This window comes from Aromatoleum evansii (genome assembly GCF_012910805.1).
Classification (GTDB): domain Bacteria; phylum Pseudomonadota; class Gammaproteobacteria; order Burkholderiales; family Rhodocyclaceae; genus Aromatoleum; species Aromatoleum evansii.
Genome location: NZ_WTVK01000041.1, coordinates 1 through 48,804 on the forward strand (window position 1 = coordinate 1; position 48,804 = coordinate 48,804).

36 protein-coding genes are annotated in these 48,804 nt (G+C 64.5%); 17 read left to right on the plus strand and 19 right to left on the minus strand.

Translation table 11 applies throughout. The features are described 5' to 3' along the window. Nucleotides 1–312: 312 nt before the first annotated feature. A complete protein-coding gene (locus GO615_RS19220; RefSeq protein ID WP_169130993.1) occupies nucleotides 313–3,195 on the minus strand; it encodes a sigma-54-dependent transcriptional regulator in 2,883 nt (960 codons plus the stop codon). A gap of 841 nt (nucleotides 3,196–4,036) precedes the next feature. On the opposite strand from GO615_RS19220, the gene GO615_RS19230 reads away from it, so the two are divergent. From GO615_RS19230 to GO615_RS19255, 6 genes are read left to right on the plus strand one after another with little or no spacing between them, the layout of a single operon-like run. Further along, entirely contained in the window at nucleotides 4,037–4,915 is an 879-nt protein-coding gene (locus GO615_RS19230; protein WP_169130997.1) for a hypothetical protein, read from the plus strand. Between the two features lies 1 nt (nucleotide 4,916). Continuing rightward, nucleotides 4,917–5,528, plus strand: a complete 612-nt coding sequence (locus GO615_RS19235; protein ID WP_169130999.1) for a thymidylate synthase — start codon at nucleotides 4,917–4,919, stop codon at nucleotides 5,526–5,528. Next, nucleotides 5,525–6,898: a B12-binding domain-containing radical SAM protein gene (locus GO615_RS19240; protein WP_169131001.1), complete on the plus strand. Its 1,374-nt coding sequence runs from the start codon at nucleotides 5,525–5,527 to the stop codon at nucleotides 6,896–6,898. The genes GO615_RS19235 and GO615_RS19240 overlap by 4 nt, the downstream gene beginning before the upstream one ends. 14 nt (nucleotides 6,899–6,912) lie before the next feature. Further along, the gene (locus tag GO615_RS19245) at nucleotides 6,913–8,613 is read left to right on the plus strand and encodes a pyruvate kinase (protein WP_169131003.1); all 1,701 of its coding nucleotides are present in this window, start codon (nucleotides 6,913–6,915) and stop codon (nucleotides 8,611–8,613) included. After that, nucleotides 8,610–9,857 carry a non-canonical purine NTP pyrophosphatase gene (locus GO615_RS19250; RefSeq protein WP_169131005.1) on the plus strand — a complete coding sequence of 416 codons (1,248 nt, stop codon included), beginning with the start codon at nucleotides 8,610–8,612 and terminating at the stop codon, nucleotides 9,855–9,857. Before GO615_RS19245 ends, GO615_RS19250 begins: the two co-directional genes overlap by 4 nt. Beyond that, the gene (locus GO615_RS19255) at nucleotides 9,844–10,530 is read left to right on the plus strand and encodes a class I SAM-dependent DNA methyltransferase (RefSeq protein WP_169131006.1); all 687 of its coding nucleotides are present in this window, start codon (nucleotides 9,844–9,846) and stop codon (nucleotides 10,528–10,530) included. Before GO615_RS19250 ends, GO615_RS19255 begins: the two co-directional genes overlap by 14 nt. A 327-nt stretch (nucleotides 10,531–10,857) precedes the next feature. On the opposite strand, the gene GO615_RS19260 is transcribed toward GO615_RS19255, so the two are convergent. From GO615_RS19260 to GO615_RS19280, 5 genes are all read right to left on the minus strand, one after another. Next, on the minus strand, nucleotides 10,858–12,021 hold the full coding sequence (locus tag GO615_RS19260; protein WP_339380086.1) for an NnrS family protein: 1,164 nt from the start codon (nucleotides 12,019–12,021) through the stop codon (nucleotides 10,858–10,860). Between the two features lie 343 nt (nucleotides 12,022–12,364). Beyond that, a complete protein-coding gene (gene eutC / locus GO615_RS19265) occupies nucleotides 12,365–13,180 on the minus strand; it encodes an ethanolamine ammonia-lyase subunit EutC (RefSeq protein ID WP_169131010.1) in 816 nt (271 codons plus the stop codon). Between the two features lie 10 nt (nucleotides 13,181–13,190). Further along, nucleotides 13,191–14,582, minus strand: coding sequence for an ethanolamine ammonia-lyase subunit EutB (locus tag GO615_RS19270; RefSeq protein WP_169131012.1), 1,392 nt, complete (start codon nucleotides 14,580–14,582; stop codon nucleotides 13,191–13,193). Nucleotides 14,583–14,658: 76 nt separating this feature from the next. After that, entirely contained in the window at nucleotides 14,659–16,113 is a 1,455-nt protein-coding gene (eat, locus tag GO615_RS19275; protein ID WP_169131014.1) for an ethanolamine permease, read from the minus strand. A 27-nt stretch (nucleotides 16,114–16,140) separates the two neighbouring features. Beyond that, nucleotides 16,141–17,016, minus strand: coding sequence for a TorF family putative porin (locus tag GO615_RS19280; protein ID WP_169131016.1), 876 nt, complete (start codon nucleotides 17,014–17,016; stop codon nucleotides 16,141–16,143). A 368-nt stretch (nucleotides 17,017–17,384) separates the two neighbouring features. Here GO615_RS19280 and GO615_RS19285 point away from each other — a divergent pair, with 368 nt between their 5' ends. The 9 genes from GO615_RS19285 to GO615_RS19325 all read left to right on the plus strand — a co-directional run bounded on the left by GO615_RS19285 (nucleotide 17,385) and on the right by GO615_RS19325 (nucleotide 28,150). Continuing rightward, nucleotides 17,385–18,326 carry a helix-turn-helix domain-containing protein gene (locus tag GO615_RS19285; RefSeq protein WP_169131018.1) on the plus strand — a complete coding sequence of 314 codons (942 nt, stop codon included), beginning with the start codon at nucleotides 17,385–17,387 and terminating at the stop codon, nucleotides 18,324–18,326. Nucleotides 18,327–18,820: 494 nt separating this feature from the next. Beyond that, on the plus strand, nucleotides 18,821–21,142 hold the full coding sequence (locus GO615_RS19290) for a bifunctional salicylyl-CoA 5-hydroxylase/oxidoreductase (RefSeq protein WP_169131020.1): 2,322 nt from the start codon (nucleotides 18,821–18,823) through the stop codon (nucleotides 21,140–21,142). Between the two features lie 22 nt (nucleotides 21,143–21,164). Continuing rightward, on the plus strand, nucleotides 21,165–21,974 hold the full coding sequence (locus GO615_RS19295) for an SDR family NAD(P)-dependent oxidoreductase (protein WP_169131022.1): 810 nt from the start codon (nucleotides 21,165–21,167) through the stop codon (nucleotides 21,972–21,974). A 70-nt stretch (nucleotides 21,975–22,044) separates the two neighbouring features. After that, nucleotides 22,045–22,890: an enoyl-CoA hydratase family protein gene (locus GO615_RS19300; RefSeq protein ID WP_169131024.1), complete on the plus strand. Its 846-nt coding sequence runs from the start codon at nucleotides 22,045–22,047 to the stop codon at nucleotides 22,888–22,890. An 11-nt stretch (nucleotides 22,891–22,901) separates the two neighbouring features. Further along, nucleotides 22,902–24,116 carry an acyl-CoA dehydrogenase family protein gene (locus tag GO615_RS19305; RefSeq protein ID WP_169131026.1) on the plus strand — a complete coding sequence of 405 codons (1,215 nt, stop codon included), beginning with the start codon at nucleotides 22,902–22,904 and terminating at the stop codon, nucleotides 24,114–24,116. Continuing rightward, nucleotides 24,106–24,504, plus strand: coding sequence for a RidA family protein (locus GO615_RS19310; RefSeq protein ID WP_169131028.1), 399 nt, complete (start codon nucleotides 24,106–24,108; stop codon nucleotides 24,502–24,504). Before GO615_RS19305 ends, GO615_RS19310 begins: the two co-directional genes overlap by 11 nt. Nucleotides 24,505–24,618: 114 nt before the next feature. Then, on the plus strand, nucleotides 24,619–25,104 hold the full coding sequence (locus GO615_RS19315) for a MarR family winged helix-turn-helix transcriptional regulator (RefSeq protein ID WP_169131030.1): 486 nt from the start codon (nucleotides 24,619–24,621) through the stop codon (nucleotides 25,102–25,104). A 157-nt stretch (nucleotides 25,105–25,261) separates the two neighbouring features. Continuing rightward, nucleotides 25,262–26,890, plus strand: coding sequence for an AMP-binding protein (locus GO615_RS19320; RefSeq protein WP_339380087.1), 1,629 nt, complete (start codon nucleotides 25,262–25,264; stop codon nucleotides 26,888–26,890). 84 nt (nucleotides 26,891–26,974) lie between these two features. Then, nucleotides 26,975–28,150 carry an ABC transporter substrate-binding protein gene (locus GO615_RS19325; protein ID WP_169131032.1) on the plus strand — a complete coding sequence of 392 codons (1,176 nt, stop codon included), beginning with the start codon at nucleotides 26,975–26,977 and terminating at the stop codon, nucleotides 28,148–28,150. Nucleotides 28,151–28,337: 187 nt separating this feature from the next. Here GO615_RS19325 and GO615_RS19330 read toward each other — a convergent pair whose 3' ends face one another. The 13 genes from GO615_RS19330 to GO615_RS19390 form a co-directional block, all read right to left on the minus strand. Further along, nucleotides 28,338–29,486, minus strand: coding sequence for an ABC transporter substrate-binding protein (locus GO615_RS19330; RefSeq protein WP_211167234.1), 1,149 nt, complete (start codon nucleotides 29,484–29,486; stop codon nucleotides 28,338–28,340). Nucleotides 29,487–29,641: 155 nt separating this feature from the next. Beyond that, nucleotides 29,642–30,838, minus strand: a complete 1,197-nt coding sequence (locus GO615_RS19335; RefSeq protein WP_169131034.1) for a CaiB/BaiF CoA transferase family protein — start codon at nucleotides 30,836–30,838, stop codon at nucleotides 29,642–29,644. A 124-nt stretch (nucleotides 30,839–30,962) separates the two neighbouring features. Further along, on the minus strand, nucleotides 30,963–33,371 hold the full coding sequence (locus GO615_RS19340; protein WP_169131036.1) for a xanthine dehydrogenase family protein molybdopterin-binding subunit: 2,409 nt from the start codon (nucleotides 33,369–33,371) through the stop codon (nucleotides 30,963–30,965). Between the two features lie 13 nt (nucleotides 33,372–33,384). After that, nucleotides 33,385–33,858: a (2Fe-2S)-binding protein gene (locus tag GO615_RS19345; RefSeq protein WP_169131038.1), complete on the minus strand. Its 474-nt coding sequence runs from the start codon at nucleotides 33,856–33,858 to the stop codon at nucleotides 33,385–33,387. Then, the gene (locus GO615_RS19350) at nucleotides 33,842–34,708 is read right to left on the minus strand and encodes an FAD binding domain-containing protein (RefSeq protein WP_169131040.1); all 867 of its coding nucleotides are present in this window, start codon (nucleotides 34,706–34,708) and stop codon (nucleotides 33,842–33,844) included. The genes GO615_RS19345 and GO615_RS19350 overlap by 17 nt, the downstream gene beginning before the upstream one ends. A 13-nt stretch (nucleotides 34,709–34,721) precedes the next feature. Further along, nucleotides 34,722–36,335 (minus strand): acyl-CoA mutase large subunit family protein, encoded by a 1,614-nt coding sequence (locus GO615_RS19355; protein ID WP_169131042.1) that lies wholly within the window; start codon nucleotides 36,333–36,335, stop codon nucleotides 34,722–34,724. Next, a complete protein-coding gene (locus GO615_RS19360) occupies nucleotides 36,332–36,760 on the minus strand; it encodes a cobalamin B12-binding domain-containing protein (protein WP_169131044.1) in 429 nt (142 codons plus the stop codon). The genes GO615_RS19355 and GO615_RS19360 overlap by 4 nt, the downstream gene beginning before the upstream one ends. Further along, nucleotides 36,757–37,890, minus strand: coding sequence for a benzylmalonyl-CoA dehydrogenase (gene iaaF, locus GO615_RS19365; RefSeq protein ID WP_169131046.1), 1,134 nt, complete (start codon nucleotides 37,888–37,890; stop codon nucleotides 36,757–36,759). Before iaaF ends, GO615_RS19360 begins: the two co-directional genes overlap by 4 nt. Continuing rightward, a complete protein-coding gene (locus GO615_RS19370) occupies nucleotides 37,890–39,584 on the minus strand; it encodes a hydantoinase B/oxoprolinase family protein (RefSeq protein ID WP_169131048.1) in 1,695 nt (564 codons plus the stop codon). The genes iaaF and GO615_RS19370 overlap by 1 nt, the downstream gene beginning before the upstream one ends. Continuing rightward, nucleotides 39,581–41,707: a hydantoinase/oxoprolinase family protein gene (locus tag GO615_RS19375; RefSeq protein ID WP_169131050.1), complete on the minus strand. Its 2,127-nt coding sequence runs from the start codon at nucleotides 41,705–41,707 to the stop codon at nucleotides 39,581–39,583. Before GO615_RS19375 ends, GO615_RS19370 begins: the two co-directional genes overlap by 4 nt. Continuing rightward, nucleotides 41,707–43,239 carry an acyl-CoA synthetase gene (locus GO615_RS19380; protein WP_169131052.1) on the minus strand — a complete coding sequence of 511 codons (1,533 nt, stop codon included), beginning with the start codon at nucleotides 43,237–43,239 and terminating at the stop codon, nucleotides 41,707–41,709. The genes GO615_RS19375 and GO615_RS19380 overlap by 1 nt, the downstream gene beginning before the upstream one ends. Nucleotides 43,240–43,428: 189 nt before the next feature. Next, nucleotides 43,429–44,637: a thiolase family protein gene (locus GO615_RS19385; protein WP_169131054.1), complete on the minus strand. Its 1,209-nt coding sequence runs from the start codon at nucleotides 44,635–44,637 to the stop codon at nucleotides 43,429–43,431. Between the two features lie 58 nt (nucleotides 44,638–44,695). Then, complete coding sequence (locus GO615_RS19390; RefSeq protein WP_169131056.1) at nucleotides 44,696–45,379, minus strand: GntR family transcriptional regulator; 684 nt, start codon at nucleotides 45,377–45,379, stop codon at nucleotides 44,696–44,698. A gap of 234 nt (nucleotides 45,380–45,613) precedes the next feature. Here GO615_RS19390 and GO615_RS19395 point away from each other — a divergent pair, with 234 nt between their 5' ends. After that, complete coding sequence (locus GO615_RS19395) at nucleotides 45,614–46,528, plus strand: TetR/AcrR family transcriptional regulator (RefSeq protein ID WP_169131058.1); 915 nt, start codon at nucleotides 45,614–45,616, stop codon at nucleotides 46,526–46,528. Between the two features lie 234 nt (nucleotides 46,529–46,762). Then, nucleotides 46,763–48,778 (plus strand): 3-hydroxyacyl-CoA dehydrogenase/enoyl-CoA hydratase family protein, encoded by a 2,016-nt coding sequence (locus tag GO615_RS19400; RefSeq protein WP_169131060.1) that lies wholly within the window; start codon nucleotides 46,763–46,765, stop codon nucleotides 48,776–48,778. The last annotated feature ends 26 nt before the right edge of the window (nucleotides 48,779–48,804 follow it).

Consider the following 48,804-nt stretch of genomic DNA (forward strand, 5'->3'; position numbering starts at 1 on the left):
ACGTTGCTTGTTACAAACGTGCCACCACACGAGTTTTAGAAAAATCGGCCTGAAACCCGCATGAATACTGAGGCGACTTCGCCAAAATCGTCATTTTTCGGGCTGAACTGTCGAACTCCGGTGGCCAGCGGCTGAAGCGCCCGGGTTGATCCGGGAAGAGGTGACGCGGGACTCTTCGAGGGAGAGTCAGCTGGTCGGCCTGAGCGGAAGTTCAACTGGCTTGCGAAGTCGGTCAGCAATGCACCGAATAGCTGCCTGTGAGTACCGCTGAGCGATAAATCGTAACTGTAAGATCAGGTTTGTCCTTTAGAACTAATAGCGAGGTCGCCTAGCAGTAAGTGTTTCTAAGTACAGATTCACGCGAGGAAGTTCGGCTTTGAACTGTTCTATCTTATGCCGACGACTTCTCACCCAATCCGGCAACTCGTTAGTTTTAGTCTTTTTATCTTTCAAACGCTCCATAAGCATCGCGTATTGCCGTTGCCGGGTTATCCCCTGAATGCCAAGGATTTCCTCTAAGCACTTGAGCTCTTGGGGTAGAGGAAGAGCCCCTTGGGCAGCCGCGATGTTTTTGTCGGTAGCCTCTCCGAAGTAGATTTTCGGGAAATTCTCTTCAAGAAAACCATCATCGATAACGGACTGGCCCAAGAGAAACGCTCTCATGATCAGGCTTTGGAGCTCTCTCGCGTTCCCCGGCCATGAATATCGCAATAGTCGCTTGCGAGCGGAGAATTGTAGTCCGATCTGCATAGACCTTTTATTTTTCGCCAAATCCCTGTTAATCCGGTCGAAAATGCACTCTATGTCCTGTGGGCGCTCTCGGAGAGGTGGAATCAAAATGGGACTCCCCAGCCGCATCTGAAGGTCGAGCCGAAAGGAACCGTCCGCAACCAAATCCGATACCGGTTTATTGCTGGCTGCGAGAACTACGCCCGCGTACCCAACGGTTTCTTGCTCCTCCTCCCCCAAAGGGGAGAACTCGCCGTGCTCAATGACAGTTAGAAGCCGAAACTGCACCTCCAACGGATAAGAGTTGATCTCGTTGAGGAACACCGGGCGACTCTGCTTCTTCGCGATCCCGAAAATTCCGTCACGCCGGTTGGCTGCTCCGGTGAACGAGCCCTTTGCATGTCCGAAAAGTTGCGTCAGGATGAAACGGGTATCCGCCGTTACGCCGAAGCGAACGAAGGGCGATTGGACATGCCGGCTATCCAAGTAATCGATCAATTCATCTTTACCGGACCCCGTTTCCCCCTCTATGAGCAGGGCGATTACGCGGTACGATCCGTTCCGGGTCAGCTCCAGAGCCTTGCGATAAACGGACTCGAGCTCACCAACTCTTTTCGCAAGCGCCTCGTCATGGGTTACGAATTTGCCAAAGGTATGGAGCCGTCTGCTTTTCCTTTCCGAAATGACGTTAGCCGCGGTAGCTCCTTTCGTTACGCCGGAAGCTTTCAGGCGACCAGAGAGCTTTACCAGATCTGGTCGAACCCGGTCAAGAATGCTTGTTTTCACGGCAACGGGCGAAAAGCGTACAAATGGCTCCGATGGGGAGTCCAATTGCGCAAGACGGTCAATTACTTCGTCGCAAGTAATGATCGACTGGTTCTCCAACAACGACCGAACATGCTGGACAAGCGGAGTCATCACTTCATCGGTCAAGTCCACGCTTTCCGGCTCCCGCTCCGTCTCACTGAAAAGGTGCTCGAGAAATTGCCGTGCTGGAAAGTCTCGCGCTTTGCCTTTTTCGGCGTAAAGAGCAAAAACATGCGATTCGCTAACTATATCCAAAGCATGTGCCGCCCCAAGTTGTTCGGAAGCGAACTGCAGGGGCGTAACCGCCGAAGTAATCGAAATGACGGCAGGAGCCATCATAAGCTCCTTGGCTACCCCTGCCTCAAGTTCGTTACCGGATATTGAGAACGGACGCGGATCCGCAACCGGGACATCTTCCTTTCTCAAAGCGGATACGCATTCGCTTCCGATTGTCCGGTCATTGCTTAGTACGATGACGTTTCCGGGCTTGCCGCCGGATTTTCGATATCTCTCGATGCGCCTGAGGCACGACCATTTTCCCGGCCATGTCACATCGTCCGCCATGAGAGCTTCTTCGACCTTTTGGAGATTCGCGTCTACTTCGCCCCTGTCCTCCCCGCTCAGCGCCAAGCGGGTCATCGCGTCAAGCGTGAAGGCCATTCCGGCAGTAACTCCGCCGGGGAGTGGGGGTAGGCGAATGTCGCCCTGCAAAAAATGCTCAGTGAGCGGCTTCATTACCCGATCGCTCAACTCCATCCTCAACTGATCGGTAAAGTCATCACAGGTAAGGGTAAACCAAACGGCTGCTGAGTCGCGCTTCGATCGGTCACCCTTCTGGGAGAACCGGAGTAAGTATATGGACCTCGTCGCGTCGTTCGGTGGGCCGTCGAAACGTGCCAGTTTCACCTCGGTAAAGCCGAGCATCGAAACCAGGAAATCGCCTGGTTTAAGGGGAACGTCGCGACCTTCTTGTCCCCAGGCGCCACGAACGCGCGAATGCGCGATCGCGTGCAGGCGCTCGTTGATCTGCGCCGATGACAGCCATTTCAAAGCCCCTTTGTTCGGGCGTTCAAGAAGGGGATTCCTCTGCCCTCGCTCTTCGGCGACAACGAATAGTTCGTCGAAGGTGGGTGTCCCCCAATGTTTGCGGTCGCTTCGAAGTTTTCGGAAGCGGTCTTGGTAGTACCAGCAATCCAGGCGCCGTGCGGCATCGATTTCCAGGCTGCTGACCCTCCATCCATTTGGTGGTTCCCGGTTTATCTCGTCCAAAGGGGGATACATCCAAACGGATTCAACGGGCGTTACGCCGTAGGCAAAGACGCTGAAGGAATTGGGCTCGTCCATTGGTTTGTAGGAGCGCTCCTGGTTACCCAAGGGAATGATGCGGCTCAGCTCCGGCGTGAAGAGCGCCATTCGGTACGCCCTGTATTCCTCGACCAACTCTTTGCTGGACTTCTTGCGCGTGGCGTCGCACAGCACCCTATCCTGCACGAAGACCCGAATGGGTTGCGAACGTGGCCTGCCCAGAAAGGCCAGCAAGTCATCCGGGGCGCCAGGTAACGACGTGCCGGTCGGCCTGGCCTCTGGATTGCCCGTGGTTGCTTCGTCGATCCGCAGTTCCAGTAACTTCCGGTTCTTTTCATCAAGAAGGAAATCCATTGGAGCACCAATAGAACAAGGAAGTTCCTTAATATATCAGGAAAATCCTTACGATAGGAATCTTATATCAATGCCATGGTTGTTGATGGATACGCTTTACATTTCAATCGGTTATATGATCGTGCTGCACGGTGGCACGCTACATGCGTATAGAAAGGCGCTGCCTGTTTCCAGGCGGCAAGGGGACAGCAAATGCCCCCTGGCTACGACACGTTGGGCGGACTAAACCGGGATCTGCCCAAACTGTTCTCAATTTTCCGGTAAGGAGAAAATCATGGGATTGTTCAGCGCGATTGACGAATTCTTGTTTGGCCCTCCCGGCGAAGTCAGCGGGGTACTCGGATCGGTTGTTAATGCCGCACTCGAAAACCCAGGCAAAGCCGCACTCGTAGTTGGCGCGACGGTTGCAACTGGAGGCCTGGCTGCCGTAGCGGCCCCTACGCTTGCGGCCGTAGCCGGATCTGCCGGGTTGCTTGGCGCCGCGAGTACAGGAACGGCAATCAGCACCCTTTCTGGGGCAGCTCTAGCGAACGCTTCGCTAGCCGCCGTTGGAGGCGGGGCATTGGCGGCCGGTGGCGGAGGGATGGCGGCCGGTACGGCCGTTATTGCGGGAGCGGGAGCCGTGACGGGAGCAGGCGTTTCAACCGGCATGGCAGTTGCGAGCAATTAGGCACGAGTTATCAGTCCAGGGGGTCGTTCCGCCAGCGGCAGTGCGCCCCTCGTAGCCCCAGTTGCCACCGCGTTCGGAGCCGTGCGATTGGCTCTTCGTCTGAATATGAAATCCCGGATCTGACACCAAATGAATAGTTTCAGCCTTAGACGCCCTTGGCATGGAACGCTCGTGGATGCCCATCGCCACGGGCTTTACGACGTTTCCTCGGACTGGAGCCTTGCCGGGGTGCCTGTCGAGCAATGGTCGTACGATCCCCGGTTTCTCGCCCATGAGCGTCGGACGAAGTGGCTATTTGGAGACGAGCTTCGCGATGCCCTTCGGCCATGGATCGAATACTCGCGCGATGAGGGCGTGGGGACGGTGCTCGACTTTAGCGGCAAGCACGCAAGCGCGGATGTGGAATATGTCTACGGGACGTTCGGGGTGCGATCAAAAGTCACGGTGCTCTGGAACTCCTGGAGACCGGATATCCGGCCGAGTCCGGCGGTGATGATTCTTCCCGACGAGCGGGAGATCGGGCCCGAAGCGGCCGAAGCCGCGCGTGCTTTCCTCAAGTCGATGCCAGGAGGGCTGATAACGTTGCATGCAGGGGAGTCCGAGGCTCGCGCCAGAATCGGGAGATCCCGCCTGGGGCGATCAATCGTCGAATGGCTGGCCATGGAGTCCCTATTGGATTCGCGTACGCTGCTGGTACACGCGAATACGCTGAACTCGAACGATTTCGGTTTGATTGAGGATAGCGGAGCGGGTGTGGTCATGTGTCCTTTCACGAGGTCCGCGCTCTCCAATCCCGCTCCGACGGTACCTCAACGGGTGCGGGTTTTTTTCGGAACCGATGCTCCGTTGGTATCCGGAAACCGAAGCCTAATTGCCCAAGCCATAGCTGAGGCTGGGCGGTGGATAGCCTACGGATGTACCGAAATAGCTGCCGCGGAGAGCGCGGCGATTGCGCTGACGCGACCGCTAACGGGCGAACCGTGGGAAGTTTCCGGTACGGCGTCCGACTTGGCTGAATTTCTGTTTAACGACCTGATTAGGGAGAAATAAGTTGGGTGCAACCGGCCAATCAGCCAAACTGCTGGGCGAAACCTGGAAAAATCTGCTCCGGCTTGTTATGGAGCACGGCGATGACTCCGACCAGGAGATCAGGGAGGCCAGGGCGGTGACTGTGGATTTCACGGTCGAGACTTCGGACATTACCGAACTGGCGGAATACGGCCTCAAAGAAACCTTGTCCGAGATGCGCAAAGTTTTTTTCACGTCCGAACCAAACCGATTTGGGCATAGCTACAGATCCTGCTGGCGGGGGCCCTTCGGCAGAGAAGATCTTACCGACGTTATAGATCTGTTGAAGGATCAGCCGTCGACGAAGCGGGCGCTACTCGTATTCGTTGATCCGACGGGGAAGAAGGTTCCGTGCGTCAACGCGATACATTTCCTCATCCGCCATGGACGCCTGGATCTGAGTTATTTCGCGCGGGGACAAGACGTTTATCTAAAGTTCTGCGCGGACGCAATCTGCGTCCACGATTTCGGCGCGGTGGTTTCCGAGGCGCTCGGCATCAGAATCGGAACAATAACCGGCACCATAAGCTCAGCCCATATCTATCGGAAAGATTTTGAGCGAGTCGAATCCATACTCAATCCGGCACGAAAATGACGATAAGAAAAATTCTATTTGTAGTACCGCGCTCGCTGAATCCCAAGCAAATGTATAAGGAATACCCGCTCGGCGTTGGATTTATCGGTACGATACTGCAAGAGCGCGGCTACGAAGTGGCGGTTTTCGATCAAAACGCCGAGGGAGGGGACGAGAGTCTGCTGTGGGAGAGGGTTTCCTCATTTGAGCCGGACGTGGTCGGGTTTTCCATCATCACGCCGAATTATCCGGTGGCGCGCCTGCAAATTGCGGAAATGAAGCGTCGTCATCCCGAGACGGTCGTTATTGCCGGTGGCATCCACGTAAATCTGTTTCCCAACGATGTATTGTCGGACGGGGCGGACGTTGCGGTGCTCGGAGAGGGCGAGTACACCGTATACCGATTGTTGGAGGCGCTGGGCGCTGGGCGTCCGCTTGGGGACATTCAAGGGGTGGCGTTCGCGGAAAACGGTTCGGTTCGCATGAACCCCAAAGATCCGCGCCCTTTGAGTATCGACGAGTTGCCAATTATCGATCGCAACCTGTATCGGCTCGAGTTATACAACCATCATTCGATGGTGGCTTCGCGAGGCTGCCCCTACAACTGTACCTTTTGCTGCAACTATACGGGTACCGTCCTTGTAAAGGGCGTCGCTGTTTCAGGGCACGAGAGGGTTATCCGGGAAATGGCCCTTCTGGAGAGGGATTTCGGCGCCAAGGAGATTTTTTTTGCTGACGACATTTTCTTTCTGAAGAAGAAAAGCATCGTGACGTTCTGCGAGGAATATGCCGCGACAGGCCTCAGTGCATCGTGGATCGGCCAGTTGAGGGCGGACTCGATGGATTCGTCCGTGGCCGAAGCGATGGCGTCGGCTAATTGCCGACGGGTTTACTTCGGGATAGAGAGCGGTTCCGACGAAATATTGAATCGGGCTAGCAAACGAACGACAGTCGAAAAGATGCTTTCCGGGGTTCAATCCGCGTCCAATGCCGGTATCCGGGTCAAAACCGGATGGATTTACGGCCTTCCCGGTTCCCTGGCAGAACAGCGGAAATCCATCGATCTCATGCTACGCATGCGTCCCCATGAAATATCAATCCATCAGCTGATCCCATTTCCGGGAACTGCCTACTATTCCCGCCCACAGGATTTCGGTATCCGGATAAAAGACCCGAAGGATTTCGAGAGCTTTTGCTATGGCGGTATAGGCGACAATATTTCATTCGAATATATGTCGCCATCCGAAATGATCGCTCTGCTCGAGAAAACGGCAACCGCCTTGGAACGTGAAGGCTACGTGAGCAGCGACATCGCAACGCCGGAGGACGAGTTCATCTTCTCCTCCCCGTTACACCAAAAATCAATGAACGTATTCAGAAATAAGTCGTAACCAAGGGTTTGACGATGAAATATCGTGAATTAGGTTCCGTAGATGTAATGGCCACCATCGGGCCCACGCTGGAGACGGCGGAAAGCATTGCTTCGGCGATTGATGCCGGGGCGGGATGGTTCCGATTCCCGACGGGCTACCGTAACCGGGACCATGTCGCGCATGCCCTGCTCGTTCGGAAGGTGGCTGAAAGCAAGGGGGCTGACGTGAAAATCCTCTTCGATCTTCCGTCGGAGCGCTTGAGACTGGGAAGTATCTCCCCGCGGGAGGTTGCACCGGGGGTCGAACTTTCATTTTCCGACTCCGACGGAGAGTGTTCCGGCGATCATGTCGGAATTCCGGGGCTGGACAAACTCAGAGGGACTGTCACGCCCGGTCATCGCGTCTTGGCGCTTGACGGCCGGATTGTCCTGCGGGTCGTGGATTTCGGCTCCGGACTCATGCGTACCGTCGTTGAGCGTGGAAGCGGTCGGTTGCAAACCAGTAATTCGGTCGTCTTTCCAGATAGCAGTGCCGATTTTTCCTTGTTTGAACCAGCCGATGTCGAGCTATTGCGCAAAGCAGAGGCCGCTGGCCTCGTCCCGGACTGGATAGCGCTTTCCATGGTGACGTCGGTCGGGCAATTTAACTCGGCCGTAACGGCACTGCGGGATTTTTTGCCGAATTCGGTTCGATTCATGGCAAAGCTGGAAACGCGGGAAATCATCCTCGACTGCGAGGGAATTGTCCAGGCTTCCGACGGCATAATGGTCGCACGCGGCGATCTCGGCTTGGTGGTCAAGCCGGAGGATATGCCGCAAATCCAAGAGAGGCTTGTCGAAATTGCTAAAGCGAAAGGCAAGCCCGTCATCGTGGCTACCCAATTCCTCGAAAACTTCGCTTCAAGCGGCGTGCCGCAGCGTTGCGAGCTGACCGACCTTGCCACCGCGGCGTGGCAAGGGGCGTCGGGGATAATGCTCGGCAAAGAGACCGTGTTTAGCGACCATCCGATCGAGAGCATCGGGCTCGCGACCCGATGTCTGAAGGCAGCCTCCCGGATTCGACTGCCTATCGCCTTGTTCCTACGCGAACCACGGAATTTGTTTCCGGGAGGCTCGTCGCCGCTAATTGCCATCGAAGGGGGCAACGGGGTGGGGAAGACGACACTCATAGAGCGCCTCCGGGCAACGCACCCGGACTGGACGATTCGCCGGGGGGTTCCGGACGCATGGATGGAGCCGCAAATGAAAATGCGGATGATTCGAGACGCGGACTGGATGGCGTCCGCCTTTTACTTCTTTTCCGGTTCCATGGAGCTCAAGCGCGAGCTGGCAGAATTTATCCAACGGCAAGTTTCGTCACCCAAAATTTGCCTGGACCGTAGTCTTTGGTCGACCCTTGCGGTACACGTGGGCCACGATCCGAAACGTCTGGCTCAATTGATGCCGATGCTCGAATTGATGGGTGGCCACGTTTGCGTGCCGAACAAAACCGTTGTTCTGATGGCATCGCCAGAAACGTTGCGGCGACGGGTCTCGGAAAAGGAACCATCCGAGCGCGTATTCGACGAGCTAACCCAAAGCTATGATTATTGGGAACAGGAATCTGCCTTCTACCATTGGTTGCAGGAGGCTGTCGCCGAGGTTGGGTTACCTCAATTCCAGGTCGAAATCGTGAATACCGATGACCTGTCGTCCGATGAAGTCGTCGAATGTGTTGATAGGTTGATTTCATGATGCAAAAAAACATTCCCCTCGTAACCTCGAATGCCGCGAAGTACGCGCTTTTTCAGCCGATCCTGGAGATGCTTGGCGTTGAATTGGTCACGCCGCCCCAATCCTGTCATGAAATTCAATCCGACGACTGGGTCGAAATCATCAAGGAGAAGGCCCGCGCTGCGGCCCGATCCCTCGGTCGCCCCTGCATCGTGGACGATGCGGGACTCCTGCTCGATGCCTACCCCGGATTCCCCGGCGCCTATACGAAGTCGGTAATCCGATCGCTTGGAAGCGATGGGTTGGTCAGGCTTTTGAATAATCAAAGCCCGTCCGGGCGTCTCATCGCGAATCTTGCATGTTCAGACGGCGTCGAATGCCTTCACTGGATGGGGAGCGTTCAGGGCAGTCTCGTCCCGAGCGAAGTTCGCGGCGAAGGTCCGGGGCCGCTACATGAGTGGTTCCAACCGACAGTTAAAGGGCCGTTTGCCAAGTCACTTCATCGATTGAGGGCTTGGCAGGCGCTGGAGCGCGATTGGCACCTTTTGTGCGAGAAGGGATGGGCCTACCCGGCCGACGGCGATCCATTTTGCTACACGCGGGGGCCGACCTCGGGTTCGTGCGTGTTCTGTGTGGAACTCTCTGGCGACCCAGGCTCGGTTTTTGAGCAACTGTCGGGGGGGGTGCCGAGGGACAGGGTAGTTCACATCAGCACATCGTTTGTGCTCTTGCCACCGTTGGGCCAGTTCATGGAGGGCGGGTTGTTGCTTCTCACCCGTAAGCATGTGAAAAGTATGGCGCACCTTGAAGCTGGGCAGGTTTCAGAATTGGAGGATCTGATGTCGGAAGTGACGACGAAACTCTGTGGCGCGTATGGCTCGAATCCCGTTTTTTTCGAACATGGGCCTGGACGCGGACGGGGGAAATCTACGTGCTGCGTGGAGCACGCGCATCTGAATATTTTCCCGGCGGATGTGGATTTAATGCCACTCCTTGGACAATTTCCTGGTCATGAAATCGGTTCGCTCAATGAACTCGCCTCGCTGCGTGACAATGACGATGATTACATATTTGTGCAGCATAGAGACGGCACGCGCACAGTCCATTTCTCAGAGGACTTCCCGTCCCAATTCATTCGCCGGGAAATCACCAGGCAACTCGGATATCCGGAGCGATGGCATTGGCGGGACTATCCGGGGATAGCGGAACTGCGCGCCACATACGACGGGCTTCAGGGGGGATTCGCCGAACATGTCTCTTTCTGAGGATTTCTACGGCATTCCCGAGAGCGATCCCGGCTTGTATGCCTCACGCGACATTGACGCTATTGCCCGGCGCTGGGACTCTAAGGCCGCTCAATGGGACTCCGGATTGGAAAGCGAGTCCTGTCACCTTAATGACGGTGACGCTTACGGGCGTTTTGTCGAATTGGGTCGGCGCTTGGTGCTGGATCGGCAGGAATTGTGCTCGGCGGGCAGCCTCGTCGATCTGGGTTGCGGAACCGGTAGCGTACTTGCTGGACTTTCCATCCATTTCGGAAACGCCATCGGAATCGACATAAGCCGCGAGATGCTAAATGTCGCTGCTTCGAAAAATATTCGGAACGCGGAGTGGCGGTTGGAGGACGTTTTCGAGGGGACTTGGAGCGGGATGAGGCACGCCGCAGTGCTTTCCAGGGGGATACTCCTTTCTCACTACGGTAACGAATTGGCGTGCCTGCTCATCGCGCAGACCGTTAAGGCGCTTACGCCAGGTGGGTTCGCGTTGTTCGACTTCCTTTCCGTGGAGGCACCGGAGGCTACCAAGATACTCGCGCCCAATAAGACGTATTTCTGTCCCGATTGGCTCGTCGACCAAGCGAAGCGCTTGGGCTCAAGCGGTGCAGCAGTGGCAGGAGACTCCATTTCAAGGGTTCGTTATTTGATCCTGAAAGATTAGTTCTGGTTCACGAAGTGCAACTTGCCAATATGCGGATGCTTATTTATCGATTGAAGCTCTCACTGACTTGCTAATAGGTAGCTTTCTGCCGAACAGAATCGACAAAGCAGGTACCTGCAAATGATCACGAAGGGAAGGTGCCATCCTTCGCCACTGACGAAAGCGGCGGCTCAGGCTGGATAATTCATCAATGGCGGCAATTTGCTCGATACCCGCCATTCAACAGAGCTAGCGCCACCGTCAGCAAAGGCCGACGACCTGCCAGTCGCCCCCTGAAAGGCAAGGTTGCCCCTTCGCGCAACTGAATCCGAGCGCGAGTCGTCGACTCTAGTTGTTCGGAGTTCCGGTCGTGCGCGGGAGGCTGGGCCTCGCCAGCAGCGCGCCGAACCTGGACAGGTAGATCCCGAACGCCGCCGCCCACAGCAGCGCGGCCGCCGCGATCGCCAACGCGCGGATCTGGGGCATCGACAGCGCGAGCCGCGCGATCGCCGCGGTGAAGACGAGGGCGCAGGCGACGCGCATCGCCGTCGGCAGCTTGAGCGGGCGGCCGGTATGGCGAAGGCTCACGCGGGTCATCAGCCCGAGCATCATCATGCCGAGGCTCCCCACCGTGAAGGCGTGTAGCCACGCCGCGTCGGCAACCAGGCCGGTGAGCGCCGCGAGCGCCTTGAGCGCGAAGGCGAGGATCAGCCATGCAAAGCCGAGATGCATGACGAGGAGAAGAGGCACGTCGGCCACGCGCCAGCCCTGCCAGCGCGCGACGCGCCAGGCGTGCACGAGGGTGCAGCCGAGGGCGGCGAGGCCGACCCAGCGGGGCGGCGCGCCGGCGAGGTCGAGCGCCGCGAGCACCACGACGAGACCGACCGCGGTGACGTCGAGCCACATCCGGAACGGCGTCTGATCGCCGCGGCCTTTCTCGCGCAGCGCATTGCCGGTGAAGATCGGCGTCAGCACCCCGCCCTTGAGCACGTACAAGGTGAGGATCGTGTAGAGGCCGCCGTGCAGCGCGACTCCGGCGAAGGCCTGATTGCCGGCGCCGATACCCAGATGAAATGCGAGGTTCGCCGCGAAGAAGGCTGCGAGAACCGGTAGCAGCAACAGATACAACCGGTTCGCCGCCCGCAGCAGTTGCGGTGCGACCGTGGCGAACACCAGCGGAAACAGCAGGCAGTCGGCCGCTGCGGCAAAGCCGGCGGGCAGCAGCGGCATCGCCCAGAACGCGAGCCGGCCCGCGAGCCACGCGGCGACGAGCAGTGCGAGACGGCCGCCGTGGATTTCCGCGGTGCCGGCCCAACTCGGCAGCGCGGTCAGCACGATGCCGAGGATGATCGCGGTGGAGAATCCGAAGATCATCTCGTGACCGTGCCACAGCGCCGGCGGCATGTCGCCGACGGGGCCGCTCCACACGCCGAACCAGGCGCCGAGCCAGGCGCACATCAGCAGCGGCGCGTACAGCGTGCCGAGCAGGAAGAACGGGCGGAATGCGCTCACCCATAGCGCTGCCGGGAACAAGCGGGATGCGGTCGCGAACATTTCGTTGGCCGTGAAATTGTTTGGACCGCTTCAGTCTAGGGGCGATGCGGGGCGGAGTTTCTGTCCGGCGTCAAAAGTGGTGGTGATGGGGTGTTTTTTTGGTTCAGCGCGCCTTCCCAGGAAAGACGCGATGAACCAAAAAAAGGCCGGTGCAGGCCGTTCATGGAAACCATGATGCGCCTGACACCGGCAAAATCCGCGTTCGGTCGTAAATGGAGTGAAACTGCCGAAACGCGGGCGGGCATCGCACGCAATGTGCGAAGGCCCAGGAGGACGGAAAGTTCACATTGCAAGGCGATCGTTACGTATCCTCGGTCAGGAAATTGCCGCCGGGGGCGGCGAGGCGTTCCGGTGGGGCCTCGACCTCGTCCTTGAGCAGGACGCCGGAAAGGTGCCGGCCGCGGGCTTCTGTCATCAGGTAAAGCAGCTTGTGTGCCGCAAGCTCGAAACTCATGCCTTCCCGCCGCACGTTGGAGATGCAGTTGCGGCGGGCGTCGGTCGTGCCGACCGCAGGCTGCCACGTAAGATAGAGCCCCATGCTGTCGGGCGAACTCAGGCCGGGACGCTCGCCGACCAGGACGACGACCATGCGCGCCCGCAGCGCGACCGCGATCTCGTCACCGATCGCGACGCGGCCCTGTTCGGCGATGACGAGCGGGGCGATCCTCCAACTCTCGGCCGGCACGCGCGGGAGCATCACGTCCAGAAAGGCGAGGGCGTTTTGTTCGATGGCGAAGGCGGACAGGCCGTCCGCGATCACGAAGGCGACATCGAAGTCCTTGCCGCCGGGCGCGCGATACGTTTCCAGACGCTCGCGCGAAGCCGCGTCGAGCCTGCGGCCGAGGTCCGGCCGCTTCAGGTAGGTCGGGCGATCGGCCGCCGCGCTGTGCACCGTCACGACCCCGAGGCCGCGCTCGACCAGTCCGGCGCGCAGCGGCTCGATCGCGAGCGTGTGATGGACGGCATCGCGGGCCCGCGCGTGGGCGAACTGGAAGTCGAGGTGGGGTTGGGTCGGCAGGCTGCTGCCGGCGCGGCCCAGCGCGATGCGGGCCTGCGTGAAGCGGCGCAGCGTCCCCCAGGCGTCGGGGATGACGGTATCGGTGATCCGGTCGGTCATGGCCGCGTCCTCAGCTCAGGTTCGCCAGCGCGCGACGGAAGGGGCCGGGAAGGTCCTTGGCGAGCCTCATGGCCTCACCCGGCGCGAAGATGCCGACCTTGCGCAGCCATGCCTCGAACTCCGGCGCCGGGCGCAGGCCGAGTACCTGGCGGATGTACATCGCGTCGTGGAAGGACGTCGTCTGGTAGTTCAGCATCACGTCGTCCGAGCCGGGGATGCCCATCACGAAGTTGATGCCCGCGACCGACAGCAGGGTCAGCAGCATGTCCATGTCGTTCTGGTCGGCTTCGGCGTGGTTGGTGTAGCAGACGTCGCAGCCCATCGGCACGCCGAGCAGCTTGCCGCAGAAGTGGTCTTCGAGGCCCGCGCGGATGATCTGCTTGCCGTCGTACAGGTATTCGGGCCCGATGAAGCCGACGACGGTATTGACGAGAAAGGGTTTGAACTTGCGCGCCACCGCGTAGGCACGCGCTTCGCACGTCTGCTGGTCGACGCCGTGGTGGGCGTTGGCCGACAGGGCGCTGCCCTGACCGGTCTCGAAATACATCACGTTGTCGCCGACGGTGCCGCGCTTGAGCGACAGCGCGGCCTCGCGTCCTTCGGCGAGCACGGCGAGGTTGATGCCGAAGCCGGCGTTCGCGGCCTCGGTGCCGGCGATCGACTGGAACACGAGATCGACCGGCGCACCGCGATTGATCGCCTCGATGCTGGTCGTGACGTGAGTCAGGACACAGGACTGGGTCGGGATCTCGTATTTTGTGATGATCGCGTCGAGCATGCGGATCAGCGTCGTCACCGCCGAGACGCTGTCGGTCGCGGGGTTGATGCCGATCACCGCGTCGCCGCTGCCGTACATCAGGCCGTCGACGATGCTGGCGGCGACGCCGCTCGGTGCGTCCGTCGGGTGGTTCGGCTGCAGGCGGGTGGAGAGCCGCCCCGGCAATCCGATCGTGTTGCGGAAGGCCGTGACGACGCGACACTTCTTGGCGACGAGGATCAGGTCCTGCACGCGCATGATCTTGCTGACGGCGGCCGCCATCTCGGGCGTCAGACCCGGCGCCAGCGCGGCGAGAGCGGCCTCGTCGGCCTCCTCGGACAACAGCCAGTTGCGGAAGTCGCCCACGGTCAGGTGGCTGACCGGCGCGAACGCCGCGGCATCGTGCTCGTCGATAATCAGCCGGGTGACTTCGTCGATCTCGTACGGGATCAGCGCCTCGACGAGAAAGCGACGCAGCGGCAGCTCGGCCAGTGCCATTTGCGCAGCGACACGCTCTTCGTCGCTGGCGGCCGCGATCCCCGCGAGGTAGTCGCCCGAACGGGCCGGCGTCGCCATGGCCATCAGGCTCTTGAGGTCCGCGAAGTGGTAGGTATGCCCATCCACAGTATGCGAGTAGCGGGTCATGGGGGCGGTATCCGATTCCAAAACAGTTTGTTGCGGCCCGCCGCCGACGCAGCGGGCCTTGTCGTGAGCGGATTTCTCAATTGGCCTTGTAGACTGCGGCGGCCTGGAATTCGACTTCCATTTCTTCGCGGGATTCCAACATGTCGTCCAGCGGCGCGACTTCGCGCTGGTGGCGGGTCAGGTGGAACACGACGTAGCCGGCAGCCATCAGGCCGAAGAACAGCGCGGCGATGAGCGGGTTGTAGTAGATCATCGTGACCAGACACACGACGGCCGCCAGCAGCGCGAAGCCCGGGAACCACGGATACAGCGGGGCCGAGAAGGGACGCGGCATGCCCGGCTCCGAGCGGCGCAGCTTGAAGAGCGCCGCCATGCTGATGATGTACATCACGATCGCGCCGAACACGGACATCGTGACGACGTTCGCGGTGAGCGTCTGGCCGCCGAACTTGATCAGCTCGTCGCTATAGATCGCTGCGATGCCGACCGCGCCGCCCGCGAGGATCGCGCGGTGGGGGGTCTTGAAGCGCGGATGCACCTTGGCGAAGAAGGCCGGCAGGTAGTTGGCGCGCGCCTGGGCGAAGATCTGTCGCGAATAGCCGAGGATGATGCCATGGAAGGACGCGATCAGCCCGAAGAGCCCCAGCCAGACCAGCATGTGCGTCCAGCCGCTGTTTTCGCCGACGATCGATTTCATGGCCTGAGGCAGCGGATCGTTGATGTTCGACAGCTTGGTCCAGTCGCCCGAACCTCCGGCGAAGGTCATCACGCCGATGGCCAGCACGAGCAGCGTGAGGATCCCCGTGACGTAGGCGATGGGAATCGAGCGCTTCGGATCCTTGGCTTCCTCGGCCGCCATCGCGACGCCTTCGATCGCGAGGAAGAACCAGATCGCGAACGGCACCGCGGCGAACATGCCGGGAATTGCGGCCAGGCTGAATTCGTCCTGGCCGGCCCAGCCGCCCTTGGTGAAATTGGCGAGCGAGAATCCGGGCGACACGACGCCCATGAACACGAGCAATTCGAAGATCGCGATCACCGTCACGCACAATTCAAAGGTCGCAGCGATCTCGACGCCGATGATGTTGAGCGCCATGAAGATGATGTACGCGCCGACCGCTGCATCCTTGGGATTCAACTCCGGGAATTGCACGTTCAGGTAGGCGCCGATTGCGAGTGCGATCGCGGGCGGTGCGAATACGAATTCGACGAGCGTTGCGAAACCGGCGAGATAACCGCCCGCCGGGCCGAAAGCGTGACGACCATAGGCGAACGGGCCGCCCGCATGCGGAATTGCGCTCGTGAGTTCGGTGAAACTGAAGATGAAGGTCGTGTACATCGCCGCGATGAAAATCGAGGTGATGACGAATCCCAATGTGCCGGCCGAAGCCCAGCCGTAACTCCAGCCGAAATATTCCCCGGAAATAACCAGTCCGACCGCAATGCCCCACAGTTGCCAGGTATTCAGGGTCTGCTTCAATTCGTGGTGGCTGACCTTTCCCATGTGCAGGCCATGTCTTTCTTGTGTCATTTTGTGTGCTCCTCCATCAATATTTTTTTAGAATTGCCGCGACACCGACACGAGCAATCGTGGCCGCGCCGCATCGACGGTGTCTCCGTTGCCGGTCAGGGATGCGTAGTTTTCGAACGCCTTGGGCTCGGTCGTGCGCGAGTAGGCGATTCCGACGCTCCAGTTCGAAGGCAGGGATTTCGTGACGCCGATGCGGTAGTAACTCCAGTCGAGCCCTTTGCCATGGGCAATCCACTGGTGTCCGATTTGGCCGTTCGCGGCCCAGCCGTCGCCGATATCCTGATTCACGGTCAACTCGACGTACTGCGAGCCCCGCGTGGAGCCGGTGACGCCTGCCGACGGGGCCGTGGCGGAGAAGACGCCGGGGCCGGAGTTGTTTTCGTTCCAGCCGTAGAACTTGCTCAACGTCCGGCCGTACTTGAGGGACACTGATTTATAGGTCGCACCGACGTAGGCCTCCAGCGTGTTCGGGCTGGAACCCGTGAAGGTGTTGCCATCCAACGCGTCCGCGTAATCGCCGCCGGGGTAGTAGACGTAGATCAGGCCGAGATCGAGACCGAGACCTTCGACACCGGGCAGCGGCGTCCGAAAACCCCCGTAGACGTCGAGTTCCAGATTCGCACCGGGAATCCACCGTTCGGTCACGTTCGACCCCCAGGCGCCCAGGTACGCACCGGACTCGTGCTGCATTTCGACGCCGACCTGCAGCGCGGGTTTGCCGAAGGTCTGCGTCAGGCCGCGCCAGATATAGTCGTTGGCTAGGGTTGCCGAACCGGAAACGGTGATTCCGGATGGGCTCTCGTTCGCGTCGGCTGCCACGGCCGCGGAAAACTGAAATGCAAGGCCAATCAACATCAACGCCCGAATGCCTTTGGTGCGAGGCAATGTGTTCTTGATTTCCATGGATTTCCTTACGGTGCTTACCTGCGCCAGGACATCTGCCGCAGCGTAAGGCGTAAGTTAAGAATCCGGCTTTCTTCGCGCTATCCGATATCGGCATTTTTCAAGTTGGCTCGGGAAGCGCGCTGCGCCTATCACTTCGGCGACAGGACTGGGGTAGGGCCGGGGATGGATCGGAACCGGCGCTCCGCGACTATCCGAATTCGGCAGATTTAGCGGAAAGGCGTTGCATCGAAGACAATCTTCCGGGGCTTGCAATATCGCCGTCGCTTTACGCTATTCTTCACAAATGCCGTCACGCTGCGCGCGGCACCCGACGGTTCGTCGCATTGCAATATCGGCCGCCCTGACCGGGACTCAACGGGGTAGAGATGCTTCTTTCCATCGCCAGCCAAGACGTCGACGAGCAGGCTGCCCGACTCCGCGGGTGGCACCAGACTTACGCCCAGATGTCGCCCGGACGCTTTGCCGGCACCTATACCGAAGTCCGATTCGACGATGTCCATCTCTTCGTCGAGTACACGAGTAAAGGTCTCTTTCAGAGTGGGGAACTGAGCGAGGCGGTCGTTGCCCTCGGCGTGCCGCTGCAGCTTTGCGGCTCGGGAGTTTTTTGCGGCGCAATAACCAACGACACGACCGTGCACCACTTTTCGGGGGACGGCGGGTTCGAGTTCTATTCGCCGGCCGACCTGGTGATGGGCGGCGTCGTCCTCTCCCGGGACCGCGTACTTTCCGCGCTCTCCGACGACGAAGCGGCTTCGGTCGAAACGTCGCTCGACCATCCGCACCTCAGCGTCGTTCAGGCCGGCAAGATCGCCGTCATGCGCGAATTCCTGCGCGGCTTCTTCGAAATGCTGGAGAACGCCCCGCGCCTCATGGACAACGCCCCGCTGCAGCGTTCGCTGCGGGACTCGGTCATTTCCAACGTCACCGAGCTACTGGTCGACGATGCTCATCCAGAAGGCGAACTGATTTCCCTGTCGAAACGCTGGCAAATCGTCGCCCGCGCCCGCGACTTCATCCTCAGCCGACCGGAATCCCCGACCTCCATCCTCGACGTGTGCAAGGCCATCGGCGTCAGCCGGCGCACGCTGCAATACTGCTTCCAGGACGTATTGAACCTGAATCCGATCGCCTTCCTCCGGATGGTCCGGCTCAACGGCGTTCGCGGCATGCTTCGCACCTGCGCGTCCGTCTCCGAAGCCGCCACCTATTGGGGTTTCTGGCATTTCGGGCGTTTTTCGCAGGACTACAGGCAGTTGTTCGGGGAGCTGCCGTCGGAAACTTATCGCCGATTTAACGGGAAGGGCTAATTTCCCGGTCGGCGGATGGCCGTCGCTGCGCACACGGCGTTTTTCCGGAGCGGATGACGACGGGCCCGCGCACGGACGTTCCGTGGTGCGGGCCCGATCAGGGCGCGGCCTGGCACGTAGGTAGGGCTGCCGCAGCTATGCAAACAGCATTAACGAGAGAACAAACGCATTGATGATCATGCACTTGCGCACCCATTGCGGGGGACGTTTTCTCCGAGCGAAGGATGAACGTCGTTGCGCACGTGTCCGCTTCCTGGAGCGCGGGGTCTTGCCGAACCGGACGACACCGCGCCCTCCCCGCGATGGGGGGGGGCGAGAAGGGGCTCGATGTGGGTTAATTGACCCACCGCAGCACCTGTCGAACGCGCGGCTCACGCAGCGCCTGGTCCCCAAGGCCCGCGTTGGACTATATAGTTTAAGTATGAAATATTCGTGTATGAAGAATAGTGAAGCCCTGGGACGGTGCCGGGGCGTCCGGACGGAGGAGGCTTGAGATGCGCATCGTTTGTATCGGTGGGGGGCCCGCGGGGCTGTATTTCGCGATCCTGATGAAGAAGCTGAACCCGGTGCACGAGATCCGCGTGGTCGAACGCAACCGCGCGTACGACACGTTCGGCTGGGGCGTCGTGTTCTCGGATGCGACGATGGACAACATGCGCGAATGGGACCCGGAGACCGCCGACGCGATCCAGGTCGCGTTCAATCACTGGGACGACATCGAGCTCAATTTCAAGGGGCGCACGATCCGCAGCGGGGGTCACGGTTTCGTCGGCATCGGCCGCAAGAAGATGCTGAACATCCTGCAGGAGCGCTGCGAGGCATTGGGCGTCGAGCTCGAGTTCGACCGCGAAGTCGAGTCGGACGCGGAGTTCCCCGACGCCGACCTGATCATCGCGTCCGACGGCATCAACTCGCGCATCCGCAACAAGTACGCGGAAGTGTTCCGCCCGGACATCGTCACGCGGCCCAACCGCTACATCTGGCTCGGCACGACGAAGCTCTTCGATGCCTTCACGTTCTATTTCGAGAAAACCGAGCACGGCTGGTTCCAGGCGCACGTCTACAAGTTCGACGACACGACGACGACCTTCATCGTCGAATGCCCCGAGCACGTCTGGAAGGCGCACGGGCTGGACTCGGCCGACCAGGAGCAGTCGATCGCGTTCTGCGAAGAGTTGTTCGGCAAGCACCTCGACGGCCACCGCCTGATGACGAACTCGCGCCACCTGCGCGGCTCGGCGTGGCTCAACTTCCAGCGCGTCAAGTGCGAGCAGTGGCACCACGACAACGGCAGGAGCCACGTCGTGCTGATGGGCGACGCGGTACATACCGCGCATTTCGCGATCGGCTCGGGCACCAAGCTCGCGCTCGAGGACGCGATCGAGCTCACGCGCCTCTTCCGCGACGAGGGCGACACGCGCGAGCACATCCCCACCGTGCTGGAGCGCTATCAGGCGGCGCGCAACATCGACGTGCTGCGGCTGCAGAACGCGGCGTGGAATGCGATGGAATGGTTCGAGGTCTGCGGCGCGCGCTACTGCGATACGCTCGAGCCCGAGCAGTTCATGTACTCGATGCTGACGCGCTCGCAGCGCATCTCGCACGAGAACCTGCGGCTGCGCGACGCCGCATGGCTGGAGGGCTACGAGCGTTGGCTCGCGGCGAAATCCGGCGTGCCGGTCGCCGACGACGCCGTGCCGCCGCCGATGTTCACGCCCTTCAAGCTGCGGGGCCTGACGCTGGCCAACCGCATCGTGATGTCGCCGATGGCGATGTACTCGGCCGAGGACGGCGCGCCGAACGACTTCCACCTGGTGCATTTCGGCTCGCGCGCGCTCGGCGGGGCGGGGCTGCTGTACACGGAGATGACCTGCGTGTCGCCCGATGCGCGGATCACGCCGGGATGTGCCGGCATGTACAAGCCCGAGCATGTGAACGCGTGGAAGCGCATCGTCGATTTCGTGCATGACAACTCGGATGCCCGCATCGGCATGCAGCTCGGCCACGCCGGCCGCAAGGGCGCGACGAAGGTCGCGTGGGAAGGCATCGACGAACCGCTGGAGGCGGGCACGTGGGAGCTGATCTCCGCCTCCGCGCAGCCCTATCTGCCGCACTCGCAGGTGCCGCGCGCGATGACGCGCGACGATATGGAGCGCGTGCGCAACGACTTCGTGCGCGCCACGCGGATGGCGGCCGAAGCCGGTTTCGACATCCTCGAGCTGCACTGCGCGCACGGCTACCTGCTGTCGAGTTTCCTGTCGCCGCTGACGAACCGCCGTACCGACGAGTTCGGCGGCGGCGTCGAGAACCGCGCGCGCTTCCCGCTCGAAGTGTTCAAGGCGATGCGTGTGTTGTGGCCGACCAATCGCCCGATGTCGGTGCGGTTGTCGTGCCACGACTGGTTCCCCGGCGGCAATACCGGCGACGACGCGGTCGCGATCGCGCGCCTGTTCAAGGAGGCCGGCGCCGACATCATCGACTGCTCGTCGGGCCAGGTGTGGAAGGGCGACCAGCCGGTGTATGGCCGCATGTACCAGACGCCGTTCGCGGACCGCATCCGCAACGAGGTCGGGATCCCGACGCTCGCGGTCGGCGCGATCTCCGAGGCCGACCACGCGAACAGCATCATCGCGGCGGGCCGCGCGGACCTCGTCGCGCTGGCGCGGCCGCACCTCGCCGATCCGGCCTGGACGCTGCACGAGGCGGCCAAGATCGGCTTCGGCGGGGTGGCGTGGCCGAGGCAGTACCGCTCCGCGCGCGGCCAGTACGAGACGAACCTGCAGCGCGCTGCAGCTGCCGCGACATCGGCCAGGTGAGCCGAACGACGGGAATACGACCATGACAACGACCCTCGGCCGCAACAGAGAAAACGCCGCGCCGCTCGCCGGCCGGCATGCGCTGGTGACCGGTGCCGGCAGCGGCATCGGCCGGGCCTGCGCGATCGAGCTCGCGCGGCTCGGCGCGACGCTGACGCTCGTCGGCCGGCGTGCGGCGCTGCTCGAATCGGCCTGCGCCGAGCTGCCGGGCGATGGCCACGGCTTCGCGGCCGCCGATATCACCGATTTCGCCGCGTTGCGCGCGGCCTTCGACGCCGCCACGGCAGCGCGCGGACCGGTGGCGATCCTCGTCAATAACGCGGGCGCCGCAAAGAGCGCTCCGTTCGGCCGCACCGAGCCGGAGCTTTGGAACGAGATGCTCGCCGTCAACCTCACTGGGACCTACAACTGCACGCACGCGGTGCTCGCCGGCATGCAGGCGGCGGGGTGGGGGCGCATCGTCAATATCGCGAGCACCGCCGGCCTCGCCGGCTACGCCTACGTCGCGGCGTACTGCGCCGCGAAGCACGGTGTCGTCGGCCTGACGCGGGCGCTCGCGCTGGAAGTCGCGAAGCAGGGGATCACCGTCAATGCGGTGTGCCCCGGCTACACCGACACGCCGCTGATCGAGGGCGCCGTCGACAACATCGTCGCGAAGACCGGCCGCAGCACCGACGACGCGAAGGCCGCGCTGGCCGCGCGCAACCCGCAGGGCCGGCTGGTGCAGCCGGAGGACGTCGCTGGGACCGTCGGCTGGCTGTGCCTGCCGTCGAGCGACGCGATCCACGGCCAGTCGATCGCGGTTGCCGGCGGCGAAGTGATGTGCGGCTGAGGCCGCGCCGACAAAGACAAGAACTTTCCGCGCGTCTCGACCGTCGCGCGGGTCACCCAAGGAGAATGAGATGGCCGAACTGTCGATGCAGGACCACAAGCGCCCGTTCAAGGACTATGCGGCGCGCAACTTCCGCTGGGAATGTTCCGACGACGGACGGGTCGCCACGATCACGCTGAACCGCCCGGAGAAGAAGAACCCGCTGACCTTCGACTCGTACGCCGAACTGCGCGACCTCTTTCGCGACCTCGCTTATGCGAACGACGTGCGCGCGGTCGTGATCCAGGGCGCCGGCGGCAACTTCTGTTCCGGCGGCGACGTGTTCGAGATCATCGAGCCGCTGACGAAGATGTCGATGCCGGAGCTGCTCGCCTTTACGCGCATGACCGGCGATCTCGTCAAGGCGATGCGCCGCGCGCCGCAGCCCATCATCGCCGCGATCGACGGCATCTGCGCCGGCGCCGGCGCGATGGTCGCGCTCGCGTCGGACTTCCGTTTGGGCACCGCGGAGGCGAAGACCGCCTACCTGTTCACGCGCGTCGGGCTCGCCGGCGCGGACATGGGCGCCTGCGGCCTGCTGCCGCGCGTGGTCGGGCAGGGCAAGGCGACCGACCTCCTGATGACCGGCCGCGCGATGGGCGCCGACGAGGCGCTCGCCTGCGGCTTCTTCAGCGCGGTGCATGCGCCGGCCGAATTGCTCGGCAAGGCGCAGGCGCTCGCGCAAACCCTCGCCGACGGACCGTGGTTCGCGCACACGATGACGAAGACGATGCTCAACCAGGAGTGGGCGATGGGCATCGAGGAAATGATCGAGTCCGAGGCCCAGGCCCAGGCGATCTGCATGGTGACCGGCGACTTTACGCGTGCCTTCGAGGCGTTCGCGGCGAAGCAGAAGCCGAAGTTCGAAGGCTGCTGAGGCCCCACGCCATGGACCGCAGCTCACTCGACCTGCCGTTCTTCGGGCCGGAGCACCGCGCGCTGTCGGACGCGATTTTCGATTGGGCGGCCGCGATGCCGCCGATCGACCATCACGACACCGACGCCGCCTGCCGCCGGCTCGTCGCCGCGCTCGGCCGCTCAGGCTTCCTGCGCTACTGCGTGCCGGCGGCGTTCGGCGGCGCGCTGCCGGAACTCGACTCCCGCGCGCTGTGCATCGCGCGCGAGACGCTCGCGTACCACGACGGGCTCGCCGACTTCGCGTTCGCGATGCAGGGGCTAGGCTCGGGCGCGATCACGCTCGCGGGCTCGCCGGAGCTCCAGCGCCGCGTGCTGCCGAAGGTCGCGTCCGGCGAATGGATCGCCGCGTTCGCGCTGACCGAGCCGGAAGCCGGTTCCGACGTCGCCGCGATGGCGACGAGCGCGCGGCTCGACGGCGACCACTACGTGCTCGACGGCGAGAAGACGTGGATCTCCAACGGCGGCATCGCCGACGTGTATTGCGTGTTCGCGCGCACCGGCGACGCACCGGGCACGCGCGGGCTGTCGGCCTTCGTCGTGCATCCGGACATGCCGGGCTTCGAGATCGCCGAACGCCTCGACGTCATCGCGCCGCACCCGCTCGCGCGGCTGCGTTTCAACGGTCTGCGCGTGCCGGTCGAGAACCGCCTCGGCGCCTCGGGCGAAGGCTTCAAGATCGCGATGCGCACGCTCGACATCTTCCGCGCGTCGGTCGCCGCAGCGGCGCTCGGCTTCGCGCGCCGCGCCCTCGACGAGGCGCTCGCGCACGCGAGGGGCCGCGCAATGTTCGGCCACACGCTCGCCGACTTCCAGCTCACGCAGGCGAAGCTCGGCGAGATGGCGACGGACGTCGATGCCGCGGCCTTGCTGACCGCACGCGCCGCGTGGCAGCGCGACGTCGCGAAGAAGCCGACGACGCGCGAGGCGGCAATGGCGAAGATGACCGCGACCGAGAACGCGCAGCGCGTGATCGACGCCGCGGTGCAGATGCATGGCGGGCAGGGCGTGCGCGTCGGCGTCAAGGTCGAGTCGCTGTACCGCGAGATCCGCGCACTGCGCATCTACGAAGGCGCGACGGAGGTGCAGAAGCTCATCGTCGCGCGCGAACTGATGAAATCGCCGGCGCGGTCCGCGCCGCCCGGGTCACGCAAAGCATCCCCCGAAGGAGACAGGCATGGTTCATAAGGTGATTCAGCCCGAAGGCTGGGCAGCGCCCAAAGGGTATTCGAACGGCATCGAGGCGCGCGGCCGCCAGATCTTCGTCGGCGGCCAGATCGGTTGGGATGCCGAGTGCCGCTTTCCGAGCGACGATCTCGTGCAGCAGGTCTTCCTCGCGCTGAAGAACGCGATCGACGTCGTCCGTTGCGCCGGCGGCGGACCCGAGTACGTCACGCGCATGACCTGGTACCTCGTCGACAAGAAGGAATACGCCGCCCGGCTGAAGGAGATCGGCCAGGTGTACCGCGAGGTAATGGGCCGCAATTTCCCGGCGATGACGGCGGTGCAGGTCGCCGATCTCGTCGAGGACGACGCGAAAGTCGAGATCGAGGTCACTGCGGTGATCCCGGACTGACCACCTGACAGCCAGAATTTTGCTTGAGCTCGAATTTATTCATGAGTAAAGTATTTTCACAGGTTCGCCCCACGCCGCGGCCGAACCCGATTGCCTTCACAACTCCGAGCCCGCATGTCCACGCCAGCCACCGCCAGCCCCCCGACCGATGCACGCGCGGAAGAACACGAGGCGCTGCGCGTCTGGCTGCGCCTGCTGACCTGCACGAACCTCGTCGAGGCACAGCTGCGCACGCGGCTGCGGACGAGCTTCGAGTCGACGCTGCCGCGCTTCGACCTGATGGCGCAGCTCGACCGGCACCCGGAGGGGCTGAAGATGAGCGAACTGTCGCGCCTGCTGATGGTGACCGGCGGCAACGTGACCGGACTCACCGACAAGCTTGCCGAGGAAGGCCTCGTCGAGCGTCGCGACGATCCGCGCGACCGGCGCTCGTTCACGGTGATGCTGACGCCCGAGGGCAAGCGCCAGTTCGGCGCGATGGCGCACGAGCACGAACAATGGGTCGTGGGGTTGTTTGCCGGGCTCGATCATGCGGAGAAGCGGCAGATGCTCAAGCTGCTAGACCGCTTGAAGGTGCATCTCTCGACGATCTCCGACTGAGGGGTGGTGCGCTGGCGGGCGCGCCCCCGCCGCAACGGAAGAGAAGCGGAGCAGCCCAGCCGGCTGCCGCGCCCGCTCGTCCCCCCATCGTGGGGGGCCGCAGGGCGTCTGCAAACCGTCACCATTTTGAATTCACGCCACCTGGGGAGATGCCATCGTGACCAGTCACGTCGATACTTTCGCCCGCGACCGCCTGCCGCCGCCCGAGCTGCAGCCGGAATTCCTGTTCGATCTGCCATCGCTGCAGTTTCCGCCGCTGATGAACTGCGCGGCCGAGCTGCTCGACCGCCGCGTCGTCGCCGGCGACGGCGAGCGCGTCTGCCTGCGTGCGCCCGGCGGGCTGCGCTGGACATACGGTGACCTCCTTGCCAACGCGAATCGCATCGCGAACGTCCTCGTGCGTGAGCTCGGCATCGTGCCGGGCAATCGCGTGCTGCTGCGCGGGCCGAACAGCCCGATGCTGGTTGCATGCTGGTTCGCGGTGGTGAAGGCCGGTGCGATCGCGGTCACGACGATGCCGCTGCTGCGCGCGAAGGAGCTCGGGCAGATCCTCGACAAGGGCCGCGTCACGCATGCGCTGTGTGCGCAGGCACTGCGCGGCGAACTCGACGCAGCGGCTGCGGCCCGTCCCTTCGTCGCGCACGTGGTCTCTTTCGGCGACCCGTCCGGCGCGGGCCTCGAAGCGGCCATGGCGCGTCAGCCCGAGCAGTTCGACAACGTCGCGACCGCAGTCGACGACACCTGCATCCTCGCCTTCACGTCGGGCACCACCGGTCAGCCGAAGGCGACGATGCATTTCCACCGCGACGTCATCGCCGCCTGCCGCTGCTGGCCGCCGCACGTGCTGCGGCCGCAAGCCGACGACGTGTTCATCGGCAGCCCGCCGCTTGCCTTCACCTTCGGACTCGGCGGCCTGGTGCTGTTCCCGATGAGCGTCGGCGCCGCGATCGTGCTGCTCGAGCAGGCATCTCCGCCGCAGCTGCTCGATGCGATCCGCGAGTTCGGCGCGACGATCCTGTTCACCGCACCGACCTCCTATCGCGCGATGGCCGAGGGTGCGCGCGAGCGGCGGCTCGGTGCGCCGTACGGCGGGTCGCTCGTGAAATGCGTGTCGGCGGGCGAGGTGCTGCCGGCCGCGACGCGCGAGTTGTGGAAGGACGCGACCGGCATCGAGATCATCGACGGCATCGGCGCGACCGAGATGTTCCACATCTTCATCTCTGCCGACGAGGAGCACGCGCGCCCCGGCGCGACCGGTACCGTGGTGCCGGGCTATCGTGCGGAAATCGTCGACGACGAGGGCCGCGAATTGCCCGCCGGCACCGTGGGGCGGCTCGCAGTGAAAGGGCCGACCGGCTGCCGCTACCTCGACGATTCGCGCCAGCGCAACTACGTCAGGGACGGCTGGAACTACACCGGCGACGCGTACTACATGGATGCCGACGGCTATTTCCACTACCAGTCGCGGCTCGACGACATGATCGTGTCGGCCGGCTACAACATCGGCGCGCCGGAAGTGGAGGATGCGCTGATGCAGCATCCCGCGGTCGCCGAATGCGCGGTCATCGGCGTGCCCGACGAGGAGCGCGGGCAGATCGTCAAGGCCTTCGTCGTGCCGCGGCCCGGACTCGGGGCAGGGGAGATGCTCGTGCGCGAGCTGCAGGACTTCGTCAAGCGCACGATCGCGCCGTACAAATATCCGCGTGCAATCGAATTCCGCGATTCGCTGCCGCGCACCGAGACCGGCAAGCTGCAGCGCTTCCGCCTGCGCGAGGGGAAACCCTGATACCGGCAATCGCCGGATACGAAAATCATAGCTTTCCGCAGTTGCCGTTTGACGCGAACACACCAATAACCGGAGGAGACGAGAATGACCAGGAAGAACGGAGCCGAAGTGGTCCGCTGCATCGCCGCCGTAGCGCTCGGCGCGCTGACGCTCGGTGCGGCGCAGGCGGCCGAGAAGGTCAAGGTCGGGCTGATGCTGCCCTACACGGGAACCTATGCCGCGCTCGGCACCGCGATCACGAACGGCTTCAAGCAGTACGTCGCGGAGCAGGGCGGAACACTCGGCGGGCGCGAGGTCGAGTATTTCGTCGTCGATGACGAGTCCGATCCGGCCAAGGCGACCGAGAACGCCTCCAAGCTCGTCAAGCGCGACAACGTAGACGTGCTCGTCGGCACCGTGCACTCGGGCGTGGCGCTGGCGATGGCCAAGGTCGCGCGTGACACCAAGACGCTGCTGATCGTCCCCAACGCCGGCGCCGACGAGCTCACCGGCCCGCTGTGCGCGCCGAACGTGTTCCGCACCTCGTTCACCAACTGGCAGCCCGCGTACGGCATGGGCAAGGTCGCGGCCGAGCGCGGACACAAGAACGTCGTCACGCTGACGTGGAAGTACGCGGCCGGCGAACAGGCGGCCGGCGGCTTCAAGGAGGCTTTCGAGAAGGCGGGTGGCAAGGTCGCGAAGGAACTCTATCTGCCATTCCCGAACGTCGAATTCCAGGCATACCTGACCGAGATCGCGAACCTGAAGCCCGACGCGGTGTTCGTGTTCTTCGCCGGCGGAGGGGCCGCCAAGTTCGTCAAGGACTACGATGCGGCGGGCCTGAAGAAGGCGATCCCGCTATACGCGTCGGGTTTCCTCACCGACGGCACGCTCGATGCGATGGGAGGCGCGGGCGAAGGCCTGCTGACGACGCTGCATTACGCCGACGGCCTGACCAACGCGAAGGACACGGCCTTCCGCAACAAGTACGCGACGACCTACAAGATGCAGCCCGACGTGTATGCGGTGCAGGGCTACGACGCCGCCCAGCTCCTGCGCACGGGGCTGGACGTGGTGAAGGGCGGCAAGCTCGACCAGCCGACGATGATCAAGGCGATGGAAGCTGCGAAGATCGACAGCCCGCGCGGCGCCTTCACGCTGTCGAAGGCGCACAACCCGGTGCAGGACATCTACCTGCGCAAGGCCGAAGGCCGCGACAACAAGCTCGTCGGCGTCGCCGAGAAGGCGCTTGCCGATCCGGCGCGCGGCTGCCGGATGTAAGGCATCGGACGGTCTAGGCGAGGAAGGGGGCGCACGCCCCCTTTTCATTTGCGGGGGCGGTCCGCGAGCCGTAGGGCGGATGAGCCGAAGGCGTAATCCGCCGCATGGCGGTGCACGACGGGCGGCATTCGGCGGAAGGCGCTTCGCTTTTCCGCCCTACGAGTTGTGCGATTGCCTGATCGGCGGTCTATTTCGCGAGCGTCCAGTTGCCGTCCCTGACGGCGATGAGCACGCGGCCACGCTCGTCGAAGCCGCTGTGGTCGGACGCGCTCATGTTGTACACGCCCTGCGTGCCGACCAGCTCGCGGGTCTGCTCGAGGCTGTCGCGCAGCGCCGCGCGGAACTCCTTCGTGCCGGGTTTGGCGACCTTCGCCGCGGCGGGGATCGCCTGCTGCAGCAGGAGGCCGGCGTCGAAGACGTTGGCGCCGAAGGTTGCCGGCTTCGTGCCGTTCGCCTTCTCGTAGGCGGCGATGTAGTCGGCGGCGATCTTCTTCGACGGGTGGTTGTCGGCGATCTCCGGCAGCACCAGCATGAGGCTCGCGGCGAGGACCGTGCCTTCGACCTTCTTGCCGCCGAGCTTGAGGAAGTCGGGCAGCGCGGCGCCGTGGGTCTGGTAGACCTGCCCCTTGTAGCCCTGCTCGACGAGCGTCGTCTGCGGCAGCACCGCCGGCCCGCCGGCGGCGGCGACGAGCACCGCGTCGGGCCGGGCGCCGAGGATCTTCAGGCTCTGGCCGGTGACCGACGCATCCTGGCGCTGGAAGCGCTCGTTGGCGACGATCTGGATGCCGTTCTTGTCGGCGAGTCCCGAGAACACCTTGTACCAGTTCTCGCCGTAGGGGTCGCCGACGCCGATGAAGCCGACCGTCTTCACGCCGGACTTCACCATGTGCTCGACGAGCGCGCGGGCGATGATGTCGTCGTTCTGGGTGGTCTTGAACACCCACTTCTTCTTGTCGTCCATCGGCGTGACCACCGCCGCGGTGCCGACCGGCGCGAGCAGCGGCACGCCCGCCTCGGCGACGAACTGGATCACGCCCATCGCGTTGGGCGAGCCGGACGGGCCGATGATCGCATCGACGTTCTGCTCCGAGATCAGTTTCTTCACCGCCGTGACGGAAGCGGTCGGGTCGCTCGCGTCGTCGAGCGCGATGTACTCGACCGAGAGATCGCCGATCTTCGCCGGCAGCAGCGGCACGGTGTTTTTCTGCGGGATGCCCACCAGCGCGGTCGGGCCGGTCGCCGATGACACGACGCCGATCCTGACCTGGGCGTTTGCCGACAGCGCTGCCGCCAGCGCGAGGCCGGACAGCACCACTCGAATGCTTAGCATCTTCATGTTCCGATGTCTCCTACGGTATGAACCACAAGGACTTCTTGTCCCGCGCGGATCGGGGCCGCGCGCTCCTCTCGCCGTCGATGGTTTCCGGGTTTCGTGAATCGAAGGCGGCGCCCCTCCCGGTGGGGCGCCGCATGACGGTCCGGCGCCTCCTGTCAGCCCGCGACGATCCCGCGTGCGTGCAGCATCGCGATCTCGTCGTCGCTGCAGCCGGCCTCGCGCAGCACGGCGTCCGTGTGCTGGCCATAGCGCGGCGGAAACGGTAGTTCACCGCGTTCGGCCGCGGCGACGTCGACCGCCATCGGCTGCATATGCACGACCTTGCCGCCCGGCATCCGCGTCGTCGTCAGGCGCCGGCGGATCGCGTCCATGTCGCGCACCGCCGGGATGTCGTGGATCGGCGCGTGCGGGATCGTCGCATCGCGGAAATCCGCGGCGATCCCGGCAGTCGGATAGCGGCTCGTGACCGCGGCGACGTCACGGTGGATCGCGTCGCGCTCACGATGCCGGCCTTCATTCGTGGCGCGGGCGGCGTTGCCGATCGACGCGAACTTCGGGATCTCGGAGAGGCGCTTCCACTGCACGTCGCTGCCGATGGCCATGTAGATGAAGCCGTCGGCGGTCGGATAGACGTTGGTCGGGATGAACTTGCGGTGCTCGTTGCCGCAGCGCGTGATCTCGGCCGGCTGGCAGTCGAAATCGAGCAGCGGCAGCGTCGTGATCAGCCACGAGGCGGCGGCCTGCAGCATCGACACGTCGATCCGCGTGCCCTTGCCGCTCTCGGCGCGTTCGAGGAGCGCCATCATCACGTTGGCGTAGACCTCGTCGCCCGCCTTGAGGTCGATGACCGGCACGCCGGCGAGCGTCGGGGGGCCGTCGGCGGGGCCGGTGAGCTCCATGTAGCCCGCCATCGCCTGGATCACCGGGTCGTAGCCCGGCGCGTCCGGGTAGTCCGGGCCCATCGCCGAGATGCCGGCCCAGATCAGATCCGGCTTCGCCGCGGCGAGCGTCTCGTAGTCGATGCCGAGTTGCCGGTAGCGGCGCGGCACGGTGTTGCAGCAGAAGACGTCGACGTCGAGTTCGACGAGGAGGCGCCTGAGCAGCGCCTGGCCCTCGGGCGCCTTCAGGTTCAGCGCGATCGCCTCCTTGCCGACGTTGGGCGCGATGAAATAGGTGCGCCGGTCGTCGTCGACGACCTTGCCGCCGATGTAGCGGTTCGGGTCGCCGGGCAGCCCGTCGCCGGCCGGGGTCGATTCGATGCGGATCACGCGCCAGCCGAGCTGCGCGAAGCGCAGCGTCGCGTAGGGCAGCGACAGCGCCTGCTCCATCGAGAGAACGGTTCGCTTTTTCATGCGGGTTTCCACGGTTTCCAGAACGTAGGGCGGAAAAGCGAAGCGCCTTCCGCCGAATGGCATACGGCGGATAACGCCGCAGCGCGGCTCATCCGCCCTACGGTTGCCCCATGGTGATCGACGCTCATGCCGGCTTCCACGCTTGCCAATGGGGTTTCGGCGTCGCGCCGCGCAGCGCCCGGTACACCGCCTCCGGCGTGAAGGGCAGGCCGAAGATGCGCACGCCCGTCGCGTTGTAGATCGCGTTCGCCGCTGCCGCGGCGATGCAGATCGACGGCGCCTCGCCGACCCCTTTCGCCCCTTGTGGGCCTTCGCCGTCCATCGACTCGACGAAGGTGATGTCCATCTCGGGGATCTCCGGCGCGGTCACGAGCTTGTAGTCGCGGAAGTTCGGGTTGCGCGTGACGCCGTTGTCGACGATCAGGTTCTCGGTCAGCGCGTAGCCCTGGCCCATGACGACGCCGCCTTCGATCTGGCCTTCGAGGCCGAGGCGGTTGAGCACGCGGCCGACGTCGTGCGTTCCGGTCACTTTGGTCATCTTCACGATGCCGGTGTCGGTGTCGACCTCGACCTCGACGACCTGCGCCGCCCACGCGTAGGCGGCCGACACGTCGCCCTTGAAGGCCTTGTCCTGATGCACGCTGGGCGGCTCGTAGTAGAAGGTCGTCATGACCAGCTCGGCCTTGTCGGAGAAGTGCAGGTTGCGCATCAGCCGCGCGAGTTCGACGAGCGGCTCGCCGGTCTCGGCAACGACGACGAAGCCGCCGCGCAGATCCAGCTCCGCCTCGTCGCAGCCGTGCTTCCTGGCCGCCGCCGCGAGGATCTTCGCCTTCGCCTTGCGCGCCGCCCCGATCGCCGAGTTGCCGGCGATGAAGGTCGTGCGGCTCGCGTGCACGCCGACGTCCCACGGCGTGATCGCGGTGTCGTTATTGACGACGGTGACCGCCGAGATCGGCAGCCCCAGCTCCTCGCACACGAGCTGCGACAGCACCGTCTCCGAGCCCTGGCCGATCTCGGATGCGCCGGTGATCAGCGTGACGTTGGCGAAGTCGTCGAGCTTCAGGATCGTGCCGCAGCCGTCCGACGGGTAGATCTTCGCGCCGCCGCCCACGTGCAGCATAGACGCGATGCCGATACCGCGCTTCACCGGTCCGCGCGCATTGCGGTTCGCGATGTTGTCGGCGTGCTTGCGGCGGTAGTCGCTGCGCTCGGCGGCGGTCGTCAGGCATTCCTTGAAGCCGCAGCTCTTGAACGTCATGCCCTGACCGGTGACTTCGCCTGCGTCCTGCGCGTTCTTCATGCGGAAGTCGAGCGGGTCCATGCCGATCCTCTCGGCCAGCATGTCCATGTGCTGCTCGATGGCGAAGGTCGCCTGCAGGTTGCCGTAGCCGCGGAACGAGCCGGCGTAGGGGTTGTTCGTGTAGACGACGGTCGTGTGGTAGTCGCAGGCCGGCACGCGGTACAGCGACGAGAAGGTCTGCATCATCACGAACGGCGTCGTCGCGCCCCACGAGGTGTAGGCGCCGTTGTCGTGCAGCGTATGCACCTGGCGGAAGGTGAGCGTGCCGTCCTTCCTGCAGCCCGAGCGCAGCGTCAGCAGCACCGGCTGGCGCGTCGGCGAGGCGAGGAACTCTTCTTCGCGCGTGAACACCATCTTCACCGGGCGCTTCGCAGCGCGCGCGAGGAAGATGCAGATGACCTCGAAGGGGTAGATGTCGAGCTTGGAGCCGAATCCGCCACCGATCGGCGGCTGGATGATGCGCACGCGACTCGGATCGATGTTGAGGTACTCGGCGAACTCGCGCTTGTGCAGGAAAGGCACCTGCGTGTTCGAATACATCAGCAGGTTGCCCGACGCGTCGAATTCGGCGATGACGCCCGACACGCCCATGCAGCAGTGCGTCACGTAATGCAGCTGGAAGGTGTCCTCGACGACGACGTCGGATTCGGCCTCGGCCTGCGCGATGTCGCCGTGCGTGTAGTCGAAGCGCATCGCGATGTTGTCGGCCTTGCCCGCGAACGCGACCGGCGTCTTCGGCGGCAGAGATTTCGGCTGGCCGTCGGCGTCGAGCGGGGCAGGGTGGATCAGCGGCGCGCCGGGTTTTATCGCGTCTTCCGGACCGGCGATGATGGGCAGATCCTCGTATTCGACGCGGATCAGCTTCAGCGCCGCTTCGGCGATCTCGTCGCTGTCGGCGGCGACCGCGGCGATCTCGTCGCGCAGGCTGCGGACGCGCTCGCCCTTCAGCGGCAGGTGGTCGCGCGCGACGCCGATCGGCTGCTGGTTGGGCACGTCGGCGGCGGTCAGCACCACATGCACGCCGGGCAGCGCCTTCGCCGCTGACGTGTCGATGCTCTTGATCTTCGCGTGCACGCGGCTCGAACGCAGGATCTTCGCGTGCAACATGCCGGGAACGACCATGTCCTGGATGTAGCGCGTCTTGCCGGCGGCCTTCTCGGGCGCGTCCTTCTTCTGGATCCGCTGGCCGATCAGGGATTCGGGCGCGATCACGGGTTTTTCAGCAACGTTCATGCTGTCGTTCTCCTCATCGCCCGCCGCAGCAGGCGGACTCGACCGCATCGACGATCTTCTTGTAGCCGGTGCAGCGGCACAGATTGCCTTCGAGGCCACGCTTGATCGTCTCGGCGTCGGCGTCCGGATGCGTGTCGAGAATGTGCGAGGCCTGCACGACCATGCCCGGCGTGCAGAAGCCGCACTGCACCGCGCCGTGCTCGACGAAGGCCTCGCGCAGCGCGTCGGCCTTCGGGTCGGCGGCGAGCCCCTCGATCGTGACGATGTCGCGGCCGTTGAAATCGACGGCGAACATCAGGCAGGAGTTGCGCGTCTCGCCATCGACGCGAATCGTGCACGCGCCGCACTCGCCCTCGCCACAGCCGTACTTCGTGCCGGTGAGGCCGACGACGTCGCGCAGCATGTCGAGCGCGTTCATCGTGATGTCGACGGTGACGCGCTTCCTGACGCCGTTCAGCGTGAATTCGATGTCATGCTTGAGCAACATGGTCGAGCATCCTCTTGGTCATGTTGTGGATGAGTTCCTTGCGGTACCACGCGGTCGCGCGGACGTCGTCGATCGGGTTGACCTCGTCGCGCGCGGCGTTCGCGGCCGTCTCGATCGTCGCATCGTCGAGGCGGCGGCCTTCGAGCGCCGCTTCGGTGCGCTTCGCACGCACGGGCGTGGGCGCGACGGCGCCGAACGCGACGCGGATGTCGGTCAGCGCGCCGTCCTTCTTCACGCCGGCGATGCCGATCGAGATCGTCGCGATGTCGAGCGCGGGCCGCGCGCCGAACTTGTAGAAGCGCGCGACGTGGCCCGGCTTCGGCAGCGGGATGCGCACCGCGGTCAGCAGCTCGTTCGCGGCGCGCTTCGTCCTGCCCGGGCCGGTGAAGTACTCCGCGAGCGGCATGCGGCGCGTCGTCACCGCGCCGTTGGGCTTCGACGCGAGCTCGACCTCGGCGTCGAGCACGATCAGCGGCACGAGCGTGTCGCCGGCGGGCGAGGCGTTGCTGATGTTGCCGCCGATCGTGCCGGCGTTGCGGATCTGGTCGCTCGCGAAGTGATCGCAGGCTTCCGCGAGCACCGGCGCGTTCTTCTTCACGAGCGGATCGTTGAGGATCGCGGTGATCGTCGTCGTCGCGCCGATGCTCAGCCAGTCGCCGTCGAACGCGACGCCCGAGAGGCCGGCGACGTTGCGGATGTTCATCAGCGTCGCTTTGAACGCGATGCGGCCGGCCTTGGTCTGCGGCATCAGGTCGGTGCCGCCGGCCAGTATCGTCACCTCGCCTTGCTGCAGGATGCCGAGCGCCTCATCGAGGCTGTTCGGCGCGGCATATCTTTCGATTGCTGTCATTGTGGGCATGTCCTCAGAAGCGGATCGGTTCCTGGTACCGTCCATACACGTTCACCAGTTCCTTCGTGATCTCGCCGACGCTCGCGTAAGCCTTCACGGCCTCGACGATCGCCGGCATGGCGTTCGCACCGGTTCGCGCCGCGTTGCCGACGGCGGCGAGCGTGCGGGCGACGCGCTCGGCGTCGCGCTCGGCGCGTACCTTGTTGAGCGAGGCGATCTGCACGCGCGCGTCGTCCTCGTTGTACGTGTGGAATTCGACCGGATGCTCGTCCTCGTGCTCGTTGCGGTAGCAGTTGACGCCGACCTTGGGGAACTTGCCGGACTCGATGTCGCGCTGCATCTTGTACGCCTGCGCCGACACCTTCGCCTGTATCGCCCCTTCCGACACCAGCTTGACGATGCCGCCCTGCGCGTCGGTCTCGGCGATGATCTCTTCCATCTTCTGGCGCATCTGGTTCGTCATCGTTTCGACGTAGTACGAGCCGCCGAGCGGATCGACCGTCTCGGTGAGGCCCATCTCCGCGATGAGGATCTGCATCGTGCGCAGCGAGATGCGCGCCGAATATTCGGTCGGGATCGTGTAGGCCTCGTCGTACGAGCACAGCGCCATCGTCTGCGTGCCGGAGAGCGCGCTGATCAGCGCGTAGTACGCGCCGCGCACGATGTTGAGCTCGGGCTGCTCGAACGTGAGGCCCCCGCCGCCGCCGGCCGCGATCATGCGCAGCCACATCGAGCCCGGTTTTTCTGCCTTGTACTCATCCTTCATGATCTTGGCCCACAGGCTGCGCCCCGCGCGGAACTTGCAGACCTGCTCGAAGAGGTTGCCGAAGATGTTGAAGTTGTACGACAGCCGCCCGGCGAACTCGTCGACGTGCAGGCCGCGCGCGATGACCTCGTCGGCATACGCGCGGGCGATGCAGAACGCGTAGGCCATCTCCTCGGCCGGTGTCGCGCCGGACTCGCGGATGTGGTAGCCGCAGACCGACACGGGGCTGTATTTCGGCGCGTGCGTCGCGCAATACTCGATCGTGTCGCCGACGAGCCTGATCGACGGCTGTACCGGGAAGATCCACGTGCCGCGGCCGATGAACTCCTTGAGGATGTCGTTCTGCGCGGTGCCGCGCAGCTGGTTCAGGTCGTAGCCGCGCTTCTCGGCCATCGCGAGGTACATCGCGATCGCGATCGCCGCGGCGCCGTTGATCGTCATCGACACGGTGATCTTGTCGAGGTCGATGCCGTCGAAGGCGATCTCGAAGTCGCGCAGCGTGTCGACCGACATGCCGACGCGGCCGATCTCGCCTTCGGCCTGCGGGTCGTCCGAATCGAGGCCGATCTGCGTCGGCAGGTCGAACGCGACGTTGAGCCCCGTCTGGCCGTTCGCGATCAGGTACTTGAAGCGCTGGTTGGTGTCCTGCGGATTGCCGAAGCCGGCGTACTGCCGCATCGTCCATGGCTGCTTGCGGTACATCTCGCGGTGGATGCCGCGGGTGAAAGGGTACTCGCCGGGCAGGCCGATCATCGCGTCGCCGCCGCTCGCCGCGACATCGGCCGCGGTGTAGAGCGGCTGGACTTCGAGCCCGGATTCGTTGATGACGCGCTTGAGCGTCGGCTGGGCGCGGTCGTTCATGCGGCGTTCTCCCGGATGCTCTCGCGGATGCTTTCACGGATGTACGCGGCGATCGCGTCGAGCTTGGCGCCGGTCGGGAAGATCCCCTTGAAGCCGAGCTCGCGCAGCGCATCGTGGTCCTGCGCCGGCAGGTTGCCGCCGATCATCCACAGCTTGTCGGCGAGGCCGTTCGCTTCGAGCAGCGGCTTCAACTTGCGGCAGAAGGGCAGGTGGGACCCCGCCATGCTCGAGAGCGCGATGACGTCGACGTCCTCGTCGAGGGCGATCCGTGAAACCTGTTCCGGCGTCTGCCGCAGCCCGGTGTAGATGACTTCGAAGCCCGCATCCATCATCGCGCGGACGACGACTTTCGCGCCCTGGTCGTGGCCGTCGAGGCCGGGCTTCGCGAGCAGCACGCGGATGCGGCGTTGTGCGGTGTCGTTCATGCGCTGACCTCCTTCGCAATGACGAGTTTGAGGATTTCGCTGGTGCCGCCGCCGATCAGCGTGAAGCGCACGTCGCGCAGGTAGCGCTGTACGGGGTATTCCATCGCGTAGCCGTAGGACGCGAGCACGCGCGCAGCCTGGTCGCAGATCGAGGCGGCCGTCTCGGTCGCGAACAGCTTCGCCATCGCGGCCTCCTTGTGGTGCGGGCGCTTCGCGTCGCACAGCCACGCGGCGCGATGGACGAGGGCGGTCGCGGCTTCGAGCCCGGTCGCCATCTCGGCGAGCTTGAGCTGGATCGCCTGGAAGCGGTTGATCGGCTTGCCGAACTGCTGGCGTTCGCCAGCGTAGCGCACCGCTTCGTCCAAGGCGGCGCGCGCGACGCCGAGCGCCATCGCGCCGGTGATGATGCGGATCTCTGCGAGCGTCTTCTTTAGATGCCCTTCGCCGTCGCCTTCCTCTTTGGACAGACGATGGCTGTCCGGCACGAAACAGCCGTCGAACGCGACCTCCGAGGTCGGTAGCGCCCACACGCCCATCTTGTGGATCTCACGGCCGACGGTGAGGCCCTTGAAGTCCTTTTCGACGAGGAAGATCGTCAGCTTCCTTTCTTCGCCTGTGCGGGCGAATACGGTGAAGAAATCGGCGACCGGGGCCGACGTGATCCACGTCTTCTGCCCGTTGATCACGTAGCCGCAGTCCACCTTTGTCGCTGTCGTGGCGATCGATTCGAGGTCGGAGCCCGCGTTCGGCTCGGTCATGCAGATCGCGCCGATCTTGTCGCCGCGCAGCGCCGGCTTGAACAGGCGCTCGACGATGTCGGCGTTGCCCAGCAGCTGCAGGAACTTCGTGCCCATCAGCGACTGCATCGCGACCGCGCCGGCGAGCGACATCGAGCCGCGCGCGACCTCGGTCAGCGCGAGACAGAACTCGGTCAGCGCGAGCCCGGTGCCGCCGACCGCCTCCGGATAGCGCATGCCGAAGAAGCCGAGCTCGGCGAGCTCGCGGAAGAGCGAGCGCGGGAACGCGTGCGCCTCGTCGAGCGCGGCCGCCTGCGGCGCGATGCGCTCGTCGCAGAAGCGCGCGAAGGTGTCCTGGATCGCGCGTTGTTCGTCGGTCAGGTCGAAGTTCATCAGGCGGTTCCTTCGGCTGCGTAGCCGTACTTCTCGCGCGCCGCCTCCTCCGAGATCACGCCGTTGCGGATCTCCTCGGCGAGGAGCTTGCGGTCGCGCCGCTTCGGATCGCCGTAGCCGCCGCCGCCGCTCGCGACCTGGTGGTAGATCGTGCCCTTAGGCACGCCGGTGATCAGGTCCTTGTTCTTCGGTACGACGGTCGTGCCGTCGGGGTAGTGCAGGCGGATGAAGTTCAGCCCGCCCTCGCAGCCGCCGAAGAGCCCGAACGCCGGCTCGAAGTCGCCGTCGCCGAAGGTCACGAGCTGGGTGTCGTTGGAGCCGATCTCGAAGACCGTCTCGACGCCGAGCCCGCCGCGCCATTCGCCGGCGCCGGCCGAGTCGGTCATCAGCTCGTGGCGGATCAGGCGGTGCGGCGTCTGCTGCTCGAACATCTCGTAGTCCTGGTCGAGCACGCCGCCGGACGCATCGATCATGCCGATGTGGTCGTAGCCGTCCGTGCCGCGCATCGCGCCGGAGCCGCCCTTGAGGCCCATGAAGCCGATGTCCACGTATTTCTCGTTGGTCTTCGGGTCGATGCCGGTCGTGAGGCTCGCGAGCAGGTTGTTCCAGCCGGCGGTCACGCGCTCGGGCATCACCGGGGCGAGGGCGCGCTGGATCGCGTCGGCATTCGGAGGGCACAGGTGGTTGCCGAAGGTTGTCGCCTTCGGGTACGCAGCGTTGAGGATCGTGCCCTCGGGGATCACGATCTCGATCGGCTGCACCATGCCTTCGTTGTGCGGGATGTCGGGATTCACCATCTGCAAGAGCGTCAGGATCGTCGCCGATGCGCTCGACGTGAAGGTGCCGTTCACGAAGCCGTTGGTCTGCGGGTCGGTGCGCGAGTAGTCGAAGCGGATCGCGCGGTCTTTCACCTCGATGTCGACGCGGATCGTGAACTCCGAGCCGACGTGCCGGCCGTCGTAGAACACCTTGCCTTCGCCCGAATAGCGGCCGTTCGGGATCTTCGCGATCTCGGCCTCCATCATCCGGCGCGTCGCGTCGAACAGCGCCTGCTTGTGCGCGTCGTAGCTCGCGACGCCGTACTTGCCGAGCAGTTCCAGCAGGCGCCGCTCGCCGACCGTGCAGGCGCCCATCTCGGCCTTCATGTCGTGCTGCACGATGTCGAGCCGCACGTTCGCGAAGATCAGGTTCCACACGTCCTTGCGCAATTTGCCCTTGTCGACGACCTTCACCGGCGGGATGCGCAGCGCCTCCTGCCACACCTCGACCGCGTTCGGGTTGTAGCCGCCGGCGACCGCGCCGCCGATGTCGGCCTGGTGGCCCTTGACCGCCGTCCACGCGACCAGCCGCCCCTCGAAGAACACCGGCTTGAACACCGCGACGTCGTTGTTCTGGTTGCCGAGGCTGAAGACGTCGTTGTGGAAGATCACGTCGCCCGGGTGCAAGTCGTCGCCGAAGTAGTCCTTGATGTACTTGCACACCGGTGCGAGCGAGAACGCGAGGATGGGCAGGTTCTCGGTCTGTTCGAGCATGTTGCCGTCGCCGTCGTAGAGGCCGGTGACGTAGTCCTTGGCCTCGCACAGGATCGGCGAGCGCGTCGTCTGCTCCATCGAGATGCTCATCTCGTCGGTGATCGAGCGGAAGGTCCGCGCGTACACCGACAGCAGGATCGGGTCGATTTTCGCGGTGCTCATGCCACAGCCTCCTTCTTGTCCTTGATGCACGATGCGACGAGGTCTGCGCGACCCTTCTGGTACAGCGCGAACGAGCCGAGCGCGTCCACCACGCAGTCGTACGACGCGGACACGAAGATCGCGGTCGTCTCCTGCTCGATCATCGCCGGCCCGTCGATGCGGTTGCCGTGGCGCATCCTGTGGCCGTCATAGACCGGCACTTCGCGGAACTTCTTCGTCTCGGGGATATAGACGGCGCGCTTGCACTTCAACGCGTGCGAGGCGTCGTCGCCCGCCCATTCCTCATGGCGCGCGACCGGCTTGTCGGTGATGCCGATCGCCTGCACGCGCACGTTGATGACCTCGACCGGCGTGTTTTCCTGTTCCAGCGAGTAGCCGTACAGCCGGTTGTGCTCGGCGTGGAATGCGCGCGCGATCGCAGCGGCATCGCCCGCCTCGACGAGCTCGCGCGGCACGACGAAGGAGACCTCGTGGTACTGCTTCACGTAGCGGCAGTCGAGCTTGACGTCGAAGCGGCGGCGCGCCTCGGGGATGCGCTCCTCGTCGAGCAGGCGCGCGCCCTCGGCCGCCATCGCGTCGATGATCGCGCCGAGCTTCGCCCAGTCGATCGCGTCGAGCCGAGATACGAAGGTGCGCACGAAGTCGTGCTTGAGCTCGCTCATCAGCATGCCGAACGCGCACAGCACCGACGACTCGCGCGGCACGATCTGCAGCGGGATCTCCAGCTCCTCGCAGATCAGGCACGAGTGGATCGGGCCGGCGCCGCCCGCGGGAATGAACGGGAACTCGCGCGGATCGAAGCCGCGCTTGATCGTCACTTCGCGCACGCCCTGCGCCATGTTGTTGCACGCGACGCGGTACATACCGGCCGCCGCGTCCTCGATCGAAAGCCCCATCGGTGTGGCGACGTGTTCGAGGATCGCCGCGCGCGCGGCCTCGACATCGAGCTTCATCCTGCCGCCGGCGAAGAAATCCGGGTCGAGGTAGCCCAGCACGACGTTGGCATCGGTCGTCGCCGGCAGCCTGCCGCCCTTGCCATAGCAGGCCGGGCCGGGGTCCGCGCCGGCGCTCTGCGGGCCCATCCGCAGCAGGCCCCCTTCGTCGAGCCAGCCGATCGAGCCGCCGCCTGCGCCTATCGTGTGGATGTCGAGCATCGGCAGCGCGATCTTGTGGCGCGCGATCTCGCCGTCGTTCTTGATCATGGGCGCATCGACCGCGACGGAGGCCTCGAAGCTTGTTCCGCCCATGTCGGTGATGATGCATTTGTTCTGGCCATGCACGCGCACGTAGTGCAGCCCCGCGCCGGGGCCGCCGGCCGGGCCCGACAGCAGCGTCAGCGCCGCATTTTCGCGCGCGAGCTGCGGCGAGATGACGCCGCCGTTCGACTGCATGATCAGCAGCAGGCCGTCGAAGCCGATGCCCTTCAACCGGCCGACGAGCTGGTCGAGGTAGTGGTTCAGCTTCGGGCCGACGTAGGAGTTCAGCGCCGTCGTGCTGACGCGCTCGTAGAAGCGGATCGACGGCAGCAGATCCGTCGATACCGACAGGTAGGCGTCCGGCAGTTCGCGCCGCACGAGCTTGGCCGCGGCCTGCTCGTGCGCGGGGTTCGCGAACGAGTTCATGAAGCAGATCGACACCGCCTGCACGCCTTCGTCACGGAAGAGGGCGATCGCCTCCTTCACGGCGTCGAGGTCGAGCGGCGCGGTCTCGACGCCGTCGCGGTCGAGCCGGCCCGGAATCCCCGCCCTGAGATAGCGCGGCACGAGCGGCTTCACGTTCGTGTAGCGGTTGTTGTACTGCTCCTCGCGCACGCCGCGGCGCATCTCGAGCGCGTCGCGCACGCCTTCGGTCGTCAGCAGGCCGCTTTTCGCGCCGGTGCCGGTCAGCGTCGCGTTGGTCGTCACCGTGGTGCCGTGCACGATCGTGGCGATCGTCGGCGCGAAGGCTTCGAGCGTCATCGGCGGGTTCATGCTCGCGGCGATGTCGCGCAGGCCATTCACGACCGCGATCGACGGGTCCGACGGCGTCGACAGGGTCTTGAAGATCGCCGGCTCGGCGCCGTCGCGCGTGACGACGAAATCGGTGAAGGTGCCGCCGACGTCGATTCCGATTTTCAATGTCATCAGATGTGCTCCATGAACGTTTTGCGCGCGACCAGACGCCGCACTTCGTCCTTGCGGACCTTGCCCAGCGCGGTGCGCGGGAGTTCGTCGATGAACAACACTTCCTTAGGCAGCTTGTACCGGGCGATGCGGCCGTCCAGGAGCTTCAGGACGCCGTCCGCATCGAGCGTCGAGCCCGCGTGCGTGACGATGACCGCAACGACGCATTCGCCCCAGCGCTCGTCGGGGCGACCGACGACGGCCACTTCGGCGATGTCGGGCGACTCGGCGAGGAGGTTCTCGATCTCAGCCGGATAGATGTTCTCGCCGCCGGAGATGATCATTTCCTTCTTGCGCCCGTCGACCCACAGCCAGCCGTCGGCGTCGAAATGCCCCATGTCGCCGGTGTGGAACCAGCCGTCCTTGAGCGCCGCGGCGGTCGCCTGCGGGTTGTTCCAGTAACCGGCCATGACGTTCGGGCCGCGCACGAGGATCTCGCCACTGACACCGGTCTTCGCCTCGCCATCGCCTTCGGCCGCGACGCGCAGGCTGCAGTGGCGCGCCGCCCGTCCGGCCGCGCCGGCATGGGTCCGGGCGTCCGCGGCTTTCACGTAGGCCGCGATCGGGCTCGTTTCGGTCGAGCCGTAGATCTGCACGAGCGGCACGCCGCGCTCATGCACCGCGCGGAAGAGCCGGTCCGGCACGATCGTCGAGCCCGTCGTGATCATGCGCAGGCTGGAGAAGTCGGCCTTCGCCCAGCGCGGGTGCGCCATCATCGCCTCGATCTGTGCCGGCACCAGGACGGTCAGCGTGATGCGCTCGCGCTCGATCGCATCGAAGGTCGCCTCGACGTCGAACTTCGGATGCAGCACGACCGTGCAGCCGAGCGACAGGGCAGGGGTGGTCTGGTTGTTCAGCCCGCCGACATGGAAGAGCGGCAGGGTCGTCAGCACGCGGTCCTTGCTCGTCAGATCGTGCAGGTCGACGCTGTTCGCGGCATTCCACGCGAGCGCGTCCTGCGTGAGGAGGGCGCCTTTGGCCTTGCCGGTCGTCCCCGACGTGTAGCAGATCAGCAATGGCGTGTCGGGGCCGACTCGCGGGTCGTGCGGCGCGGGCAGACTGCCGCGCCGCATCAGGTCGTCGTAGGCGATCCAGCCGGGCAGCGGCGCGCCGAACGCGACCAGCGTCACCCCGGCGAGCGCGTCGCGGAAGGCGTCGACCTGCTCGACGAAGCGCGGCTCGACGAGCAGCACCGTCGGTGGACAGTCGGCGAGCAGTTGCCGGTGCTCGGGTCCCGCGAGCCGCCAGTTCAGCGGCATGAAGAGCGCCCCCAGACGCGCGCAGGCGAACAGCGCCGCGAGCGTCTCGGGGCGGTTGTAGCCGAGAAACGCGACACAGTCGCCGCGCTCCACGCCCGACACGCGGAGCGCCGACGCGAGCCGCTCGATCTCGGCGGCGAACGCCGCGTACGTCAGGTCGCGCTCCGGAAAGCGGATCGCCGTCTTGTCGGGCGCAAGCCCGGCCTGACGGACGATCCATTCGGACATGTCCATCCCCATTCCTCCTCCAAGTTCGGTCACGGGCGCTTTGCGCGCCTCTTCTGACTCATTTGAATCCGGTTGGGGATGCTGCATCCGGGCGCTTTTGCGCCTCTCGTGCCTTCCCCTATCGGGGAGGCGGTGGTTGATGCTGTACTGCGCGCGCCGCTTTCCCTACGACGGGGCGCGGCGCGCTTGCAACGCTTACCGGTCCCCGACCTCGATGACGACCGCCATGGCCGTGTCGCCGGCGGCGCACCCGGTAAAGAGACCGCAGCCGCCGCCCCGCAGCGTGAGTTCCTCGATCAGTTCGATGATCGCGCGCGTGCCCATCGGTGCCTGCGGGTGACCCCAGACGAGCGAGCAGCCGAAGTTGTTCATCGCATCGAGCTTCGCGCCGGTCTCGCGCGCAAAGACGATGTCATTAACCGCGAACGGGTTGTGGGTCTTGATCGCCCTCATGTCGGCGACGCCGAGTCCGGCCTGGTCGAGCGCACGCCGTGCGGCCGGGATCATCGCCTCGGGCATGTACGCGAGCTCGGTACGAGCGAGGCCGAAGCCGCGAAGCCGCACGGCGATCGCTGGATCCTTCGACAGCGCTTTCGCCTGCTCGGGCGTGGTCACGACGATCGCCGCATTGCCGTCCGCCGGATGCGTCTGCCCGCCGAAGGTGACTGTCCCACCTTCCATGACGGGCTTCAGTTTCGCGAGGCCCTCGGCCGTCGAGTGCGACACGCCCTCGTCGCCGTCGAGCGTGCCCGCGTTCTTGCGGAAGTCTGCGCTCGGCACATCGAAGGGCAGGGTCATGAAGCGGCGCAGGAAGGCGGAATCGTCCTTAAGCGCGTCGGCGTATTGCGCCTCGCGTCGCAGCACGAGCTCGTGTTGCTGCGAGGTCGTGACGCCATGCTTCGCGGCGACGTTCTCGGCCGTCTGCACCATCGTGTGGCCGCCGAGCGGGTCGCAGCCGAAGTTGTCGAGCACCCAGTTTTCGGACGAACCCGTGCCGCCCGCACCGCGCGGATTCGGGTAGTAGAGATGCGGGCCGTTCGACGTGCGGTCGCAGTTCACCGCGAGCGCGACCTCGGCCATGCCGGCCTCGATCTCCTGCGCGGCGGCCAGCAGCGTGCGCACGCCCGTCGCGCAGGCCTGCATCATCGTCGGCCCGCCTGCACGCGTCGCCCCGACGAGGCCGGTTAGCCACGGCAGGCCGTAGAACGCATGCTGTTGCGGCACTGAAAATCCCAGGACACCGTAGTCGATGGTCTGCGGGTCGATGTTCCGCTTCGCAAGCTCGTTCTTCGCCACATGCGCAGCGAAACGCACGCTGTGCAGCGACGCGAAACTGCCCTGCCAGCGCGCGAACGGCGTGCTCCAGTAGGCGCCGTACGGGATTTCGGCCTTGTAGCGGGTCATCGTCTGCGGTCTCCGGGTCTTGTTCCTTGTGGGCGGAAGAAGCCGATTCGCGGCAAGGTCAGGCCTGGCCGTTCTCGGTCAAGCCGACGGCGGCGATAAACGCCCGCTTCGCCTCGACCAGATGTTCGAGCATGGCCGTGGCAGCAGTGTCGCCGTCACCCGCGGCCAGCGCCGCCGAGATGCGATTCAGGCCGCGCAGCACGATCGTGCGGATCTCGGGATCATCGAGCGTCAGCGTGCGGATGCGCTGCATGTGGTCGGCGTACTGTTCGACGATCCGCACGAGCCGCGGATTCGGCACCAGGGCGAGCCATGCCGCACGGAAGCAGATCGTCGCTTCACGGAAGGCTGCGGCGTCGCCGGCCTTGTGGGCGCGTACGATTGCCGCGAGCGCGTCCTCGATACCACGGCGGAGCTCGGGCGAGCGCGTCAGCGGTGCGATGCTGCGGATTGCGGCCGGTTCGATGAGGAAGCGGATCTCGTAGATGTCGTTAACGTCCTGCAGCGTCAGCGACGGCACGACGAAGCTGCGGTTGTCGGAGACGAGCAGTCCTTCGCTTGCGAGGCGCCGCAGCGCTTCGCGTACGGGGGTACGCGAGACGCCGAGCTTTTCGGCGAGCTGGACTTCCTGCAGCGGCTGGCCGGCGACGATCTGACCGTTGCGAAGGTGATCGCGCAAGGTGTGATAGACCCGTTCACCGAGAGCGAGGGGGCGTTCGACGGGCTGAAGCGTGGAGACCATTTTTCTGGAGCCTTTGATGTTCGTTGTTTGCAGCGGCTTTCGAGTTGATGTGTACTGTATACAGTATTTTTTAGGGTGTAAAGTGTTCTTTGCGTCATCGGACGGGAACGAGCTTCCGCCGGGAATTCTCCGATCCGGCGATCGAAGTCCGCCGACGCTGGAAGCCGTTGCAGCAGTTTGCCGCCACGGCGACGGCTTGGCTATGATGGATATCCAATCAATCGGGTGACGCGCATGAGCCTGGATGCCTGCCATGAAGAAGAGCGCCGCGGCCCGAACGTCGAGGCCGCGATCCTCCGGCTCGCGCGGGAGGAGCCCGGGCTGGGCCAGGCCGCGGTCTCCGCGCGCCTGCGGCGCGAGGGGTTTGCCATTTCCCCGTCGGGGGTGCGTTACATATGGCAGAAGCACGACCTCGAGACCGCCGTGAAGCGATTGCAGGTGATCGCGCAGTCGTCCCGCGAGGGCGTCGGGGCGCTTACCGATACGCAGCGCGGATTGCTGGAGCGGGGAGCTGTCGCCGCGCAGCTCGTGGCCGGTGACGCAGCCACGGTCGGCGAGCCGCTCGACCGCCGTCAGGTGATCCTCGACGCGGCGGCGGCGCTCTTTGCGGAGCAGGGCTACGACAGCACTTCCATTCGTGACATCGCCAGCCGGGTCGGTCTTTTGCCCGGGTCGATCTACCACTATTTCGCGTCGAAGGATGAGCTCTATCTCGCCGTGCACGGGGAAGGTTTCGGGCGCCTGATGGCCGCCGTCGCCGAGGCGTTGGCCAGTGCGAGCGATCCGTGGGAGCGACTCACCCGCGTTTGCCAGGTGCACATCGCGGCGATCACCAGCGGCACCTATATCGACCGCGTCACCGGCCACAGCCTCGCGATGACGGGCAACCCTGAACTCTTCGCCAAGATCCGGCCGATGCGCGAAGCCTACGAGAACGTCTACCGCGGGCTCATCGATGAGTTGCCGCTCGCACCGCATGCCGACCGCAGCCTGTTGCGGCTGATACTCCTGAGTTTCCTCAACTGGATTCACGTCTGGTATCGCGAGGGCCGGCGCTCGCCCGACGAGATCGCCGCGGCCATGGTGGATACGCTGCGCGGCGGTGTGGAATCGCCCGGCGCTGCGACGAAATCTCCATCGTCTTCCTGAAGTAGCCGTCGATCGTGTCACGGCCCCGTGCCATGCAGCCCCGGAAGCGGTTGCTTTTTTTCCTGAATACACTGGATACTGTATACATTAAAAGACAAACGGCGGCAGGACTGCGCCGATCGCCCTGAACGGGTGCCCCAGAGGAGTTCGCCGGCCGGTGTCGTGTGGCCGGCCGATAAGGATGCGCGCCGCACCGACGGCTCGCCGCTTGAGACTACCGAAGGAGGCTCCCTGATGGTCACCCGTTTCGCCAATCCTCTGCTCGCCACGCCGCAGCGTCCGCTGCCGCGCACCGTCGCAATAATCGGTGCCGGCACGATCGGTCCGGATATCGGCTATTACCTGAAAAGTGCGCTGCCCGACTTGAAGCTGATCCTCGTCGACGTCGCCCAGGCGGCGCTCGACCGTGCCTTGCAGCGCTTCGCCGATTACGCGGCGAAAGCCGTTGCGAAAGGGAAGATGAGCGAGGCCGAAGCCGCGGCCGTCACGGCCGGGGTCGTCGGCACGCTCGACTATCGCGACCTCGCGGAGGCCGACTGGGTGCTCGAGGCGGCGACCGAGAATCTCGCGTTGAAGCGACGCATCTTCGCGGACGTCGAGGCGGTCGTGCGCACGGACGCGCTGATCACGTCGAACACGAGCTCTCTGCCGGCGGCCCAGATCTTTTCCGCGTTGAAGCACCCCGAGCGTGCCACCGTCACGCATTTTTTCGCGCCGGCCTGGCGCAATCCGGTCGTCGAGGTCGTCCGCTGGGAGCGCACCGACCCGGCTGTGGTCGAATACCTGCGCTGGGCGTTCTGCACCACCGGCAAGGTGCCCCTCGTCACCGACGACGTCGCATGTTTCATGCTCGACCGGATCTTCGACAACTGGTGCAACGAGTCCGGACTGCTGCTCGACCGTGCGACCGCGGCCGAGATCGACAGCGTCGCGGGCGAGTTCGTGCACGCGGGGCCGTTCTTCGTGCTGAACCTCGCCAACGGCAACCCGATCATCACCGAGACGAACACGCTGCAGGCCGAACTCGAAGGCGAGCATTACCGTCCGGCGCCGGTGTTTCGCTCGGTCGACCGCTGGCTGACGGTGCCCCCCGGCAAGCACGTCACCGTCGCCAGCGATGTCGCGACCGCCGTGCGCGAGCGTCTGCTCGGCGTGCTGTTCTCGCAGGCGGTGGACATCCTCGACCGCGACATCGGCGAGGCCGCCGACCTCGATTTCGGCTGCCGTCAGGCGCTCGGGTTCAGGAAGGGGCCGCTCGAACTGATGCGCGACCTCGGCGAGGCCGACACTGGCCGTCTGCTCGCGCGCTTCTGCAAGGAGCGGCGCGGGATGCCGGCCGCGCAAAAACCGCTCGGCGACTACCAGGGCTTCCTGCGCCATGTGCTCGTCGACGACATCGGCGACATCAAGGTCATCACGTTGCGCCGCCCCGAAGCCCTGAACGCGCTCCACGACGAGATGACCGATGAAATCCTCTCGGTCATCCGCCGCTTCGAAGACGACCCCGCGGTCGCGGGCTTCGTGCTCGTCGGCTACGGCAACCGCGCCTTCTGCGCCGGCGGCGACATCGGGCGCTTCGTGAACATGCTCGGCGATGCGCCGGCCTCCGCCCAGTACGCGCGCGACTGTTCGCGCCTGCTCGTGCACCTCGACCGCATGAAGAAGCCGGTCGTCGCCGCGATCAACGGCATGGCGCTGGGCGGCGGCTTCGAGCTGGCGATGCGCTGCCACGGCATCGTCGCGTTGGCGAGCGCGTGGATGCAGATGCCCGAGATCACGCTCGGCATCGTCCACGGCATCGGCGCGATGGTCGTGCCCTACCGTCGCTGGCCGCAGGCCTCGGCCGAGTTCCACGGCATGCTGCGCCGGGCCGAGCGCCTCAAGGCGACGAAGGCGTTCGAGCTGGGCGTCGTCGACGGGCTCGCCCGCGACTATCCGGAACTCATCCAGGCGGCCGTCGCGCGGGTCAAGGCGCTGAACGGCAAGGTGGGTGGCATCCCCGACGGTGCCGTTCAGATCGCCCGGCTCGACCCCATCGCCCCGGTCGCCGCCAGCGGTCAGCCGCTCAGTGCCGAAGTCATCGGCATCCTCGAGCGCGCAGTGGGGGCCGCCGCAGCCGCCCCGACCTTCGAGGAGGCGCTGGAGATCGGCTACCTGGCATGGGGCGACAGCGCCTGCACGGCGGCCGCGCGCGAGGGCATCAGCGCCTTCCAGGAGAAGCGCAAGCCGGATTTCACGAAGACACCGTGAGGGGCGGAGCCATACCGGGTGGGGGG

Excerpts from the sequence above, each read along its gene's own strand:
- GO615_RS19360 (WP_169131044.1), bottom strand. The coding sequence starts at position 36,760 with ATGAACGACACCGCACAACGCCGCATCCGCGTGCTGCTCGCGAAGCCC.
- GO615_RS19240 (WP_169131001.1), top strand. The coding sequence starts at position 5,525 with ATGACGATAAGAAAAATTCTATTTGTAGTACCGCGCTCGCTGAATCCC.
- GO615_RS19350 (WP_169131040.1), bottom strand. The coding sequence starts at position 34,708 with ATGACAGCAATCGAAAGATATGCCGCGCCGAACAGCCTCGATGAGGCG.
- GO615_RS19255 (WP_169131006.1), top strand. The coding sequence starts at position 9,844 with ATGTCTCTTTCTGAGGATTTCTACGGCATTCCCGAGAGCGATCCCGGC.
- GO615_RS19245 (WP_169131003.1), top strand. The coding sequence starts at position 6,913 with ATGAAATATCGTGAATTAGGTTCCGTAGATGTAATGGCCACCATCGGG.
- GO615_RS19290 (WP_169131020.1), top strand. The coding sequence starts at position 18,821 with ATGCGCATCGTTTGTATCGGTGGGGGGCCCGCGGGGCTGTATTTCGCG.
- GO615_RS19280 (WP_169131016.1), bottom strand. The coding sequence starts at position 17,016 with ATGGAAATCAAGAACACATTGCCTCGCACCAAAGGCATTCGGGCGTTG.
- GO615_RS19295 (WP_169131022.1), top strand. The coding sequence starts at position 21,165 with ATGACAACGACCCTCGGCCGCAACAGAGAAAACGCCGCGCCGCTCGCC.
- GO615_RS19305 (WP_169131026.1), top strand. The coding sequence starts at position 22,902 with ATGGACCGCAGCTCACTCGACCTGCCGTTCTTCGGGCCGGAGCACCGC.
- GO615_RS19370 (WP_169131048.1), bottom strand. The coding sequence starts at position 39,584 with ATGAGCACCGCGAAAATCGACCCGATCCTGCTGTCGGTGTACGCGCGG.
- GO615_RS19390 (WP_169131056.1), bottom strand. The coding sequence starts at position 45,379 with ATGGTCTCCACGCTTCAGCCCGTCGAACGCCCCCTCGCTCTCGGTGAA.
- GO615_RS19285 (WP_169131018.1), top strand. The coding sequence starts at position 17,385 with ATGCTTCTTTCCATCGCCAGCCAAGACGTCGACGAGCAGGCTGCCCGA.
- GO615_RS19335 (WP_169131034.1), bottom strand. The coding sequence starts at position 30,838 with ATGAAAAAGCGAACCGTTCTCTCGATGGAGCAGGCGCTGTCGCTGCCC.
- GO615_RS19250 (WP_169131005.1), top strand. The coding sequence starts at position 8,610 with ATGATGCAAAAAAACATTCCCCTCGTAACCTCGAATGCCGCGAAGTAC.
- GO615_RS19220 (WP_169130993.1), bottom strand. The coding sequence starts at position 3,195 with ATGGATTTCCTTCTTGATGAAAAGAACCGGAAGTTACTGGAACTGCGG.
- GO615_RS19340 (WP_169131036.1), bottom strand. The coding sequence starts at position 33,371 with ATGAACGTTGCTGAAAAACCCGTGATCGCGCCCGAATCCCTGATCGGC.
- GO615_RS19355 (WP_169131042.1), bottom strand. The coding sequence starts at position 36,335 with ATGAACGACCGCGCCCAGCCGACGCTCAAGCGCGTCATCAACGAATCC.
- GO615_RS19385 (WP_169131054.1), bottom strand. The coding sequence starts at position 44,637 with ATGACCCGCTACAAGGCCGAAATCCCGTACGGCGCCTACTGGAGCACG.
- GO615_RS19325 (WP_169131032.1), top strand. The coding sequence starts at position 26,975 with ATGACCAGGAAGAACGGAGCCGAAGTGGTCCGCTGCATCGCCGCCGTA.
- eutC (WP_169131010.1), bottom strand. The coding sequence starts at position 13,180 with ATGACCGACCGGATCACCGATACCGTCATCCCCGACGCCTGGGGGACG.
- GO615_RS19375 (WP_169131050.1), bottom strand. The coding sequence starts at position 41,707 with ATGACATTGAAAATCGGAATCGACGTCGGCGGCACCTTCACCGATTTC.
- GO615_RS19270 (WP_169131012.1), bottom strand. The coding sequence starts at position 14,582 with ATGACCCGCTACTCGCATACTGTGGATGGGCATACCTACCACTTCGCG.
- GO615_RS19300 (WP_169131024.1), top strand. The coding sequence starts at position 22,045 with ATGGCCGAACTGTCGATGCAGGACCACAAGCGCCCGTTCAAGGACTAT.
- GO615_RS19330 (WP_211167234.1), bottom strand. The coding sequence starts at position 29,486 with ATGAAGATGCTAAGCATTCGAGTGGTGCTGTCCGGCCTCGCGCTGGCG.
- GO615_RS19315 (WP_169131030.1), top strand. The coding sequence starts at position 24,619 with ATGTCCACGCCAGCCACCGCCAGCCCCCCGACCGATGCACGCGCGGAA.
- eat (WP_169131014.1), bottom strand. The coding sequence starts at position 16,113 with ATGACACAAGAAAGACATGGCCTGCACATGGGAAAGGTCAGCCACCAC.
- GO615_RS19310 (WP_169131028.1), top strand. The coding sequence starts at position 24,106 with ATGGTTCATAAGGTGATTCAGCCCGAAGGCTGGGCAGCGCCCAAAGGG.
- GO615_RS19380 (WP_169131052.1), bottom strand. The coding sequence starts at position 43,239 with ATGGACATGTCCGAATGGATCGTCCGTCAGGCCGGGCTTGCGCCCGAC.
- GO615_RS19395 (WP_169131058.1), top strand. The coding sequence starts at position 45,614 with ATGAGCCTGGATGCCTGCCATGAAGAAGAGCGCCGCGGCCCGAACGTC.
- GO615_RS19345 (WP_169131038.1), bottom strand. The coding sequence starts at position 33,858 with ATGTTGCTCAAGCATGACATCGAATTCACGCTGAACGGCGTCAGGAAG.
- GO615_RS19400 (WP_169131060.1), top strand. The coding sequence starts at position 46,763 with ATGGTCACCCGTTTCGCCAATCCTCTGCTCGCCACGCCGCAGCGTCCG.
- iaaF (WP_169131046.1), bottom strand. The coding sequence starts at position 37,890 with ATGAACTTCGACCTGACCGACGAACAACGCGCGATCCAGGACACCTTC.